This is a genomic window from Avibacterium gallinarum (assembly GCF_002921135.1).
GTDB lineage: Bacteria > Pseudomonadota > Gammaproteobacteria > Enterobacterales > Pasteurellaceae > Avibacterium > Avibacterium gallinarum.
In genome coordinates this window covers 1-57,671 of record NZ_PQVJ01000020.1, presented here as the reverse complement: position 1 = coordinate 57,671, position 57,671 = coordinate 1, and the positions used below count along the sequence as shown (strand labels likewise).

Here is a 57,671-nt window from a genome sequence, read left to right as displayed (position 1 = left end):
AGAATAAAGCCTTTCGGCAATAAATTATGGGTATTGCTGATCCAAACTGGCACGAGATCCACATTAGGATTGGCTTTGGCTAAATAATATAAACCACTTTTAAAGGGCTGAAGGGCAAGATCATCATTGGTTTTTCTTGTGCCTTCGGGGAAAATAATCAACGAATTTTCTTGCAGCGCTTGGCTAATTTGTTCTGTTACGGCTTTAGGCTCATTGCCGCCGCGCTCGATCAGCAGCATATTAAACACTTTTTCCGCAAGAAAACGGCGAATTTTGCCTTTCGTCCAATAATCCGCACCAGCCACAGGGCGGGTTTTCTTGCGCACCTCATAAGGCAAAGACACCCAGAATAAAATAAAATCTCCGTGGCTGTTGTGATTGGCGTAATAAAGCCTTGGCTTATCTGCCGAAAGCAGGGCGATATTTTTCGCCGGACGAACACCGGTAATAAAAGAGGTAAAATGACATAAAAGAAAATCAACCAGTTTAGCGAGCATTTTCATTCTCCTCTGATTTTTGTTGCGTAGCATTTTCTGCGGAAAATTGCACCGCACTTTCATTGTCTGTGTGGTTTTCTTCTTGGTTTTCGGCGTGATTTTCAACATTCTGATCTAAAGCCTTACCTTCCGCCAACCCTGATTTCACGCGTTTCACGCAAGTTAAAATTAACAACGCGACGACAAGCCAAGCGAGCGCATAAAACCAGGTTGGTAAAATCGGCATAAAGGTATAAATCAATCCTAATAAGCCAAATAAAAAGGCACGATCACTTTTTCCCAAAGGCCCGTCATAACGGCGTGTTTGCCCTTGCACTTGCCCTAACACACCACAAAATTCTGTTAAGGCGGCAAGCCAAATAATCAGCCCGATAACAAGGGGATCAAAAGGGGCGATAAAAGCAAAAGGCAGATACAACGCCGCATCAGAAACCACATCGGTAATTTCATTAAGATAACCGCCTAAACGCGATTTTTGCTGAAATTCTCGCGCTAACATTCCGTCAATGGCATTGAGTGCCATTCGCACAAAAAGCCAAATAGGAATTAAAATAAACAGCCAATGCACAGCAGAAAGTGCGGTCAAAAATACGCCTAAAATAACTGAAATCCCACAAGCGGCAAGTGTAACTTGGTTCGCCGTAACGCCTTTGCGTTCTAACTTCACCACCGTTGGACGCAGTAAATTTTGAAACTTCGGTTTTAAATCGTAAATGCTCATTATTTCTCCTTATTTAAACGGAAATAATACTGGAACAAGAAACACCGTTGCCAACATAACTAGCAAAGTAAAAGGTACACCAATTTTAACAAAATCACCAAATTTATAATTCCCTGCACCCAGCACCATTGTGTTTACGGGCGAAGAAATCGGGGTCATAAAGGCGGCAGAGGAAGCGATCGCCACCGTCATTGCGAAAGGCAAGGGGGAAAGCCCTAAATGCTGTGCCATTGTGATGGCTATGGGTGCCATTAAAATTGCGGTGGCGGTGTTAGAAATAAATAAGCCAATCACCGCAGTCAGGGTAAACAAGCTGATTAAAATCCAATGCTTACCCATTCCCCCTACGGTGTTAATCATAAATTCTACGATTACATTAATCCCGCCTGTTTTTTGTAGTGCGGTGGAAAATGGCATCATTCCCACAATTAAAATCAAGCTCGACCAGTGGATAGAGGCATAAGCACTTTTGGCATCTACACAGCGGAATTTGGCTAACATTAAACAGGCGATGAGTGCGGCAACCACATTCGACACAACGCCTGTTACCATTAATGCCACCATCGTAACAATAGATAAAATGGCATAAGGTGCTTGGCTTTGTGCGGGCGCGGCACGTTCAATTTCTGCTGGATAATCCAGCACAAAAAAGGCTTTGGTTTTATTACGCATTGCTTGGATCAATTTCCACGATCCGACCACTAAAAGTAAATCACCAATCTTTAATGGCTGTTCAATCAAACTGCCTGTCAAAATCTCATTATTACGTTTAATTCCCACCACATTTAAACCAAAACGTGAACGAAAGCCAATTTCTGCCACCGTCTTGCCTAGATAATCCCCTTCAGGAATTGGCGTGATTTCCACCATTCCCATAAACTTGGCTTGTTGTTCAAAGTGGTAAGGACGCAATTCCGTTGGCTCAAGCTGATGTTGTTGGCAAAATGCATTAATATCTAGCTCAGGATCAGCGCAATCAATCAGCAAAATATCTTTTTCACGAATTTCAATTTTGCCTAAAGACTCCGCCAAAAATCTTGGGCGAAAACGCTTCCAACGCTCAATTGCCAGCACGTTCAAAGCATAATTAGAACGCAGATGCAAGGCTTCTAGCGGTTGCCCGATAAAATCTGATCCTGCGCGCACCACAAAGCGTTTGGTGCGTGCTTGTAATTGATAATCTTCAATCAGATCTTGAATGGAATGACGATTCACGCCTTCGCTTTGTTCATTTTCCGCTTGCCCTAACCAACGGCGAGCCACCAGCATATACACAATACCCAGCAACAAAATCACTATGCCAATGGGCGTGAAGGAAAAGAAATCAAAACGCTGTTTAGTGAGATGGATTAATTCTGCGTTAATCACCAAATTTGGGGCGGTGGCGATTAAGGTCATCATACCGCTGATTAGCCCAGCCATACTCAATGGCATCATCAGGCGTTTTGGTGAAATATTCATCTGCCGACAAATCACCAACACTACAGGAATAAAAATCGCCACAATCCCTACGGAACTCATAAAAGATCCCAATCCCGTTACCGCTAACATCACTAAAACAAGTACGCGAGTTTCGCTATTTTTCGCGGCTTTCATCAGCCATTCACTCACTTGATAGGCTACGCCAGTGCGCACCAAGGCTTCCCCGACAATAAACAGCAAGGCAATCAAAATAATATTCGGATCACTGAATCCAGCAAAGACTTCCTGTACGCTCAAGATCCCACTCACACAAAAAGCAAGCATGACCAACAGGGCGATGACGTCCATTCGGATTTTGTTGTGGATAAACAAGAGTACAGCGATGGCAAGAAAAATCACAACGCTAACAAGGGGGATATTGGTGATTGGGGGCATTTGGGTCTCCGCGGTTTTTGGTAGTTTTGTTTATTATTTGGCTGATTGCGTTTTTCTTTGTTGTTATAACGGGTTTCGCCGTTGGCGACTTCCTTTCTTTTGCGTTCCCAAAAGGAACGTAAGCAAAGAAAACGCTCCCCTACTATCGCTAAATTTCTTTTACTTCCATACGGCGTTGTTTTGCCTTGCCGTACTTGCGTACTGTCTGCGGCAAAACGCCTTGTCTGGAAGTAAGAAATTTTGCGAGCATTGCTTTTCCTCATTACAATAAAATTTTCTTTACGAAAAATCAGCCTGATGTTCGCTTCGCTCTCGCTCGGCGTGATTTTTCTAAAAATTTTATTTCCATTCGGGCAATTTACAAGGGGGTTGTCCCGATATTTCACATTAATTTTAAATTTAAAGCGCGGTGCGATTTTTTTAAAAGATTTTGAAAATATGACCGTACTTTGTTATTACTTATTTTTACTTTTGGCTGATTATGTTTTTCTTTGTTGTTATAACGGATTTCGCTATTTGAGCGACTTATTTTCTTTTGCTTATCCAAAAGGAATGTAAGCAAAGAAAACGCTCCCCTACTATCGCTAAATTTTTTACTTCCATACGGCGTTGTTTTGCCATTGGGCTGATTGTGTTTTTCTTTGTTGTTATAACGGATTTCGCTATTTGAGTGACTTACTTTCTTTTGCTTATCCAAAAGGAAGTAAGCAAAGAAAACGTTCCCCTACTATCTCTAAATTTCTTTTACTTCCATACGGCGTTGTTTTGCCATTGGGCTAATTACGGTTTTCTTTGTTGATATAACGGGTTTCGCTCGTTGAGCGACTTCCTTTCTTTTGCGTTCCCAAAAGAAAGGAAGCAAAGAAAAGGGAACCCCTACTAAATTGCTTTTCCTCATTACAATAAAATTTTTTTGACGAAAAGTAAGCCCATACTCGCTTCGCTGCGTTCAGGCGTTACTTTTCTAAAAATTCTTTCTTCATTCGGGCAATTTGGACGGGAAAAACTTGTCTAGTTGCCCTTATAAATAGTTTAAAAAATAGAAGTGCGGTGGGATTTTAAAAACTTTTTGAAAAAGTACCGCACTTTATTCTGTAATCAGTTTTCTTACTGGGGCGAAACTTCGGCGGTGTTGGGGTAAGGGGCCGTGTTCTGCCAGTTTTTCTAAATGTAATTTTGTTGGGTAGCCTTTATGTTGGGCGAAGGCGTATTGGGGATAGCGTTTATCCAGTTCTTCCATTTCTAAGTCGCGGGCGACTTTGGCAAGAATGGAAGCGGAGCTGATTTCTGCCACTAGGCTGTCCCCTTTCACCACGGCTTGGGCGGGCATTGGCAATAGGGGAATGCGGTTGCCGTCCACTAGCACAAAGTGCGGTGTTATTTTAAGCTGATTGACTGCGCGTTGCATCGCTAACATTGTGGCGTGCAAAATATTGAGTTCGTCAATTTCTTCGGGTTCAGCTCGCCCTAGCGCCCAAGCTTTAGCCTTTTGTTTAATTTCTTCGGCTAAGGCTAGGCGTTTTTTGTGCGAGAGCTTTTTGCTGTCGGTTAAGCCTTCAATGGGATTGTTAGGGTCTAAAATCACTGCGGCAGTTACCACTGCACCCACTAAAGGCCCACGTCCTACCTCATCAACGCCTGCAATCAGTTCATAATCAGGATAGACAAATTCGCTCATTATTTTTCCCCTTGCAATAATTCAATCACCGCGTCGGCGGCTTGTTTATCCGCATCGCATTGGATCATTTTATGCAGATCAATAAAGTGTTGCTCCAAATTGTGGCGATTTTGCACCGCACTTTCTTCTGTGGAAAAATAAGGGGCGAGCTTTTCTACCAATTTTTCTGCGGTGCAATCTTGCTGGATCATTTCTGGCACAAGCATTTCATTCGCCAGTAAATTCGGTAATGAAATATAAGGGGTTTTCACCAAGCGTTTGGCTAGGAAATAAGTGAACGGCTTCATTTTGTAGCCCACGACCGTTGGCGATTTACATAGCATACATTCTAATGCTGCCGTGCCTGAAGCAAGCAAGGTGGCTTGGGCGGCGATCATCGCTTGGCGAGCCTGCCCATCAAGCAAGATCATTGGTAAATCAGGGGCAACTTTTGCTTTAATGCGTTCAAATTGTTGGCGACGTTTTTCATTCACTAAGGGAACGAGGAATTGCACGTCTGGATATTGTTCTTTCAGCAATAAGGCGGTTTGCAAGAAAGGTTCGGCAAGGAATTCCACTTCTGAGGCGCGACTACCAACAAGGATTGTAAGATAGCGTTGGTTTGGATCAATATTGAGCATTTGGCAAGCCGTAAGGCGATCAGGTTTTAACGGAATGGCGTCTGCCATTGTGTGGCCGATAAAACGGCAAGGTACGTTGAAACGATCGTAAAAGGCTTTTTCAAAAGGTAAAAACGCAAGAACAAGGTTGGTAGCCCGTGCAATTTTGTGAATGCGATTTTGTCGCCACGCCCACACCGAGGGGCTGACGTAATGAATGGTTTTGATGCCTTGTTCTTTGAGTTTAAGTTCAATATCAAGATTGAAATCAGGGGCATCTATGCCGATAAACACATCAGGTTTTTCTTGCAACATTTTGTCGATAACTTGGCGGCGAATTTTCAGCAAGCGTGGCAAATGTTTCACCACTTCTGCTAAACCCATTACGGCAATTTCTTCCATATCCACCAAGGTTTCACAACCTTCTGCCAACATTTGTTTTCCAGCAATGCCGATAAAACGAGCGTTAGGATAACGAATTTTCAGGCTGCGCATTAGTCCTGCGCCTAGAATATCGCCAGAAACTTCACCTGCGACAATACCGATGGTTGGAAATACTTTTGCTTGTTCCATGAATAAATTTCTCATAAAAAACAACCGCACTTTATATTGCGAGCGTTAAGCAATAAGCAAAGTGCGGTGAAAATTTTTAACTTTTTATACGCGGTTGTTCGTTGAATTAGCGAATAATGCCACGTTTTGAACGCTTGAAGAAATCAAGGAAAAAGCTAATTGCACTTTCCGTTTTCGCATAATGCTCAATTTCTGGCATCACTTCTTCCAAGGTTTTTCCGCTGCGATAAATTAATTTATACACGTTGCGAATAGCGTGCAATGTCGGTTTATCAAAACCGCGACGTTTTAAGCCTTCAATGTTTACGCCGAATGGTTGAGCGTGGTTGCCTTGCGCCATTACATAAGGAGGCACATCTTGGCTGACCATTGAACCACCGCCAAGCATAACGTGTGCGCCCACAATAACAAATTGGTGAATGGCTGACATTCCGCCCACAATCACGAAATCATCTAGCTCAACGTGTCCTGCCAGAGTTGCATTATTGGCAAGAATACAGCGATTTTTGATTTTACAATCGTGCGCAATATGGGCGTTGATCATAAATAAATTATCATCACCCACGCGCGTTACGCCACCACCTTGCACCGTGCCACGGTGAATCGTTACACTTTCACGAATACGGTTACGGTTGCCGATAATGGTTTTCGTTGGCTCATTTTGGTATTTCAGATCTTGGTTTTTCTCACCAATGCTGGCGAATTGGAAAATTTCATTGTCTTCGCCAATTTTGGTCACGCCATTAACCACGATATGCGAGTGCAACACGGTGCCTTTGCCAATTTCTACATCAGCACCAATAATACAAAACGGGCCAATCACCACGTTTTCGCCAATTTTTGCCCCTTCTTCTACAATGGCTGTAGGGTGAATTTTTGCACTTGAATGGATCATATTGACCTCTTGTTTTTGTAATGAATGTTTATCTGCGTGCGCACATTAATTTTGCTTCACAAGCCACTTCACCATTCACGGTGGCAATGCCTGTGAATGCGGTAATACCACGGCGCTCTTTGATGACTTCAACATAAAGCTCCATTTGATCCCCTGGTAATACTGGGCGTTTGAAACGTGCGTCATCAATTCCCGCAAAATAAAATAATTCGCCACCTTGTAATTCGTGAGTTTTAAACGCCAAAATCCCCATTGATTGGGCGAGTGCCTCTAAAATTAACACACCAGGTAAAATAGGTTCGCCTGGGAAATGCCCAGTGAAACAAGGCTCATTCACACTGATGTTTTTGATCGCTTTTAACCATTTCCCTTCTTCAAAATCAGTTACACGATCCACTAATAAAAAGGGATAGCGGTGCGGAAGTAAGGTCATAATTTCTTTTGCTTCAATGACTTTTGCGGTTTGTTCTGTTGTCACAATAGTACCTTTTTAATTTAAAAATAATAGAAAATAAAATTGCTGCAAATTATACGATATTTCGTCGTTTAATACAAAACGCACCACATAAAGTGGCGCGTTTGAGAAAGGAATTAAGCATTATTAAGCTTTTTTTCTACCGCTTTTAGACGCTTGTTCATTTTATCAATGTCTAAAGTCAGTGCGGCGGTCTTGCGCCATTCTTTATTTGGCTGCAATGGAATACCGGAAGAATACACGCCCGGTTCAGTGATTGGTCGCATTACCATTCCCATTCCCGTAACCGTAACTTTGTCGGCGATTTCCATATGGCCATTGATCACGCTTGCGCCACCAATTAAGCAATAACGCCCTACTTTCAGGCTACCTGCCATAATCACACCGCCAGCGACTGCTGTACCTGTACCGATATGCACGTTATGAGCAATTTGGCAAAGGTTGTCGATGATGACGTTATCTTCAATCACCGTTGCGTCTAACGCACCGCGGTCAATACAGGTGCAAGCCCCTATTTCAACGTGATTACCGATAATCACTGTGCCTGTTTGTGGGATCTTGATCCAACGCCCTTTATCATTGGCATACCCAAAACCATCGCTGCCGATCACAGCGCCAGATTGAATTAAGCAATGTTCGCCAATTTGCACTTGGTGATAAATGTTTACATTTGCCCAAAGCTGAGTATTGGCGCCAATTTTTGCGCCTTTACCGATAAAACAACCTGCGCCAATAATCACGTTATCGCCAAGTTCAACCTCATCTTCAATCACTGCATTTGCGCCAATAGACACATTTTCGCCTAATTTTGCAGTGGCAGAAATCACCGCACTTGGTGCAATGCCAGCTGCCGCTTTTGGCGTAGAATCCATATATTGTGCTAGCACGGCGTAAGCCACATAAGGATCTTTGACAATAAGCAAGTTGCTTTCAGGCGAACAAAATTCCACATCATTTTCGCTTACCACTAAAATCCCTGCTTGGGATTGGGCAAGTAAATCACGGAATTTAATGTTTGAAATAAAGGTGAGCTGGTTTGATTGTGCTTTGTCGAGGGGGGCGATACTATCAATAAGCACATTGGCGTTACCACGAATGGTAGCGCCAATTTGTTGTGCTAATTCTTTAAGAGAATAAGACTTGTGCATTATTTAGCCTGTGCTGGAGCTGGAATTGCTTTTAATACTTCTTCTGTAATGTTTTTACCATCAGCGGCATAAACTGCAACTTTCTCATCAAGCACTGCACTGTAATTCTTCGCTTTTGCCACTGTTGTAGTCGCAGTTTGAATGTCAGTTAATAATTTACGCTCAACTTCCATTTCTGCTTTTTGTGTTTCTTCGCGGAATTTAGCAATATTTTCTTGGTGTTCTTGCACTAATTTTTTAAATTCTTCATCACGTTTTTGCGCTAATTTTGCAATTTCATCTTGACGTTTTTTGATGTCAGCTTGACGTAACTTCGGTGCATCTTTATCTAATGCTTTCACTTTACCATCAATTTCTTTCTCAAATGCAGCTTTTTTATCTTGCAATGCTTTATCTGCTGCCTGTAATTTTTCAGATGGTGCTTTGAATTGATCATCTAATTTTTTAAATTCAACTTGACGCGCAGGGTGATGTGCAAATAAATAATCTACATTTACAAATGCAATATTATCTTCAGCCATTGCAACTGATGAACCTAATGCTAACGCTAAAGAAAGTGCGGTTAATTTTACAGCTTTTTTCATTTTTGAGTTTCCTTAAAATAAATCAATTTTTAAATTCAATACCAATGGAAGCAAACTCCCATTAGCTTTCCAAGCCTTCACTTAGACTAAGAAGAATGGAAGAAGTTCCAATTAGAATGTTCCACCGATACTAAATTGGAATTGTTCAATTTCATCGCCTTTATATTTTTTGATTGGTTTGGCATAAGAGAACACCAAAGGCCCAATCGGTGATTGCCATTGGAAAGCAACACCAGCTGATGAACGAACACGGCTCGGATCTCCGTAATCAGGTAAATTTGTGAAACGTGATTTTCCGTCTGTTTTCCATTTTGTATTCCATACGCTTGCCGCATCAACAAAAAGAGAAGTTCTTACGGAACGTTGATTTTTATCTGCCACAAATGGTGTTGGCACAATTAATTCAGCACTTGCGGTTACCATTGCATTACCACCAACAATATCGCCGTTTACCCCTTTCTTACAGTATTTATCTTCTGTGGTACAAGCTTTATCTTGGTAAATAGCTTGTGGCCCTACCGCACCATAAGCAAAGCCACGCAAACTTCCCATACCACCAGCACTATAAGTTTGATAGAACGGTAAACGCTTTCCACCAAAGCCATTTGCATAAGCCGCCGAAGCTCTTGCTGAAATAACCCAGCTATGATCGCGGTCTAACGGATAGAATCCTTGTACATCTGCTGACAGTTTGTAATATTTATTATCTGAACCCGGAATAGTCACTTTCCCACCAATTGAGGCTCTCATTCCTGAAGTTGGGAAATAACCGCGGTTAAGATTATTATAGTTCCAGCCCATAGAGAACTCAAAATCGTGGGATTTGAATGTCCAATCACTGACATTCATTGATTCACGATAGATATTACGGTTATATTCAGGGCGTACATCTTTTAATTTATTATATACATAGCCTAACCCAACATAGTATGAGTTATTCTCATTCACTGGGAAGCCGAGCGTTCCATTCACACCATAAGTCGTACGGCTGTAAGATGCGGAAGTGTCATTTTTCGAGTTATCGTATTTTTCAAAGAATACATTTCCACCAAGGCTCACACCGTCTTTTGTGAAGTAAGGTTCTGTGTAACCTAAATTAACACTGGTACTGTAATCATTACGCGAACCACCGAAACTGATTGACGATCCCATTCCTAAGAAGTTATCTTGCTTAATGCTTGCCTGATAACTTAAACCACTTTCTGTACCATAACCAATACCAAAGTTAATGCTACCCGTATTACGTTCTTTCACTTTATAGATAACATCAAGCTCATCATCAGTATTTGGCACATTTTCGGTGCGAGATTCTACGCTTTCAAAAAATCCTGTTCTTTCCAACCGCACTTTACCTAGCTCAACTAATTGAGAAGATAACCAAGTTCCTTCTTGCTGACGCATTTCTTGACGCAATGTGCTGTCTGCACTTACGTTATTGCCTTCAAAACGAATTTGGCGCACAGAATAACGGCGGCCTGCATCAACCACATAAGTTAAAGCAATCGTATGATTTTGATCATCAAACTCAGGACTAATATTCACTTGAGGATTGGCATAGCCTTGCTCACCTAAGGTTGTTTTAATTTCATTTTCTACAGCAACGACATCACTACGGCGGAAAGTGTCCCCCACACGAATTTGTTTTAATAATGCAGAAAGTTCATCGCCCATTCCTGCCACATTACCCACAATACGCGCACTTTTAACAGTATATTTTTCACCTTCATTGACATCAATAGAAACTTTTGCTTCAGTTTTTTCATCATTTAATTGCACATCTGTTTTGCTAATTTGCATTTTGGCATAGCCGTGATCAAGGTAAAATTCGCGCAATGTATCTAGATCTTTACCAAATTGTACGGAATCAAATTTATTACCAAAAAGTTTCCACCAAGCATCAGGTTGTAATTCCATTTGCTCTTGTAATTTACTTGAGCTAAAGGCATTGTTTCCTTCAAAGGTGATCCCTTTTAACAGTGCCACATCATTCTCTTTAATTTGAATTTTTACTTCCGCACGATTATTTGGCAATGGCGTAACAATCGTTTCTACTTTTGCGTTATAGCGACCAACACTGTGATAATGATCAAGTAAACTTTGACGGAAAGCCTCTAATTTATCAAAATTCAATACATCACCAACGGCAAAGCCATTAGAATCTAAATTATCTTTCAAGGCTTCATTTGGAATTGAACTATTACCGTCAAGAATCACATCGGCAATAATTGGGCGTTGTTGCACAGAAATAACTAGCGTGTTTCCTTCTCGGGCGGCTTTAACCCCTTCATAACCTTGTAAGAACAAGGTTCTTACAACATTGGCAATATCTTTATCTGTTGCTCGTTGCCCAACTCGAACGGGTAAATTCGCAAGAATTTTGCCTTCCGTGCCAGCTTGAACGCCATCGACACGAATATCTTGCACAACAAAAGGGGCAGCCATCACCGTGGTTGAACCCAATAATAAACTTGCGATTAAAAGTTTTTTCATTGTTACTTTTATCCTTGTAAAAGAAAGAGTTATAAACGTAAGAAATCGTTAAACAAAGCAAATGCTGTTAAAGCTAACAAGCATATTGCACCAATTTTATAGGCAATATTCTGCACTTGTTCTGAAAGCGGTTTTCCTTTTATAGCTTCTGCGGCTAGAAAAATCAAATGTCCACCATCTAAAACAGGCAATGGAAACAAATTCATTATCCCTAAATTCACACTAATTAACGCCATAAAACTTAAATAATACACAAAGCCAATTTCGGAAGATATTCCTGCACCTTTGGCAATAGAAATCGGTCCACTTAGATTATTTAAAGAAAGATCACCGGTAAATAATTTACCAATGACTTTTACCGTCAGTAGCATTAAATCTTTGGTTTTTTCTACGCCTTTTTGTAAAGCCTCAAAAACGCCATATTTTAATTCCGTGCGATATTTTTCATCAAGGGGCTGAACCGTTGGCGATACGCCAACAAACCACCTGCCTTTTTCATTTAACACTGGTGTTAAGGTTTTATATAAGGTTTCCCCTGCTCGCTCAATTCTCAATGTAAAAGGCTGCCCTTTTTGCACATCTTGAATAAAATCTTGCCAATTCATTGGCTCGCCAGTATTGGTATAAAATTTATCCCCCACTTGCAAGCCTGCTTTTTGTGCTGGGGAATCTTCCGCCACTTTAGACAAGGTCATTTCCACTTTAGTTCGCACTGGAATCATACCCAACGCGCCAAAAGCACTTTCTTTTTCAGGATCGAATCGCCAATTGGCTAAATCTAAAGTGCGTTGCTGTTTTACATCTGAACCAAAAGGCGAAAGGGTGATTTCTACATTGGGATTACCCATTTTGGTGGCAAGCACCATATTGATGGTTTCCCAATCTGGTGTCGCTGTGCCATCAATGGCGATAATTTGTGAATCAGGTTGAATTTGCGCTTGTGCCGCAATGGACGCTGGTCGAACCTCTGCGATCACAGGTTTTACGCTAGGAATCCCAATGGAATACACCAGCCAATAAGCCAATATGGCAAAAATAAAATTCGCCATCGGGCCTGCAGCAATCACAAAAGCACGTTGTGCCACGGATTTATTATTAAAGGCTTGAGATTTCAACGCTTCTGGTACGGCTTCGTTACGCTCATCAAGCATTTTCACATAGCCACCTAACGGAATCAGTGAGATAGAAAACTCAGTGCCTTTTTTATCAAAGAACGACCACAGCACTTTGCCGAAACCGATAGAAAAACGTTCAACTTTTACACCGCACTTTCTGGCAGCCCAAAAATGTCCGTATTCGTGTACAAAAACTAGTACACAAATGGCTATCAAAAATGAACCTAGCGACCACAAAAAGGACATATCTGTTTTTTCCTACAACACATAAAAATAGAAATACGCAAAGAATGGCACAGCGGCGGTAAGACTATCGATGCGATCTAAAATTCCACCGTGTCCAGGGATCAAATTACTGCTGTCTTTAATCCCACTTTCGCGCTTAAACATACTTTCCGTTAAATCGCCCAGTACAGAAATTGCCACTGTAGCAACAGATAAAGTGATAAAAGGCACGGTTGGTACATTGAATAAATCTTGTGGGGCGACTTGCATAAAAATCCCTGCTAGCACGCCAGCGGTAATCAGCCCACCGAATACACCTTGCCACGTTTTCCCTGGGGAAACTTTTGGCGCAAGTTTATGTTTTCCGAATTTGCGGCCAGCAAAATAAGCACCAGAATCTGCTGCCCATACCAAAATAAACACATAAAAGAGCAACATTAAGCCGTGATAAGGGTTGGCAACGTAACCATCTAAACGCAAGCGCAACACGGCTACAATAAAAGGCACAAGGGTTACAATAGCGAAAACGCCTTGCAAAATCACCGATTTTGCCCATAATTTGGCAGAATTTGGATAACTCACCACAAAGCCAAGCGCCACAATCCACCAAATCACTGCGCTTAATAAAATAGGCCCAGCATAATGTTCAAACACACGGCCCGCATTGAGATAATTGGCTTCGCTTAAAATCCACAAAAAAAGCACCGCACCTGCTAAGCCAGCCACTACAACACGCCAAAATTTATTTTTGACTTGGGCGAATTGTGTCCACTCCCAAATTCCTAAGGTCGCCACTGCACCTAAGGCTAAGGCAAAATAAAAAGGAGAAAATAAAAATAACGCTGCACAGACAATAGCAATTAAAATAATTGCGGAAATAACACGTTGTTTAAGCACAGTTTAGTCCTCTTGTTCTGCTCCACCAAAACGGCGATTTCGTTGTTGATAAGCTAAGATAGCTTGATTAAATTCTTGTTCGTTAAAATCTGGCCATAGCACATCAGAAAAATAAAATTCTGCATAGGCAATTTGCCACAGTAAAAAATTACTTACACGCTGTTCACCGCTGGTGCGAATTAATAAATCCACCATAGGCTGATCTTGGGTAACCAAATGTTGTTGAAAACGTTCAGCAGTAATCTCATCAAGCGTCAGCTGCTCGTTTTTCACCAAGTCGGCAAGCTGTTTGGTTGCCTGCACAATATCCCAATAACCGCCATAATTTGCTGCAATATTTAAAGTAAGTGCGGTGTTATTTTCGGTTAATTTTTCTGCTTTTTCGATTTTTTGCTGTAATTTTTCGCTAAAACGGGATTTATCCCCGATAATATTTAAGCGGATATTATTTTTATGCAATTTTTTCACTTCTAAATCCAGTGCTTGCATAAAAAGTGTCATTAATGCGCTCACTTCACTTTCTGGGCGCGTCCAATTTTCGCTACTAAACGCATAAAGGGTGAGAACATTGACACCAATTTTTCGCACATAGGAAACCGCTTGACGCACTGCCGCCACGCCATTTTTATGCCCGAAAATACGCATTTTTCCTTGCTGTTTTGCCCAACGCCCATTGCCGTCCATAATAATCGCAACGTGTTGGGGAATATTGTTTAAGTCAATCTCAGTCATTCATCAAGGATTTTCTAGTTACAAAATTAATGGCTGAATATATCATAATATGATATTACTTACTATGAAAACGCACAGAATTATGTATAAAAAATCAAGGCGAACTTTCGCCCGCCTTGATTTATTTGTAACGAAAACAAAATGTTATTTTGCTTGAATGATTTGCCACGCTAAGGAGCGTGCGTTTTTATCCACGTCTAACACATCATCAATAGATTGAATCTGTTGCGGACTGATTTTTTCTACCACTTGTGTATTCACTTTAGCAATATCGGTAAATTTAATTTGACGATTTAAAAAAGCTTCAACAGAAATTTCATTCGCCGCATTCATTGCTGTTGTGGCATATTGCCCTGCGGCAAAGGCATCAATGGCTAGTTTTAAACAAGGATAACGCTGATAATCTGGTGCTAAAAAAGTCAGCCCATTGAGCTGATAAAAATCTAATGGCGCAACACCGGCAAAGGTTCGTTGCGGATAAGCCATTGTTTCCGCAATTGGCGTGCGCATATCTGGATTGCCCATTTGCGCAATCACCGAGCCATCAATATAACGCACCATAGAATGAATGATCGATTGCGGATGAATGATCACTTCCATTTCATCTGCACTGGCATTGAATAACCAACGGGCTTCAATATATTCCAAGCCTTTATTCATCATTGTGGCGGAATCCACTGAGATTTTTTTGCCCATTGACCAATTGGGGTGAGCTACAGCCTGTTCTGGCGTGATCTGGTCAAATTCTGAAAGATCCGTATAACGGAAAGGCCCGCCCGATCCCGTGAGTACAATTTTGCTGATGCCTAATTCTTGCAACGGGCAAAAACCGATTTTTTCCTGCGCTTGCGGTGGTAACGATTGGAAAATCGCATTGTGTTCACTGTCCACAGGCAGTAACTGAGCGTGATTTTTCTTCACTTCGTCAATAAAAAGCTGCCCACAAGTCACCAAACTTTCTTTGTTGGCGAGCAAAACGCGTTTGCCTGCTTGCACCGCAGAAAGGGTGGGTAGCAAGCCTGCCGCGCCAACAATGGCAGCCATCACTTGATCCGCTTCAGGGTGAGCCGCCAGCTCGCAAATGGCTTTTTGTCCGCTTAATACTTGGGTTCTTAGACCAAGTGCGGTCAATTTTTCTTTTAAATTTTTCGCCGCACTTTCGTCATCTAAGGCAGCAAAAGTCGGCTGAAATTTAACGCATTGTTCCACCATTAATTGCACGTTACGTCCGCCCACTAAGGCAAACGCTTGATATTTGTCAGGGTTGTGTTCTATCACAGAAAGGGTGCTAGTGCCGATGGAGCCTGTCGAACCAAGAATGACGAGTTTTTGTTGTTTTTGCATAAATTTTTGACCGCACTTTAAAAGGGTTAAGGTTGCTAAAATTGTCGTGAATATACTCAAAAGCCAGTAATTCAGCAAGAAAAAATAGGGCGAACCCTTGGCTCGCCCTTTATTTCATTAGAATGATTAGAAATCTAATAATTCTTTCTCTTTATCCGCTAACACTTCGTCCACTTTTTTCACATAAAGATCGGTGATTTTTTGGATTTCGTCTTGTGCTTTGCGCTCTTCATCTTCGCTGATTTCTTTTTCTTTCAACAACGCTTTGATTTGATCGTTCGCATCACGGCGCACATTACGCACAGCCACTTTGCCTTGCTCGGCTTCCGCTTTTACGATTTTGATTAAATCACGGCGGCGTTCTTCCGTTAATGGTGGAAGTGGAACACGAATGGTTGTGCCAGCTGATGATGGGTTTAAACCTAAATCAGAGGTTAAAATGGCTTTTTCCACCGCACCGATTAAGCTGCGATCAAACACAGTTACCGCTAAGGTACGCGCATCTTCTGCCACTACGTTGGCTAATTGACGCAATGGGGTTAATGCGCCATAGTATTCCACTTGAATACCGTCCAGTAAGCTTGGCTGTGCACGCCCTGTTCTTACTTTGGCAATATGGTGTTTGAATGTCTCAAGGCTTTTTTCCATACGCAACTGCGCATCTTGTTTAATTTCGTTAATCACAAATATTCCTTTTTTAAAGTTTAATCAATTAGTTACAAATTAGCGTACCTTCACGCTCACCTAAAACGACTTTGCGTAATGCACCTGGTTTGCTCATATTGAACACACGAATTGGCATTCCGTGATCGCGTGCTAAAGTAAAGGCAGCTAAGTCCATTACTTGCAATTCTTTGTCAATCACCTCGGCATAAGTGAGTTTTTCATACAACACTGCATCTGGATTTTTAGCAGGATCGCAATCATACACGCCGTCCACTTTGGTGGCTTTAAGCACAACATCAGCTTCAATTTCAATCCCACGCAAGCACGCTGCAGAATCTGTGGTAAAGAATGGGCTACCTGTTCCCGCTGAAAAAATCACCACGCGCCCTTCACGCAACATTTTGATCGCTTCAGACCAGTTATAGGTATCGCAAATGCCGTTTAGCTGGAAGGCGGACATTAATTTTGCATTCACCTCTGCACGGTGTAAGGCATCACGCATTGCTAAGCCGTTCATTACGGTGGCAAGCATACCCATATGATCGCCCACCACGCGGTTCATTCCCGCTTTAGCCAGTTTTGCGCCACGGAATAAATTTCCGCCACCTAACACAACCCCGACTTCTACGCCCATTTCTAGTAATTCTTTAATTTCGAGCGCCATTCTGTCTAAAATTGAAGGATCAATTCCAAAACCTTCATCACCTTGTAAAGCTTCACCACTCAATTTGAGCAGGATTCTTTTATATACGGGTTTGCTCATTTTTTCCTCACAAAAGTTGGATACAAAATTCTGCATATTATAGAGCAACATCTTTGCAGTGAAAATAGCTCAAGGCAAAAATCGCATAGAACCAATGAAAAAAATTCAGTAAAATGAAGCGAACTAAAAAATAAGGAACAATGTTGTGGCAGAAAAGAACAAAAAAGGAACATTTCATCTTTCATCATTGCTAGTAAATGCGGTGTGTTTTGCGTTACTTTATATTATCAGCCTGTTGGCACTACAGGGTTCGGGCTATTTTGCGCAACCAAGTTGGCAGCAGATCAGCCTTTTTATGTCTTTCATTATTATTTTTTCTAGCTCGAAAAAACTCTTTTATTTCATTGCATTACCTATTTTATTTATCTATGCGTGCTATGCGCCCATTGGGGTAAATTTTGGCGCACCCTCTTATCAATATATTGCCTCTGTTTTCGCTACAGATTTACAAGAAGGCAAAGAATTTTTCGCTCAAATCCCCTTGCTTGATTATGGTTATCCCCTTGCGATTCTTGGCGGTGCGCTGCTTTATCGCTGGTTAAGCCAAAAATTCCACTTGGCTTTTTATAAAAATAAGGGGCTATTAGCGCTCATTTTTGTTAATGCGCTTTGGGGAAATATTCCCTTTCAACCGCTGCAAGAAAGCTATTTAGCAGGGGAAAAAGTGGTTGAAGAATTACGCTTACTCAACCGCTTTGATGTTCCAAGCGAATGGGGAGAAAGCCAACTGGATAGTCGTTCCCATTATGATGATTACATTTTAGTTATCGGTGAAAGTGCAAGAAAAGATTATCACCACGCTTACGGCTACCCTGTTGCCAACACGCCTTTTCTTTCCACTGCTAAAGGCACGTTAATTGATGGCCTAACCGCAGGCGGCACAAACACCATTGCCTCGCTTAAATTAATGTTCACCAAGCCTAACAAGCAAACTTGGGAAGGGAATTATCGCTTAAATTTCATTGACTTAATTAAATCCGCAGGAATCAAAACCTACTGGCTTTCCAATCAAGGTTACTTAGGGCAATACGACACGCCAATTTCTGCCATTGCCAATAAAAGCGATGAAAAAATCTTTTTACGCGCGGGCGATTCCATTAGTAATGATGTGAGCGATTTCAACTTATTAAACCGATTTGATCAACTCATTCAAACCCCAGCCACAGGCAAGCGTTTTATTGTGGTGCATTTATATGGCTCGCACCCGTTGGTTTGCGAACGCGTTACCGATTACAAGAAGATTTTCGATGAAAATCAAATTGCTAAAAAATATCAGGACGTGAATTGCTACATCAGTTCTATCAAAAAAACCGATGAAGTGTTGAGTAAAATTTATCAGGAGCTGGTCAAAAATCAGCAAAAAAATCACCGCACTTTTTCGATGATTTATTTTTCTGATCACGGCTTAGCTCATCAAATTAGCGATAACTATATCGCTATTCACAATAGCAGTGGCAAAAGTAAACGCCATTACGATATTCCGTTGTTTAAAATTTCCAGTGATGATCAGCAGCGTCACGAGAAAAAGGTGTTAAAATCAGGCTTGAACTTCACCGAAGGCTTGGCGAATTGGATTGGCATTCGTAACGCTAACATTGACCCAGATGCGGATCTTTTCGATGATACGCCACAGCCAGATTACGGTTTGAAAGAAAAAATTGAAAAAATCACCGCACCTGATGATCCAGCGGTGGTGATTCCAAATCATCACTCACTGATTTCTGTAACGAGTGATTAATAAATCGCATTCCCTGCGGCGAGACTTCTAGCACAGAAGAGGTTTCGCCCCAATCGCCCAATACAATTCGTTCAAAGTGCGGTGGGATTTTATGCAGATTTTGCCGATGCGTATGTCCGTGGATCAGCTGTGGCACGTTAAATTGTTGCATTGTTTGCAGCACGAAATCCGCATTCACGTCCATAATTTGATGGGATTTATGTTGCTTATCCTGTTTGCTTTTAGCACGAATTTTTTCAGCAATTTTTAACCGCACTTTTAAAGGCAAATGTAAAAAAAGCCATTGACGCCATTTTTGATGCACTTTTTTACGATAGCGTTGATAAGCCACATCATCAATGCAAAGGGTATCGCCGTGGCAAAGCAAGGTAGGCGTGCCGTATAAATCAATCACTTGATAAGTTGGCAGCAGCGTTAAACCGCAAGATTGGGCAAATTTTTTGCCGATAAGAAAATCACGATTGCCGTGCATAAAATAGCATTTCACGCCTTTTTCCGTTAAGTGGCGAATTTGCTGTTTCACCAAATCAATCAAAGGGGAATGCTCATCATCACCAATCCAAAAATCAAAAAGATCGCCTAAAATATACAAACTTTCCGCATCTTTGGCTTGATTTTGCATAAAATCCACAAAAAGTGCGGTTAAATCTGGGCGATTTTCGCTTAAATGTAAATCTGCAATAAAATAGGTCTTTGCCATTGTTGAATATCTTTAGGAAGAAGGAAATTGCTTGATAGCCTAGCATTTTTTTAGCGGATTGATACAAATATTTGCGGATTTTCGCTATACTTGTGCAAATTTTTTTCAGGGTATGTGTTTATGCTAAAACTTCTTCGCATTATTGTGGTTGTGCTGTGCTGTATTTTAATTTGTTTGCTCGGCACGATTTATTCTCTCATTCGTTTCAGAAATCCAAGTAACGTGGGCGATGTGGCGCGTTGGTTCGGGCGTTTGTATCCCCTTTTCGGTTTGCAAGTGGAACATCGTTTCCCTGCCAATGCGGAAAATATCGGGCCGTGCATTTACATTGGTAATCACCAAAATAACTACGATATGGTTACCATTTCTTATATGGTGATGCCGCGCACCGTGAGTGTCGGGAAAAAAAGCCTGATTTGGATCCCGTTCTTTGGCATTTTATACTGGGCATCGGGTAACATTTTTTTAGATCGTGATAACCGCTCTAAAGCACATAGCACAATGACTCAACTGGCTGAACGCATTAATCGTGATAAGCTTTCTATTTGGATGTTCCCTGAAGGCACGCGTAGCCGTGGGCGTGGTTTGCTGCCATTTAAAACTGGCGCGTTTCACGCTGCCATTGCCGCTGGTGTGCCGATTGTGCCTGTAGTTTGTTCCACCACGCAAAATAAAATCGATCTTAACCGTTGGGATAATGGCAAAGTGATCTGTGAAATGTTGCCGCCTGTGGATACTTCGGCTTACACCAAAGACAATGTGCGTGAATTGGCGAGCTATTGCCATTCTTTAATGCAACAACGAATCAACGAACTTGATGCGGAAATTGCCGCCAGCCAAGCTCAACAAGACACCACAAAATAAAATGAATCATTTTTCTCGCCGTCAATTTTTTAAAACTGCCCTCACTGCGGGGGCTTTTTCAGCCATTCCTGCGCCATTATGGGCGGCTGATCGCCAACCTTTGCGCGTTCCCCCACTTATGGAAACTCGCCGTGGCAAGCCTGTTTTTTTAGAAATGAACAGCGCGCAAACCCAATTAGAGCGGGGAAAAGCCAGCGAAGTGTGGGGATTTAATGGTAATTATTTAGGCCCAACATTAAAAATGCGCCAAGGGGATTTTGCCAAGCTGAACTATCGCAATAGCTTGTCGCAAATGGTGGCGCTGGCCATTCAAGGGCTGCAAGTGAGTGCTGAATCACTGGGTGGCGTATCTCACCCTTTCAAACAAGGGCAAGGCTGGTCGCCCATTTTGCCGATCACTCAGCCTGCTTGCACTTGCTGGTATTCCGCTTGCACCTTAGGGCATTCTGCTTATCAAACCTACCGCGGCTTGCTCGGGCTGTGCATTATTGAAGATAACGAAAGCCGTAAATCGAGCTTGCCACAAAAATATGGCGTAAACGATATTCCTTTGATTTTGCAAGATATGCAATTAAATGATGAAGGGGTGCAATTATTCCAACAAAATCGACCGCACTTTTTCGGCAATCGTTTATTTGTCAATGGGCAACAAGCGCCTTATTTAGAGGTGCCACGCGGCGTTGTGCGTTTACGTTTGCTGAACGCTTCCCTTTCGCGCCGTTATGAATTACGCTTTGATGACGAGCGCGATTTCCAACTCATCGCACTTGATCAAGGCTTTTTACCACAAGCGAAAACCACAAAGGCGCTTTTTCTTGCACCGAGCGAACGCGCTGAAATTCTTGTTAATCTCAATGAAGGCGAAAATGCCACCTTAATCGTGGGGAAAAAACGAAATTTCTTCAGTAAACTCACAGGCTTTTTCGCCAGCGATGAAGAGCTGCTCGACAACACAGTGCTTGAACTACGCCCGCAAGGCTTAAGCAGTGCCTTTGCGCAAAATAACACAATGCAGTTTAACACCGATGCACCGCAAGCGTTAAAGGCGGAAATTCGCCGTGAGCGTCAATTCCAACTAGATGCGAATAATGGAATGCTCAATCAACAACGTTTAGATCCTAGACGCATTGATGTAAATGCCGAACTAAACAGCACGGAACGCTGGACAATCACGAGCAACGAACCTGCAGGATTTAAAATTCAGGGGGCAAAATTTATCATTGAAAACATTAATGATAAGCCTGTGGCAGAAAGCGATCTTGCGTGGAAAGACAGCCTGTGGATTGAGGGCAAAGTGCAGATTTTAGTTCGCTTTCAACAGCCGTCTTCTAACGGCCACCCTTTCACCTTTGGTGCGGCAGATCTGATGGCAGCAGACAAAGGTTGCTTAGGCTTAATGGTGGTGCAATAAAGGAAATAACGCCAAGTTATGTGATATGCACCTTTAATCTAAAAGTGCGGTTGAATTTTTGTGAGTTTTTTTGTTAAATCAAACAAGATTTAGGAAGTTAAAATCAGTTAAGGTTTCGTTATGTGTCAGCTATTAGGAATGAATTGCAATACGCCCACCGATATTGTGTTCTCTTTTGAAGGATTTCGCCGCCGCGCGGGGCTTACCGATAGCCACTCTGACGGTTTCGGCATTGCCTTTTTTGAAGGCAAAGGCGTGCGTATTTTTCGAGATAACCAAGCCGGGCATAGTTCCCCCATTGCAGATTGTGTCAAACAATATCACATTAAATCTTTCAACGTGATTGCCCACATTCGCAAAGCCACACAAGGCGAGGTAACCATTGAAAACACCCACCCATTTATTCGTGAAATTTGGGGCGAAAACTGGGTATTTGCGCACAACGGCAATTTGACGAGTTTCCCTGATATGTCGGAAAGTTTCTGCCAGCCTATTGGCTCCACCGACTCAGAAGCCGCTTTTTGCTATATGGCTGAACAGTTAAAAAATCGCTTTCGTAAAAAGCCCACAGAAGAACAAATTTTCCAAGTTATTCAAGAAATTGCCAAAGAATTAACGCAAGGTGGCACGTTTAATTTTATTCTCTCAAACGGGGAATGGATGATCGCCCACTGCTCCACCAATTTGCATTACATCACGCGCAAAGCCCCTTTTGGTACAGCGCAACGCATTGATGATGACGGCGTGATTGACTTCCGCCAACATACCACCGAAAAAGATAAAGTAACCATTATTACCACCTTTCCACTCACTAAAGATGAAATCTGGACAAAAATGGAACACGGCGGTTTTGTATTTTTCAAAGATGGCGATAAAGTTTACGAAGTACTTGGCACGCCAAAAGAAACCATTGATGATGGCACATTAGGTAATGCGAAAGCCGCTTAATTATTCTCTCGTTGTAGCACTTTTATTGCCATTAAAAGTGCTTTTTATCCAATTATTAACAATCTTGCGCAGCCCTCACTCAGATCATTCAATAAAACGAAACATTTTCAATTTTTGATAACCCATTCTTAATAAAGAAAAAAGACTCAATTTTGTTGCTTGTCGAAGCCAAATATCGCGAAATCGAAAGTCTAAAAAAGCAATATGTTAAAAATAAGTAAACACTTCGCTATTTTCTAGTCAATTATTCCAACAAAAACCGATCATTCTCACAAATTCCATATTTTATCCTGTTTCGTATTCGCAAGCGCTATATCATCTGCGGCGGTGAGATTAGAGTATTCGCATACACTAATCCAAGTTTATATTACGGAGTTAAACAATGTTTAAAACAACAATAACAAACAAATTCGATTTACTTTGGACGTTAAATTTATTCGGCACAGCAGTGGGAGCTGGCGTGCTGTTTTTGCCCATAAATGCTGGAATGGGCGGATTTTGGCCGTTAATCGCCATTATGCTGTTGGTTGGGCCGATGACTTATTTCTCACACCGTGCGTTATCTCGCTTTGTACTGTCATCTTCCAAACCCGGCAGCGATATTACAGAAGTAGTGGAAGAACATTTTGGACAAGGCGCGGGGAAAATTATCACGCTGCTCTACTTCTTTGCGATTTTTCCTATTTTATTAATTTATGGCAATGGCATTACTAATACGGTGGAATCCTTTATTATCAACCAGTTAGGGCTAAGCGCACCAAACCGCATTTTGCTTTCTTTCATTTTGATTGCAAGCCTGATTTCGGTGATGCTGATGAGCGAAAAAATAATGCTCAAAATGACTGAGTTTTTGGTCTATCCCCTTGTTTTTATTTTATTTTCGCTTTCCATTTATTTAATTCCGCAATGGAATACGGCAATGCTTCACCAAATGCCTGACGCCACCAGTTTTATTAGCACGCTGTGGATCACCATTCCAGTGTTAGTATTTTCTTTTAATCATTCCCCTGCGATTTCTTGTTTTTCGCAATCGCAACAACGGGAATACAAATTGCCAGAGCTGACCGAATGCCACGCAAGCCAAGCATTGAAAAACACCTCAACCTTACTGCTATTTTTCGTGATGTTTTTCGTGTTTAGTTGTGTGCTAACCCTTACCCCAGAAGATTTAGTGCAAGCCAAAGCGCAAAATATCAGTATCCTTTCTTTTTTAGCCAATAAATTTGATAACCCTTATATTTCCTACTTTGGGCCTTTAGTAGCGTTTCTTGCTATTACCAGCTCTTTCTTTGGCCATTATTTAGGCGCACGAGAAGGCATTCAAGGGCTATATTTGAAATTTTCGGGCAAACAAGACATTACGAATCGAAAAAAATTGAATTTTTTCACCGCACTTTTCTTTTTATTGACCTTATGGGCGGTGGCAATTATCAATCCAAGCATTCTTGGTTTAATTGAATCCATTGGCGGGCCAATTATCGCCGCAATTCTGTTTTTAATGCCAATGTATGCCATTCGTAAAGTGCCTGCGATGGCGCGTTATCAAGGCTATGCTAGCAATGTTTTCGTTACCATAATGGGCTTAATTGCCATCTCTGCGGTAATCTATGGATTATTTTATTAATTCCGCTAGAATAGCCCCCTTTTTGTGAAATGAAACATTAGGCAACGCAAGGTAAAGAAATTATATGATTAGTGTTTTTGATATGTTTAAAATCGGCATTGGGCCTTCTAGCTCTCATACCGTTGGGCCAATGAAAGCGGGTAAGCAATTTGTTGATGATTTAGTGGCGAAAAATTTACTCGCCAAAGTAACCCAAGTTAAGGTTGATGTTTATGGTTCACTTTCAATGACAGGGCGTGGGCATAATACCGACATTGCCATTATTATGGGCTTAGCGGGCTATTTACCGCACGATGTGGATATTGATTTAATTCCTAAATTTATTTCTGATGTAAAAAGCACCGCACTTTTGCCATTAGCACAAGGGCAGCAAGTGGCGAAGTTTGATTATGAAAGTGATATGGTCTTTCATCAAACCTTTCTGCCTTTACACGAAAACGGAATGACGCTGTCCGCCTATGAAAATGACAACTTGCTTTATCAGCAAACCTATTATTCTATTGGCGGTGGATTTATTGTTGATGAAGCGCATTTTAATCAGCAGGAAGAATCCGACATCAACGTGCCTTTCCCTTATCAAAGTGCGGCGGATATTTTGCATCATTGCAAAGAAAACGGCTTAGCCTTATCGAGCGTGATGTTACAAAATGAAATTGCCTTGCACGGAAAAGAAGCCACGCAAACGCACCTAAAACGCATTTGGCAAACGATGAAAGAATGTATCGAACACGGCTTGGCTACCGAAGGTTTATTACCTGGTCCGCTTAAAGTAGTTCGCCGTGCGGCGACTTTACATCGTTTATTGCAAGCTAATAATGGGCTTTCCAACGATCCGATGAAAGTGATCGATTGGGTCAATATGTATGCGCTTGCGGTTAATGAAGAAAATGCCGCAGGCGGGCGTGTAGTTACCGCGCCAACCAACGGCGCTTGCGGTATTGTGCCTGCGGTGCTGTCTTATTATGAAAAATTCATTTCGCCAATTACCGATGAAATTGTGGAACGCTATTTGCTTGCTTGCGGAATGATCGGCTCACTTTACAAAATGAATGCGTCCATTTCAGGGGCAGAAGTAGGCTGTCAAGGCGAAGTGGGGGTTGCTTGCTCAATGGCAGCGGCTGGCTTAACAGAAATTTTGGGCGGTAGCCCCGAGCAAGTTTGTATGGCCGCTGAAATTGCGATGGAACATAATCTGGGGCTGACTTGCGATCCTGTGGGCGGCCAAGTACAAGTGCCTTGCATTGAACGCAACGCCATTGCTTCCGTCAAAGCCATTAACGCGAGCCGAATGGCATTGCAACGCACCTCTAACCCACGCGTGAGCTTGGATAAAGTGATCGAAACAATGTACGAAACTGGTAAAGATATGAATGCGAAGTACCGTGAAACCTCGCAAGGCGGTTTGGCAATCAAAGTGGTTTGCACTTAAATTTGTAGCGAAAAAATAAGGCGGTTTGTTCCGCCTTATTTTATTTTTATATTTCAATTATTTAAACTCAATTTCCACCGCACTTTCGCCTAGCATTTCCACTAGCGTATTAATCAATTCATCACTTGGGTTCACTGACCACTGCACGCCGAGTTTCACTAAAGCACGCCCTTGCGGGCTTTGATAATAAATATTAATGGGTAACGCACCGCCGCTATATGGGCTAAGAGTCTCTTTAAATTGCTTAATAAAATGTGGTGAAAGCTGTTCTTGTGTTAAGCAAATTGCCAGACTTTTGGCGTAGCGACTGCGTGCTTCGTCAAGAGTCATTAATTCTCGCACAGACATTTTTAAGCCTTGTGAAAAATCATCAAAACTCACTTGTCCTGAAGCAATTACAATGGTGTCTTTCTGCAATTTTTCACCAAAACGATCTAGGCTCTCACCGAATAACGTGAGATCTAAACGCCCCGAGCGGTCATCTAAGGTGGCAATGCCTAAGCGGTTGCCTTTTTTCGTGATCGCCACACGCGAACTCACCACTAAACCGCAAGTTGTGCTAATTTGTCCACGATAATTTGGCACAAGATCTTTTAGCCTTGTTGAGCTGTAATGGGCGATCTCTTTTAAATAAGGGCTAATCGGGTGGCTGCTTAAATAAAGCCCAAGGGTTTCCCGTTCGCCGTCTAAAATTTGTTTTTCGCTCCAACGTGGTGTTTTCGCATAAGCCTGCTCCACTTCTTCTGGCGTTTCAGTTAGCACGCCAAACATATCCCCCTGCCCGATGGCTTCATTTTTAGCATATTGATCGGAGGCTTTGAGCGCATCTTCTAAATTTTTTGCCAGCGCGGCACGGTGTGGACCTAATTTATCAAATGCACCTGACATTATCAGGCTTTCAAAAGTGCGGCGGTTAATTTTCTTTAAATCCACTCTGGCGCAAAGATCGAATAAATCTTTAAAAATGCCTCCTTGCTCACGCGCAGAAATCAAGGCTTCAATCGGGCCTTCCCCCACCCCTTTAATCGCCCCAATTCCATAAACGATCTCACCATTATCATTCACGCTGAAATGGTGTTTCCCTGTATTAATATCTGGTGGCGTAACCGTTAAGCCCATACGCAAACATTCATCGTATAGCCCAACGATTTTTTCTGTGTTATCCATTTCAGAAGTCATTACCGCTGCCATAAATTCCGCAGGATAATGGGCTTTGAGCCAAAGTGTTTGGTAAGAAACCAAGGCATAAGCGGCGGAGTGAGATTTATTAAAGCCGTAGCCTGCAAATTTTTCCACCAAATCGAAAATTTTCATTGCAAGGGTGCCATCAATGCCGTTTTTAATTGCCCCTTCTTCAAACACCGAGCGCTGTTTCGCCATTTCTTCTGGTTTCTTTTTCCCCATTGCACGGCGTAATAAATCCGCGCCGCCGAGCGTATAACCTGCTAGCACCTGAGCAATTTGCATTACTTGCTCTTGATACAAAATAATGCCGTAAGTTGGCTCTAAAATCGGTTTAAGCAAAATGTGCTGATATTCCGCATCAGGGTAGGAAATTTCTTCTTCACCGTGTTTACGGCGAATAAAGTTATCCACCATTCCCGATTGCAATGGCCCTGGGCGGAATAACGCCACCAACGCGATAATATCTTCAAAACAGTCTGGTTTTAGGCGTTTGATCAAATCTTTCATTCCGCGCGACTCTAGCTGGAACACCGCGGTTGTTTCGGCATTGAGTAACACTTGGAAAGATTGCGGATCATCAAGGGGTATGCGATTAATGTCCACTAACGGCTTGCCCTCTTTAGCAAGGCGCGTGTTAATCATATCCAATGCCCATTTGATGATGGTTAGGGTACGCAGCCCCAAGAAGTCAAACTTCACTAGCCCTGCATATTCCACATCATTTTTATCAAAATGAGTAACAGGGTGTTTGCCCTCACTATCACAATAGAGCGGTGAAAAATCTGTAATCAGCCCCGGGGAAATCACCACCCCCCCAGCGTGTTTCCCTGCGTTACGGGTTACCCCTTCGAGCTTGCGCGCCATATCAATTAAGGCTTTGACTTCTTCATCGCTTTCATAAATTTCAGGTAAGCGAGGTTCAGCTTCAAAGGCTTTGGCTAAGGTCATTCCCGGATCGGGTGGCACTAATTTGGAAATGCGATCCACGAAGCTATAAGGGTGTCCAAGCACACGCCCCACATCTCGGATTACCGCCTTAGCAGCCATCGTACCAAAGGTGATAATCTGCGACACCGCGCCACGTCCGTAAGTTTCCGCAACGTGTTCAATCACGCGATCTCGCCCGTCCATACAGAAATCCACGTCAAAATCGGGCATTGATACCCGTTCTGGATTTAAGAAACGCTCGAAAAGTAAATCAAATTCAAGGGGATCAAGATCGGTGATCTTCAACGCATAAGCCACCAACGATCCCGCCCCAGAACCACGCCCCGGGCCAACAGGAATATCATTATCTTTCGACCACTGGATAAACTCCATTACGATTAAGAAGTAACCAGGGAAACCCATTTGGTTAATCACATCTAGCTCAACTTGCAAGCGCTCATCATATTCCTTGCGTTTTTCCGCCCGCTCTTTTTCATCGGGGAATAAAAAGGCTAAGCGCTCTTCCAAGCCCTCACGGGATTTTTGCACCAAATAATCTTCTGTGCTGAGATCCCCGGTGGGAAATTTTGGTAAGAAATATTCGCCCAAACGAATTGTTACATTACAACGTTTGGCGATTTGTACGGTATTCGCCAGTGCGGTGGGAATATCGGCAAATAATTCGCACATTTCCTCTTCAGTACGGAAATATTGCTGATCGCTGTATAATTTTGGACGTTTTGGATCATCTAAAGTGTAGCTGTCGTGAATCGCAACGCGGATCTCGTGCGCCTCAAAATCTTCGGAAGACAAAAAGCACACATCATTGGTTGCCACAAGGGGAATATGATGTTTTTCTGCCAATTTTAGGGCGGCTTGAATATAGCGTTCTTCTTCAGGACGGCCTGTGCGGCAAAGGCTCAAATAAAAATGATCAGGAAAAAATTCTTGATAAAAACGCACCGCACTTTCGACATCCGCAGGATTATTTTTCAGTAATTTTTTCCCCACATCACCATTGCGCCCGCCAGAAAGAATAATCAAGCCTTCGCGGTGTTCCACCAGCCATTGCTGATCGATATAGGGTAAATCCGTGTAACCCCGTTCATACGCTTTGGATAATAATAGGGTGATGTTGTGATAGCCCGTGTTATTTTTCGCAAGCAAGGTGAGTTCAAAATGTTCATCACCGAGCAAATCGCTTTTCACCAGCACATCAGCCCCAACAATGGGCTTCACCCCTGAGCCAAGAGCTTCGCCATAAAATCGCACCAAACCGCAGAAATTGGTGAAATCCGTCAATGCCATTGCCACCATTTCGTTTTCCACGCAGGCTTTGACCAACGGTTTTACTTTCGCAATACCATTAATCATTGAAAAATCGCTATGCACACGCAAATGCACGAAACGCGGTTCTGACATAAAAAAATCCTTGTTATTTTGCTATTGATGAGATGAAAAAGGAAAATTAGCCTGCCATTTTAACGAGATTTTAGCGCGGATCAAATTTCTTTTTGCGGGTAATAAAAGTACGAAATTAGCCTATAAACTGGCAATATGGCTTGCGCAGGCATAAGCGGAACTCCACGCCCATTGGAAGTTATAACCACCAAGCCAGCCGGTTACATCTAGCACTTCACCAATAAAATACAGCCCTTTGACTTTATTACTTTCCATTGTTTTTGACGAAATTTCGTGCGTATCCACACCGCCCATTGTGACTTCTGCGGTTCGATAGCCCTCCGTGCCATTAGGGAAAATTTTCCAATGATGAATGAAATTTTCTAAATTTTCCAACCGCACTTTGCTTAAATTCGCCAAGGTTTCCGTTGGGATCATCTCACGTTCTTGCCAAAGCTCCACTAATTTCGTTGGCAGAACGCGTGATAATGCGGTTTTTAACTGCAATTTCGGCGAAGTTTGGCGTAATTCCTGCAAATAATCGCCAATGGATTGATTTGGTAATAAATCCACTTCCACCCATTCATTCGGTTGCCAATAATTAGAAATTTGTAAGATCGCTGGCCCAGAAATACCACGGTGGGTAAACAATAACTGATTGAAGAAAGACTGCCCATTTTCAGCGCTCACACGCACAGGCAAAGAAACGCCGGCAAGTGCGGTGTAAAATTGCTCTGTTTCTCGCCAACGGAATGGCACAAGGGACGCACGCGGTGGGATCACGCCCAAGCCAAACTGTTCAGCAATTTGATAGCCCAAAGGGGAAGCACCTAAAGCAGGCATTGAAAGCCCACCTGTTGCCACCACAAGCTGATGACAATGCCAAGTTTGTCCGTTCGCTTGCACGGCAAAACCACCGTTTTCCAAGGCGAAAACTTGTTCTATATGCTGGCGTAACTGAATATTAACCTGATATTTCGCACATTCCGCAAGCAATAAATCCACAATCTGTTGCGCGCTTTCATCACAAAACAACTGCCCGAGTTCTTTTTCGTGATAAGCAATGCCATATTCCGCCACTAAGGCGATAAAATCCCATTGGGTAAAACGCGCTAAGGCAGATTTCACAAAATGAGGATTGTGCGAAAGATAATGCTGTGGTGTAACCTCTAAATTAGTGAAATTACAAAAGCCACCGCCCGACATCAAAATCTTCCGTCCCACTTTTTTACCGCTATCTAAAACCGCAACCTGTTTGCCTTGCTTGCCAAGCTGACCAGCACAAAACAGCCCTGCTGCTCCTGCGCCAATAATCAGCGTATCAGAAAAATAAGGTGTCATTGCGCGGCTCCTTTTTTGGCGTTTTGTAACATTTCTGCCATTTGCATACTTTGAATAATAGTGCGCCGATCGATCCCCGATTTATCCGAATCTAGCACCTTTTGCCAAAGGGTAATGGCTTTGGGGTAATCCGTTTGTACAAAGGCTTCTCCAGCTAACAGCGATAAACTCGATGCTTCTTTCGGATCTTGCGAGAGCGCTTGTTCAAGCATTGCTTGCACCTGCGGGGTGATTTTTTGCCCTGCTTTTTGATACAACGCATTTGCCGCTAAGCCTAAAATTGCGGGTTTTCCGCCTGTTAAGCGATCGGCATAAGAATAAGCGACCAAGGCATTATCGAACTCATTATTTTGCATATAAGCCTGCCCTAACTCGATCCAAGCCTCACTGTTGTTGGGATTTTGGCGTAAACGTTGCTCAATTTTTTCCACATAAGTTTCATTTTTTTGCCCCGCACTTTGCTCATTAAATGATTCCGCAAAGGAATCTGTAGATTGCGTTGTAATCGCTTGTTTTGCTTGAAGTTGTTGCTGATGTTGCTGTTCAGCAGAAAAGCGATCAAGGGAAAAATAATATCCCATAGGCAACGCAATCAATAATAGGCTCAACGCCACAAAATAAGGACGGCTTTTCAATGTTGAAGCCATCACAAAGTGCGGTTGTTTTTCGAGCTGTTTTTCATCATCAAGCAAACGTTGGGCAAATTCTTGCGCTAATTCGGGATCAAGCTGACCTTTCATTTGCTGCTGATAAAGAGCGATATTTTGCTGTTGGCGATAATTTTTCTGCCAATTTATTCCGCGCCCTAAAGGCAACCAAAGCCCAAGGCTAATCAAGAGTAAAAGGACTACGCCGATGAAAAAAGTCATTCTGATTTATCCGTTTTGGCTAATAAATTATTTAATGCTTGTTGTTGCTCTGCACTGAGCGCTAAATTTTTTGGTTTTTGTTTCACACGCAACATTCGCCACATTGCCAGTGCGCCAAGCAATAGCAAGAAGAAAGGCAAGCCCCACAATAACAGGGTGGTGGATTTCACTGGCGGATTATAACGCACGAAATCACCGAAGCGGTTCGTCATCACGTCAATAATTTGCTCGTTGCTGCTGCCAGCTTCCACCATTTTATACACTTCAATACGCAGATCATAAGCAATGGGCGAATTGGATTCTACCAAGTTTTGATTTTGGCATTGTGGGCAACGCAGGGATTTCGCCAAGGCTACGGCTCGGGTGCGCTCGGCAGGGTTGCTAAATTCAAAGGTATCCACCATTTCTGCCTGAGCCAGTTGGCTGATTGCGAAAAATGTTATGACGACTAACCACCACTTTTTCATTCTTTTCCTTCCTGTTTAGCCGTTTCTTGCTTAGCTGTTTCTTGCAACGCTAAGTGCGGTGCATTTTTTGCCAATTTTTGCCATAAGGGCAGAAATTCTTGTTGCCAAATTTGCTGATCCAACGGGCCTGAATAGCGATAACGAATAATGCCATTGGCATCAACCAAATAGGTTTCTGGCGCGCCGTCCACGCCCAATTTCATTGCAAATAAGCCTTTGCTATCATCAATCACCTGATGAAAAGGATTACCCATTTCCTGCAACATTAGCCAGGCATTTTGCCGTTTATCCCGATAATTTAGCCCCACAATCGGCACGCCCTGTTGTTGCAAGCGCATCAAAAAGGCGTGTTCTTGCTTGCAATAGGCACACCAACTGCCCCATACATTAATGAGATAAGTTTCTTTCGGTAAAGATGCATTGCTCACATTGATTTCAGGCTCAAGCAGATCGCTTTGATAAAATTCAGGCACGGGCTTGCCAATTAACGCGGACGCTATTTTTTTCGGATCATTATGCAGCCCTAGCAGCAAAAGACCACAGACTGCAATGATCAAGAATAAGGGTAAAAATACAATGATTTTTCTATTCATCTTTCGCTCTCCTTGTGCGTAAGGCAAAGGCACTCAATAATGCACCAAACGCCATTAAAGTTGCGCCAATCCACAGCCAGCGCACAAAAGGCTTGTAATGCAGACGGAACGAAAATTCGCCCGCGCCAAGTTTATCACCCATTACAATATAAATATCGCCAAGCAAGTTCCAATATAGCCCCACTTCCGACATATTCATCGTGCGCACTTCGTAATAACGGCGTTCAGGATAAAGTGCGGTGATTTTTTCTCCGTTTTTTGTTATCTCAAATTGTGCCACTTCGCTGGTGTAATTCGGCCCGAGTTCATTACGAAAACCAAGGTAGTGAAACGCATAGCCGTTGAGCATTTGGCTTTGATTAGGCGATAAACGCACGCCAATTTCACTGGCAAAATAGCTCGACATTGTCGCACCAATTACCGTGAGTGCTAACCCACAATGGGCGATCACCATCGCCCAACGCTTTAAGGAAAGGGATTGCCACGCGCCCCAAAGGGTAACGCCAAGCAACCAAAACGCCAAGCTAATTAACGCAAAAGGCAAGGCCTGAAAATGTAAGGTTTCATCATTTTGAATGGTGAATGCGATCATTGCATAAGCAAGTCCACTGGCAGGAATTAGCAATAAGGCATTGCGGCGCAACAAAGTGCAGTAGATTTTTTTCCAAAATGCACTGACGACAAAAATCATCGCCAACAATGCCAGCACAATAAGAGGCAAGAAAATGGTGTTAAAGTAAGGCGCGCCTACGGAAATCGAACCCCAGCCCATTGTGCTAAATAGCATTGGATAAAATGTGCCTAAAAATACGCTTGCCGTGGCGACCGCCACCAAAATATTGGCAATGAGCATTAGGCTTTCTTTAGAAAAAAAGGAAAAATGCACCGCACTATTTTCACTTGGGCGCTCATTCACTTTCAACGCAAATAAGGTGAGCGAGCAAGTGGTGAGCAAGAAAAAGAGCATTAACAACGCCATTCCCCGCTCTCCGTCCATAGCAAAAGCGTGTACAGAAGTTAGCACGCCCGAACGCACAATAAACGTACCTAATAAACTGAACGCAAAGGCAAACAGAGAAAATAAAATCGTCCAATAATGGAAAACGCCACGTTGTTCGCTCACGGATAAACTATGCAGTAGCCCCAGCCCAAGTAACCACGGCATTAATGAGGCGTTTTCAACTGGGTCCCAGAACCACCAGCCGCCCCAACCAAGCTCGTAATATGCCCACCACGCGCCGAGCATTATGCCTAGGGTTAAAAAGAACCAAGAAACCAGCACCCAAGGACGTGTCCAGCGAGCCAGTGCGGCATCAAAATGTCCGCTTAACAAGGTGGCAAGGGTGAGAGCAAAATTCACCGCAAAGCCTACATAACCCAAATAAAGCAACGGTGGGTGAAAAATTAACCCTACATCTTGCAGCATCGGATTAAGATCACGCCCTTCCAAAGGGCTAGGAAATAAACGCTCAAAAGGATTGGAGAAAAATACGATAAACAGCGCAAAGCCAAAACACAGCAAGCCTAAAATAGACAGGGTTCGGCTGGCAATAATGGGGTCGATTTTACGGCTAAAAAAGGCAAATGCCATTGTCCATAATCCCAACGAAAATAGCCAAAACAGCATTGAGCCTTCGTGTCCGCCCCAAGTAGCGGCAATTTTGAAAAATCGTGGTAAGGCAGAATTGGAATGCGCTGCCACATATTGCACGGAAAAATCATCAATCGCAAAGCAATAAGCTAGCCCAAACAAAGAAAGAGTGGTAAAAATCCCAAACAGATAACTCAAATTCCACGCCGATGTAATCAGGCGCAGATTGCCTTGTTTAATCCCAATATGCGGCACAATCGCCAACAGCAATGCGGAAACAAGAGCAAAAAGTAAAGCAAGAAAAGCAAGTTCTGGGATCATTGTCATATTCGTTGGTTAATTTGTTATGTATTTTAGAGAAAATGCGTAGCAATGTCATTGTGTTATGCAGAAAAATCATCAATCTCATTCTCAATTCAAGCAGTGATAAAAATGCGTAAAAACGCACCGCACTTTATTTCTGCAAATGACTTTTCTTGTCAGTTTTCCCTTTGCCATTAGGGGATTTACAGCAAAAAACGCCATTAAAACAAAGGCGAACACCTTGGTTCGCCCTGATAATCATTGATTGTTTTGATTAGGCCAAAGTCATTTGCCCTGCGTATAAAATGAAGTAACGCAAGCAAAGTACCCCGATTAAACCCAATCCGGCCACAATCAGCATAAAGCCTTTTTGGTGTTTAAGCTTCTCACCTGCAACAGCGTTGAGTAAAAGGGGTAACACAATCCCAATGCCTACCACGCCGATCCAGAAGACATTCGCCCAGAAGCCACCCGAAAGTGCGGTGTGAAATGCCACGGTTTTTTGTCCGCCACCAAGGTATAAACCAAAGAAGAAAGCGAACAATAAGAAAGCTTCAATCAATACTACTGGCTGTTCAAATTTATGTAAGAACGCTAAGCCTTTGGAATGAGTGCTTTCTTTGGTGCATAAAATGGTGAAGAAAATCAATGCCGCAATGCCCGATGACGTACCTGATGCCAAGAATAACACTGGCAAGACAGGGTTATTTAGCATTGGATAGCTCACTAATGCTGAAAGTAAGAAACCCGTATATGCCCCTAATGCTACACTGAGCAATAAAGTAATGATCTCAATGGCATTAGTGAATTTAACAGCAATATCAATGATTTTCTCTGCAAAATTTGCAAGTTTCGGCACAAAACGCTTCACAAGGCTCAACACCAGTGATTTGAAGATAATCGCTAACCATAATACCAAGAACAGCATATACACTTGGAACAACATCACCCCTGCGGACATAATTGAGGTGTGGTGATAATTGAACATTAAGTACCAGAATGTCCAAGGTTTGGTTAAGTGGAAAATCAATAGCAATAAACCGATGGTAATGCTAATCGGTGCAAGCAAGGCATTAACCTTTAAGATATTGTTTTCTTCCGGGCGTTCTCCTGCTAATCCTGCACGTTTTAACAATACCGCAAGCATTGTTGCCCCTGCGGAAATCCCTAATAAAAAGAGATAAATCGCAATCGGCCCGTCCCATACTAAAGATGGGAAATGAAATGGACTGTTCATCGTCTGATCTCCCCTGCTCTAGCTGGAACGTGGTAAAGATTTGGATCTGTACCTAATTCAACTTTTGTACGATAGGTTTGTTTTTCTTTCAGTTTCAAAGAAATTTCACTTTGTGGATCGTTGGTATCACCAAAGGTTAGGGCTTTGGTTGGACAAGCTTCAACACAAGCTGGCTGTTTGCCTTTTGCCAAATTCGTATCGCGACAGAAGTTACATTTATCGGCGGATTTATACACAGGGTGAATAAAACGCACGCGATATGGGCATACGGCAATACAGTATTGACAGCCAACACAGAGATCTTTGTTGACATCAACAATACCAGTGGAAGCATCAATATATGAAGCCCCTGTTGGACACACAGCAACACAAGGTGCATTGGTACAATGCTGGCACGAATGACGGAAAAACTCATATTTCACGTCAGGAAATTCGCCATAAGGTTCGCTACGAATAATTTCTAAACGTGAAACGCCTTCTGGCACTTGGTTGGTTTCACGACACGCGTCCATACAAGCGGTACAACCAATACAAGCGGTTTCATCGTGCAACATTGCATAACGAATCGGCTTTTCTTCTGCCTTATCTTGTGCTACTGACTTAATTGTTGTTCCTGTCATTAGGATCAAAGCGCCCATTCCAGAAACAAAATTACGGCGTGAGCAAGTTGTCATTTGTTATCCTTTTGTTCGCTGGTCGGGTCAAGATCTTTTAAGGCTTTGCGTTTTTGTTGTTCTCCGTGACAATCCACGCAAAGTTTAACGCGTTGTTTTTTCTCAATGCCTTTCATTGCATCTTTTTCTGGGTGCAAAGTATGGCACGCAGCACAAGGCAATTTCATTGCGTGGACATCGTGCGCCCAAAGTTTCTCGCGCAATTTTTCAGGACGGTGGCAAGAGAAGCAAACTTGATTTTGCTCTTGCACAGAGAACATTGGTTTTTTGTCAGAGAAAATATCGCTTTCAAAACGCATTACATCTTTTGCACCACGGCGGTGATTTTCCGAAATATTACCGTGGCAGCTCACACAAGTAATTGGCTTGCCTGTGCTTGGATTTGTTTTGGATAAGTGCGTACCGTGGAATTTACCAAAATGTAAATCACCGCCAGATTGTTCATCAGTGGCTTCTAATTTGTGGCATTTCGCACAGTATTCATTGGGGTTACGCTGATTTTCTAACGTAGGTTGATAGCTTAATTCAGTGTTTTCTGTATTAGCTTGTGCAGGCAAAGCCAAGATCATCGCCCCTAATAAGGCGGTAAGCTTTACCATTTTCTTTAATACAACGTTCATTTCTTATTACCTCAAATTTTCGTTCAAAATAGACCGCACTTTAGTTTTCTTCCCACTTTAAGGTCTCTTCCTAAGTCGGCACTTAATAAAGTGCGGTTACTTTTTGGCTTATTTTGCTGGTGGAGCTTTCTCCATTAAGCCTTTTTCTAACGCTTCTTTATTCCATTGTGGAACAACTTCTTTGAGGAATTTCGCTTTCGCTGCACGTTCTTTTTCAATATCAATGCCCATTGCTTTCCACGCGTTTTCAGCTGTTGAAATATCTGGGTAATTGATTGGCTGTTTCACACCGTGTTTGGTGAGAATAATGGCTAATTTAGTACGCGCGTCAGCAATACGATCTAAGCCTGTTGCAATGGTTTTTAAGATAATATCTGGTGCGTGAATATGACCACCGTGGCCCGCAGCAGAATAATCCCAACGCCATTGTGCGTGACGGATAGCTTGCAATGCTGGTTTCATTTCTTCTTCTGTTGCACCTGCGTCCCAAGCCGCTTTCGCTTCAAAGTGCGCTTTCACGATTTGGTCTTCAAGTTTAATCATCACGTCTTTGATGTCTTTTTTATGACCTGCTACCACTTTGGTTAAAGTTTCTTTGCTTTGGTCGTGGCAGTTTGCACAGGTGTTTTCAAAAGAATCAAGCGGATTACCAATTTTGTGGTCTGTGTAAACTTTGCCATCAGCCCCTTGTACTTTTGGCATATGACAATCCACACAGGTTACGCCATTTTTACCGTGTGTGCCTTGTAACCAAGTTTCATAGTCTGGGTGCTGTGCTTTCAACATTGGTGTTTTAGAGATAGAGTGAATCCAATCGTAAAATTCGATATTGTCATAGTATTGTTCCATACTATCCACATCTACCCCTTTCATCCAAGGGAATACCACATTGTTTACCACTTTTTTATCAAAGTAATATTCAACGTGACAGTTAGCACAAATTGCGCCGCGTTTGTCTGTTTTGTCTAAATGTGCGAAGTCTTTTCCGATCGCATCTAAGGCGCGTAAAACATGCGGACGAGCAATGCGTAAAGCAGGTTTACCTTCTGCAAAATCTTTTGATGTGGTGTCGTGACAGTCAGCACAGCCGATAGAATTTACCACTTCAGCCCCACCTTTTGCCCATTTGCCGTTGAAGTATTCTTCTTCACCCCATTCAGCAATTAAACGTGGCACATCTGGGCCTTTACACGTCCAGCACGCCATTGGTTGTGGGCCGCTGTTAGCATCAAACGGCGCACCTGTACGCAAAATATTGCGCACGTCAGTTACAGTATAAAAGTGACCGCGCGGTTTGTTATATTCTTTTGAGAACGCATAACCGCCCCACATTACGATCATTCTAGGATCAACTTCAATTGCCGGAACAATTTCCGTAGATTCTGCGGTTGCAGCCCAACTGTTATATTGTTTTGGATATTTTTCAGCAAATTGTTCACTGATTGCTTGAATTTTCAAATCAGGATTTGGTTTTGCTAATTCCTCACGAGTTGGAGCTCGCTTTTCTGCTACACTATTATCTGCCGCCATCAAAGGTTGCGCAGACACTAAAGTCAATCCAGCAATTGCCAGAGAAGCTAAAGTTTTTCTGAAAATGTTCACGATAATTACTCCATACATTGATCAATGTTGTACAACAAATAAACTTAAGCAATAAATGATAATTTTTCTCATTAAAAACAATATGATAATGAATTAAGAGAAAGTTTTTCACGCTTAAAAATAACAAATTCATTCTCATTTTTCAGCGCTATTTTGCTATTTTTTGCGTTTGATCAATGTTTTTATTAGGAATAACCTTTTTGAGTTATTTTTGCCACATAAAAATAACCCTTAAGAGTTATTAAAATCCTAGATAATTTGCCTTTTCTAAGCATAACGGGGTAATTTATCCTTGCTACAAAACAAAATAAAAAGTAATAAAAAAACCAATAAATGCTACATTTTTAACCGCACTTTATTTATTCCCTTTTTTAGAGATAAAGAAGAGAGAAAAGAAGAATTTTTGGGGATTTCTGCCCTTCATGCTATGCTTAGCACAATTTTTTCTCATAAAATCGAAAATAGTCAGATAACTATGCAAAATGATCATTTAACTCAGCAACGTTTTGCTGATTTACCACTAAATCCAAGCGTATTACAGTGTTTAGAGAAAAACGGTTTTGAATACTGCACGCCAATCCAAGCCCTTTCTTTGCCAATCACCCTTGCAGGACGTGATGTAGCAGGGCAAGCGCAAACAGGTACAGGCAAAACAATGGCCTTTCTCACCGCCACCTTTCATCATTTATTAAGCGAAAATTCGCAGCATAATGCCAAGCAACCGCGTGCGTTAATTTTAGCGCCCACGCGCGAGCTTGCCGTGCAAATTAGCAATGATGGTACGGCACTCTCACAAGCCACTGGGCTAAAAATGGGGCTAGCTTATGGGGGCGATGGCTACGATAAACAGCTTAAAGTGATTGAGCAAGGCATTGATATTTTAATCGGCACAACAGGACGCGTGATTGATTATGTCAAACAAGGCATTATTCGCTTAACGGATATTGAAGTGGTGGTGCTAGATGAAGCAGATCGAATGTTCGATCTAGGCTTTATCAAAGATATTCGCTACTTACTGCGAAAATGTCCGCCCCCTGCTGAACGCTTAACAATGCTCTTTTCCGCGACTCTTTCTTATAAAGTGCGTGAGCTTGCCTTTGAAGATATGAATGATCCTGAGTATGTGGAAGTTGAGCCGCTGCAAAAAACAGGCCACCGCATTAAAGAAGAGCTGTTTTATCCGTCTAACCAAGACAAAATGGCGTTATTAATGACATTGTTGGAAGAAGAATGGCCTGAGCGTTGCATTATTTTCGCGAACACCAAACATCGCTGCGAAGAAATTTGGGGCTATTTAGCCGCTGATGGGCATCGTGTGGGGCTGCTCACAGGCGATGTGGCACAGAAAAAACGCCTTGCCTTATTGCAACAATTCACTGAAGGCAAATTAGATATTTTAGTGGCCACCGATGTTGCCGCGCGTGGCTTACATATTCCTGATGTTACGCACGTTTTCAACTATGATTTGCCTGATGATCGCGAGGATTATGTGCATCGCATTGGGCGCACAGGGCGCGCAGGCGAAAGTGGCGTTTCCATTAGTTTTGCTTGTGAAGAATATGCAATGAATTTACCTGCCATTGAAGAATATATTGGCCATTCCATTCCAGTGAGCCAATATGATCCGCAAGCGCTACTCAGTGATTTGCCAAAACCTTACCGCAAACGCACTGGGCAAAGCCATTATCAAAATAATAAACGCAATTTTAAAAAGCGTTATTAATCTCAAAAAATCGCAAAAATTCCACCGCACTTTTATAAACCACTTTTATAAACAAAACATAAACAAGAAAAGTGCGGTGATTTTTTCTATTATTTCTGTTTTATCTCGTGATAGAATTGACGGATTTTTAACACACAAATTTAATGAGCGATAATATTTCGTATGACAACATTAGTAGATTTTTTAATTAACAAATTAGACGATTTAAAAGCCGTTGATATTTTGCATTTAGATGTGCAAGGCAAATCAAGCGTAACGGACAATATGATTATTTGCACAGGCACATCAAGTCGCCATATTAGTTCTTTGGCGCAAAAACTGATTGATGAAAGCAAGCAAGCGGGTTTTGAATCCTTCGGTGAAGAGGGCAAAGCTACTGCCGATTGGGTGGTGGTCGATTTCGGGCAAGCGATGGTGCATATTATGCAAGCAGACAGCCGCGAAATGTATCAATTAGAGAAACTTTGGGGCTAAATGAAGATCCAATTAATTGCGGTAGGCACAAAAATGCCAGCTTGGGTAAGCACAGGCTTTGAAGAATATCAACGCCGTTTCCCAAAGGATATGCCCTTTGAACTAATCGAAATCCCTGCGGGCAAACGTGGCAAAAATGCAGACATTAAACGCATTTTGGAGCAAGAGGGCAAAGCAATGCTGGCGGCTTGTGGGCGCAATAAGATTGTTACCTTAGACATTCCCGGTAAACCTTGGACAACCGAACAACTGGCACAACAGCTAGAGGGGTGGAAAAATGATGGACGGGATTTATGTTTGCTCATCGGCGGGCCTGAAGGTTTATCGCCAGAATGTAAAGCTGCCGCCGAACAAAGCTGGTCGCTTTCCCCTTTAACCTTACCCCACCCTTTAGTGCGCGTGGTGGTGGCAGAGAGTTTGTATCGTGCTTGGTCGATTACTACCAATCACCCTTATCATCGAGAGTAATCAATGGATTTAAAGAAATTGCTTTCTCAGCCAACAATGGAACCGATCCGCGATAAAAAAGCGGAGCGCAATCTGTTTATTCGCCGCGCCTTGGTGTCTTTTTTAGGCGTGCTTGGGCTGTCTGCAATTTTGCTCACCAATTTATATCATCTGCAAATCGTCAATTATGACACTTATCAAACCCGTTCTAACGGTAACCGTATCAAATTATTGCCGTTGCCACCAACACGCGGTTTGATTTACGATCGCTATGGCAAATTGCTTGCCGAAAATCTCACCTTTTTTGGCTTATATATCGTGCCAGAAAAAGTGGAAAATTTAGACCGCACTTTTGAACAGCTCAAGCAAATGGTGGGCTTAAATGAAGACGATATTGCGAACTTTAAGAAAGAACGCCGCCGTTCTTCGCGCTATACGTCCATTTTACTCAAGCCTGATCTCACCGAAGAACAGATCGCACGTTTTGCGGTAAATCAGCATCAATTCCCGAGTTTATCCGTTAAACCTTATTTTAAACGTCATTATTTGTACGGCGAACCGCTCACCCATATTTTAGGTTATGTGGCAAAAATTAATGATAAAGATGTGGAACGCCTGAAAAAAGAAGACAAATACGCCAATTATGCTGGCTCGCACAATATCGGCAAGCTCGGTATCGAACGCTATTACGAAGAACAATTACACGGTGAAGTGGGCTTTGAAGAAGTAGAAATTAACAACCGTGGCAAGGTGATCCGTAAATTGCGCGAACAGCCTGCAGTAGCGGGTAAAAGCATTCATCTCACCATTGATTTAGAATTGCAACGTTATATCACCGATCTGTTAGCAGGTCATAAAGGCGCAGTGGTGGTGCTAGATCCAAAAGATAGCAGCATTTTAGCGATGGTTTCAACCCCAAGTTATGACAATAATCTTTTCGTTGATGGTATTTCAGGTAAAGATTACAAACGCCTGCTTGAAGATCCTGAGCGTCCACTTTATAGCCGCGTTACGCAAGGAGCTTATCCGCCCGCTTCTACGGTAAAACCGTTTATTGCGGTAGCTGGGTTGCAAGAAGCCTTGATCACGCCAAGCACAACGGTGTTTGATCCGGGCTATTGGATGTTGCCAAATAGCACCAAACGTTTCCGTGACTGGAAAAAATCAGGCCACGGCTATACGGATCTCAATAAAGCGATTACCGAATCTTCCGATACTTACTTTTATCAGCTCGCTTACAATATGGGGATTGATAAACTTTCTGGTTGGATGAAAGCCTTTGGTTTTGGTCTGCCAACAGGGTTGGATATTCGTGAAGAAACCTCGGCAATTATGCCTTCGCGCGAGTGGAAACAAAAACGGTATAAAAAACCTTGGCTACAGGGTGATACCATCTCCGTAGGCATTGGGCAAGGCTATTGGACAGCAACGCCATTGCAAGTGGCAAAAGCCTTAGCCATCTTGATTAATAATGGCAAGGTAAATACACCGCACTTAATGAAAGGGGTGGAAGGCTCTTTCTTTGAACCTTACCAAGATCCTTTTTTATATCCCGACATTAAAGCCAATGATAACTATTGGGCGCAAGCCAAACGTGGTATGTATAACGTGATTAATGCGAGCAATGGGACAGGGCGTAAAGCCTTTGCTGGCACGAACTATCACGTTGCTGGTAAATCAGGCACCGCACAGGTTTTCAGCTTAAAAGAAAACCAAACCTATAACGCTAAATCGCTGAGCAAAGAATTGCACGATCACGCGTGGTTTATCGGCTATGCCCCTTATGAAGACCCGAAAATTGTGGTTTCTATCATTTTAGAAAATGCAGGCGGTGGCGGTAGCAACGCCGGCCCTGTAGTAAGAAAAATTATGGATTATTATCTTAATCAGCGGCTTCCACAAGTAAACCAAATGGAAAATAAACAGAACGAAGCTCAACCCCAACAAGAGGAAACAGAATAATGAGTAAAAGGAAAATCTGGCTCGGCTTGTGGCAGCGTTTACACATTGATTTCTGGCTATTTCTTGGTCTTGTAATGATTTCCGCCTATGGATTATTCGTGCTATATAGCGCTTCTGGTGGCAATGAAGTGATGTTCCGCAACCGCATCATTCAAGTTACCCTAGGCTTTGTGGTGATGTTTGTTATGGCACAATTTTCTCCACGTTTTTATCAAGGTATTGCCCCTTATTTATTTGGTATTGGCATTATATTGCTGATTTTAGTGGATTTAGTGGGAACAACCAGTAAAGGCGCGCAGCGTTGGCTAGATCTCGGCTTATTCCGTTTTCAGCCTTCGGAGATCGTCAAACTTGCCGTGCCGTTAATGGTGGCGGTGTATTTAGGTAAACGTCCGCTTCCGCCAACCTTAAGACACACCTTTATTGCACTCTTTATTATTATTGTGCCTACCCTATTGGTTGCCATTCAGCCTGATTTAGGCACATCAATTCTGGTAAGTGCGTCTGGAATTTTCGTTGTTTTTCTAGCAGGAATGAGCTGGTGGCTGATTTTAATTGCAGTGATTGGACTGGCTGGTTTTATCCCTATAATGTGGTTTTACCTAATGCACGATTATCAACGCACAAGGGTGCTAACCTTGCTTGATCCAGAAAAAGATCCCCTTGGCGCGGGCTATCATATTTTGCAATCAAAAATTGCCATTGGTTCGGGTGGTATTTGGGGCAAAGGTTGGATGCAAGGCACACAATCTCAGCTAGAATTTTTGCCTGAACCCCATACCGATTTTATCTTTGCCGTATTAAGTGAAGAACACGGAATGGTTGGTTTCGCCGTTTTGATGTGCCTTTATTTATTTATTGTGGCAAGAGGTTTGGTGATTGGCGTGGAAGCACAAAATGCTTTCGGTCGTACCCTTGTTGGGGCATTAACGCTGATCTTTTTTGTTTATGTTTTTGTGAATATTGGCATGGTGAGTGGCATTTTACCCGTGGTGGGTGTGCCGCTCCCATTAATGAGCTATGGTGGGACGTCTTTTGTTACATTAATGGCAGGTTTTGGCTTGATTATGTCCATTCATAGCCATAAAGAACATTTCTTTAGGGGAACTAACTAAGAATTTATTGTTCTTAACCAGTATTCCAACAAAATTTTAACTAAAGTGAATAATCAAAATGAAATTAACACAAATAATTAAGCTGAGTTTGGCATTTCTACTCACACTAGCAAGTGTGAATAGCAATGCCGAAACGCAAAAATTATATGGGGTGAAAGGCCCTAAACTGGTACACCAAAAAATATCTGATAAGACTCACACCTATGTGGTCAATGGAGTCAGTTACACCACCAAACACCCGAGTACGGCTAAGCACTACGCCAAAACAGGGGGAGGAAGTTACTACCACCAAAAATTTTCAGGACGTAAAACCTCCAATGGTGAATATTATGATCCTAATCGCTATACAGCAGCACACAAAACGCTGCCATTAAATTCTTACGCCTTGGTCACCAATTTACACAACGGCAGAAAAGTGATCGTAAAAATTAACGATCGCGGCCCTTTCATAAAAGGAAGAATTATTGATCTTTCTCTTGTTGCCGCAAAAGAACTGGGGATTATTCATCGTGGTATCGGACAAGTTCGCGTTGAGGCGCTACACGTTAATCATAAAGGGAAAATTCTCGGTGCGGGAACGCACAGTCTTGCTAAAATGGTGAAAACACCAGAAGCCGTAAAACGTTTGGATCTATCCGCAAAACAAAGTGCGGTGCTTTCAGACACAGATTTTTCAGGTTATAAAGTAAAAATGCTAAACTTAACCTACAAACAAGCAATACAAATGGCGAAACAAGCCAAACGCTTAAAAGTCAAAACAAAAATTGACTCAAATAAAAAATCTCACAGTATTTCCTTTGGGCCATTTAAAACTAAACGTGAAGCACAACAATTTAAAGCCAAACTTCATAAATTAAATGGCACTAAGCCACTGATTATTTATAGCCACAAATAAATTTAACTCTATTTAGGACGTAAGGAACTATGTTTAAACATATGCTTAAAAAAACCAAATTTGCCCTTATCACTGCTACATTATGCGCAAGCCATTCTGTAATGGCAGAAGATATTCAATATGGCATTGCCGCACCACAACTTAATGCACAAACCTATATTTTAATGGATTACAATTCTGGTGCGGTGTTAGCAGCATTTAACCCTGATCAACGCCAATACCCTGCTTCGCTCACCAAAATGATGACAAGCTATGTGGTGGGCGATGCGTTAAAACAAGGCAAAATCCACGATTCGGATATGGTTACCATTGGTAATAGCGCTTGGGGTAAAAATTTCCCGGGTTCATCAAAAATGTTCCTAAATTTAAACCAGCAGGTTTCCGTTGCCGATCTTAATCGCGGGATCATCGTGGTATCGGGCAATGATGCTTGCGTGGCAATGGCGGAACACGTTTCAGGCTCAACACAAAATTTCATCAATGCAATGAATAAATATGTGGAGCAGTTTGGTCTGAAAAACACCCATTTCACCACCGTACACGGCTTAGATGACGAAAATCAATATTCTTCCGCCCGTGATATGGCATTAATTGGCGCACATATCATTCGTGATTTACCTGAAGAATACAAAATCTATGCAGAAAAAGAATTCACTTTCAACAAAATTCGCCAACCAAATCGCAATGGCTTGTTGTGGGATAAAACCCTTAAAGTCGATGGTATGAAAACAGGCCATACAGACAAAGCCGGCTACAACCTTGTGGCTTCCGCATTGGGCAACGGCAATATGCGTTTAATTTCAGTGGTGATGGGCGTGCCAACTTACAAAGGCCGTGAAATTGAAAGCAAGAAATTATTGCAATGGGGATTTGCTAACTTTGAAACCTTCAAAGCCTTAGAAGCCAACAAAACCGTTTCTGAACAAAGCGTTTATTATGGCGATAACAGCAAAGTGCAACTTGGCGTATTGCAAGATCAATTTATCACCTTGCCAAAAGGTCGCCAAGCAGAAGTGAAAGCCCGTTATGATTTAGACAAAAAATACCTTGAAGCGCCACTGGCGAAAGGCCAAGTGGTGGGCAAAATCACCTATCAGCTTGATGGTAAAGACATTGCTAAAGTAGATTTACAAGTAATGAACAATGTTGAAGAAGGCGGTTTCTTCGGCAAAATCTGGGATTGGTTAGTGCTAACTGTAAAAAGTTTATTCAGCTAAACTTGAAATTGGCAAAATCTTCCCAATCTAAAGCTCAAATGGCCGCACTAAACAAAGTGCGGTCTAAATTTTTAACAAATTTGAGGACAAAAAAATGGCAGAACAAGAAAAAGTCGTAAAACTTGAAGATATTCCACAAAAGCAACTTAAAGATCTTCTTGAATTCCCTTGTGATTTCACCTTCAAAGTGGTGGGCGCAAACCGCCCAGATTTAGCTGATGATGTGATCGCTGTGGTACAAAAATATGCCAAGGGCGATTATAATCCGCGTGAAAATGTGAGCGGAAAAGGCACATACAAATCCATTTCTGTGGATATTGTGGCTGAAAATATTGAGCAAGTGGAAACCCTTTATAGCGAACTTGCCAAAATTGACGGCGTAAGAATGGTGCTTTAATCTGCATAAACAATAAGGTAAAGGCGATGACCCAATCCATTATTATCCGCCAACTTGGCGTGCAAGATTATCAAGAAATTTGGCATAAAATGCAGCAATTTACTGATAATCGTGATGAAAATACCCAAGATGAAATCTGGCTCGTTCAGCACCCTGCGGTGTTCACCCAAGGCTCTGCGGGCAAGCCTGAACATTTATTGCAACAAAGCGCGATCCCTGTGGTGCAATCGGATCGTGGCGGACAAATCACCTATCACGGATTGGGTCAGCAAGTTATGTATGTGTTGATCGACATTAAACGCCTAAAAGCGCAAGGCAAAGATCTCAATGTACGCCAACTGGTTACCGCTCTTGAACAATCGGTGGTGCAAACGCTGGCAGATTACGGCATTGAAGGCTATCCCAAAGCCGATGCACCAGGGGTGTATGTGGACGGCAAAAAAATCTGCTCGCTCGGTTTACGCATTCGCAAAGGCTGTTCTTTCCACGGTTTAGCGCTAAATATCAATATGGATCTTACGCCTTTCTTATACATTAACCCCTGTGGTTATGCTGGGCTTGAAATGTGTCAAATGGCAGATTTTATCCCGCAAGAAGAAGCACAGCCAGACAAGGTTTCGCCCAAATTAGTTACACACTTCACCCAATTATTGGGGTATAATTCCGTAACAAATTCTTAACAAAAATAGGAGCGTTAATGGCAACGCCTTTTAAAATGGAACGTGGCGTAAAATATCGTGATGCCGCAAAAACTTCCATTATCCCAGTAAAAAATATTGATCCCAACCAGCCTTTATTGAAAAAGCCTGAGTGGATGAAAATCAAACTGCCAGCCAATTCAGCAAAAATTGATAGCATCAAAAATGGTATGCGCCGCCACGGCTTGCATTCAGTGTGCGAAGAAGCATCTTGCCCTAACTTGCACGAATGTTTTAACCACGGCACGGCAACCTTTATGATCTTAGGCGCAATTTGTACGCGCCGCTGCCCATTCTGTGATGTGGCACACGGCAAGCCTTTACCGCCTGATCCTGACGAGCCACGCAAATTAGCCGAAACTATTCAGGATATGAAATTACGTTATGTGGTGATCACTTCGGTGGATCGCGATGATCTACCTGACCGTGGTGCAGGCCACTTCGCTGAATGTGTGAAAGAAATCCGCGCGCTTAATCCAGGGATCAAAATTGAAATCCTTGTGCCTGATTTCCGTGGACGTATCGAACAAGCACTAGAAAAATTAAAAGATAATCCACCAGATGTGTTCAACCACAATTTGGAAAATGTGCCACGCTTGTATCGTGATATTCGCCCAGGGGCAGATTATGAATGGTCGCTCAAATTATTGCGTGAGTTCAAAGCAATGTTCCCTGATATTCCAACCAAATCAGGCTTAATGGTGGGCTTAGGCGAAACCAACGAAGAAATCTTGCAAGTGATGCAAGATTTACGCGCCAACGGCGTAACAATGCTCACACTCGGGCAATATTTGCAACCAAGCCGCCATCACTTACCTGTGGCGCGCTATGTTCCGCCTGAAGAATTTGATGAATTCCGTGATAAAGCCAACGAAATGGGCTTTGAACACGCCGCCTGCGGACCTTTCGTGCGTTCTTCTTACCACGCCGATCTCCAAGCCAGCGGCGGATTGGTGAAATAATCTCGCTATTAAGTAAATCACTCTTACATTAAGAGCGGTGAAAAATTTCAAGATTTTTCACCGCTCTTTTTCTACATAATAAAAACCCCGCAAAATAAAGTGCGGGGCTTTTTTGCGATTTTTTTCAATTAGCCCTGTTCGATATGACCTTGATCTAAATGTACCACATCAACTTGATTATTCGGTGCAACTTGGAAGGCTTGACCAAAACCTTTAACGAATAACCCTTGTTGTGGGATCAAATGAAATAGCGAGAAATCTTGGAATTGAACCAATTCTTGCATCACCTTGCCGTGGCGATTTTGCAATAATTCTGTGCCAATTTGCCATTGTTCAGAATCCCTCGCCACTTCCACAACTTGCGCATCAGCAGTTAAGCGATGACGAGCAAAAATCTGACGGCTGTCGCTTTCATCTTCAATGAGCATAATGGAAACCTTGCCATTATTTTTTAGATTTCGCGCGTGCTTGGCAATGGTGGAAATAAAAATGTAGTAGCCTTGCTCCCCTTCGGCAAAAGGGGCATAGCTCACATTGGGAATGCCATTTTCATCAACCGTGGCTAACAGCAAGGTTTTGCATTGCTGTTTTAAGGCCTGAATTTCTGGCGTAAGGCGTTGATTTAAACGTTGTTGGCGATCTAGCATAAATTATCCTTATTTTTTAACTGGTTAAATTTTGAAACTTGTTCGGGAATGAGCTGGCGTTGCTCGTCACGTCCAAGATAAATTTTAAATAGCACCTCATCTTCATCAGTAATGAATGCGATGGCATAACTTTCTTTACCGCGGAACGGTTTGCTCAACAAAACAATGTGCTTCACTTTGTCTAACTGCAAATGTCCGTGTAAAGCAATGCCGGCTTCCCTTTTCATATTGAGATTGAAATAGCCGTAACCAAATTGTCCTTGGGGAAACACGCCGCTTATCTCAAAAATCGATCCCGCTTTTTCCACAATGGTAACCACGTTGCCCCAAGTGTGAATTTCTGCCAACAATTCCACCGCACTTCCGTTATAAAGATGAATAAAGTGCGGGGGTAAATTTTGGATTATTTTTCCTTCTTTTACTTTGAGTTGTGCAGCAAGATCAAGGGTGTGCAAATCAGGATTATCTGCCAATGCCTGCGCAATTTGTTGTTGTATCATTGTTTATCCCCCAAATTAGAATTGATAAGCTAACGATACTTTGACATTGCGCCCTGCTTCAGGGGTTAAGCTGAAAGCTGGGGTGTAGGCCTTATCGAAAATATTTTCCACCGCAAAATCAATGCGTAAATTTGACCATTCGCCTTTTTGTGGCGCATAGCTAGCGGTAATATCCGTTAAGGTATAAGACGGATAATGCCCATTATGTGATGTAGGTACACGTTTTTGTGCAAAATAGTGACGCACTTTTGCCCCAACGTAAAGGTTTCTGGCACAAGCGCATAAGATGCCGCAAGAACAATTTTATCCGCATTGATATTTTCTAAGGCTTCGCCCGTTTGGCGATCCTTACCACGCAATACGCCATACTGAAGATCCGTTGACCAACGTGGCGTTTCGTAATGAGCGGCAAGTTCCGCCCCTCTTAAACGCGCGTTTTGTACGTTACGATATTGGAATAATAATGTGTGTCTTTGCATTCCAATTTGCTGTAATTCAATAAAATCTTTTACATCATTTTGGAAAACCGTTGCGGTGAAGCTGAGCTTATCTTGCGCTGCCCACAAATCTTGCCAGTGGAATTTGGCGCTCAATTCTTTATTTTTCGCTACTTCGGCTTTGAGATCGGTATTTTCTACAAATATCGCTTCTGCCATTCCTTTAAAACCGAAATGATGACCTGAAATATAACGTTCTTGCAGGCTTGGTGCGCGGAAAGCTTCTGCATATTTTGCGCTTAAATTCAGCCAAGGGGTGGCACGATAATCCAAGGTAACGGAAGGGGATAAGTGGTTTTTGCGATAACTTTGGCTTTGTTTTTCTGAACTCTGGTAGCTATCAAAACGTAGCGCTGGCGAAAGCACTAAATTCTCAGTGAGATTAATATGACTGAGTAAATAAGCGCCCCACACATTGGCTTTTGCATCATAAGGATTTGGGCGATAATTGGCAGTAGAATAATCACGACAACGAGGCGAGGTCGCGTTGCTGCAAGTACCGTCTTGCGCTTTTTTCTCGCGTTTTGTTTTTACTCTGTCTTGATAAAAATCTACCCCATAAATCAAGGCAACACGCTCAAACTCGGAGGCATTACGCAAGTTAAACCCCGTGGTTTTATAATGAGTTTCATCATTGGTGCCTGTGCGAAGATTGGTTTCGGTTTCTTTGGTATCATTGATATACAGCGTTAATTCACCATTCACCAAGCGGGAATCTGGATTGAAAAGATAACGCAATGACGCAGAACGATCTTTTACTTTTTGTGCAGAAAGATCAGCGATACCGCCAGCTTTGCCATAATCAGGCTTGCCACCGCTTGCATAAATTTGCCCTACTTCTGCAACAAAATCATTCGGCGTATAAGGATCGTACATCTCATTATTAGCTGGCGCAGTTTGTTTACTTTGCGTGCCGCGCAGGTTTAATTCTAAACGATGATGATCATTTATTTGCCAACCTGCTTTAACTAAGCCACCTTGCTGAGTAAGTTCGCTATGCGGCAATTTGCCTAAATCCTTACCTAAACGTAAGTCTTTATTTTTATTGTAAAATCCTTGAATTAACCAATCAAACTGACCATTTGCACCATAAACTGCCAATTCACTTTGTGAACCTGAATCTGCCGAATGATAGCCTTGCTTGATCAATGCCCCCCAAGTTTCGTTGGGTCTGAGCAAGTCAAAGGCGTTCAAAGTTCGCATTGCCACCACACCGCCTAATGCGCCACTGCCCCATAAGGTACTTGCAGGCCCTTTCACCACTTCGACTTCGCTTAACATACTGGTTGGTAAGAAATAAGATCCACGATGCTCTAAATTAAAATTTTGCCGCACGCCATCTACCACCTGAACCACTCTTGTTCCACTTAAACCACGAATAGCTGGCTTTTTTGCCAGTGTTCGCGAACCGCCTGCAATCTCCACATTCGCTTGTGTCGATAAGGCTTCCACCACGCTAGCAGGCTGTAAAGTATCTAATTGAGATCGATTTAAAATGGCGATATTTGCTTGATCTTTGGTGTATTGCGTGGGATCGCGCAACGCTTGAACGTTAATTTGTTCTAACTGCTCTGCCGCATAAGCCGTGCTACAAATAGTCGTACAAATCGTTGATGCTAGTGCGAGATACAGCGGTGAAAACTTCATTTTCATAAGTGTTTTTTATCCTTTTTGTTGTTGATAAGTTGTCATTTCCAAAAAAATTTCGCTTATCTTAAAAGGCAAAAAAGGATTTCCAATGCTACTGATAATAATTTTCATTTTTATATAATTCCAATCCTACCTAAAACACAGTATGCGCCACAAACAAGGAATTTTATGCGTAAAATCAATTGCTTAATTTATGGACTGGGATTTCTACCTGCTATTTCACTTGCTCAAAGTACAGATTTTCAACAGCAGTTACAACAATCCGCCGTGCTTTCCAAAGAACTCAACCAAAATACACCGCACTTGGCTAAACCTGCTGGGGAAATGTTTAATAGCAATCTATCCAACGCGCCGCAACAAGCAGGTGATCTGCATTTTGAATTAAAAGAAATTGAGGTAAAAATCCTCTCAGAACAAGGCTTAGACACGCCAGTTAATGAAGATCTTTCTACACTCATTTCGCCTTATTTAAATCGCCCAATTACGTTGGCTGATCTGAATGAACTAACGCGCCAGATTACCCTTTATTATCGTCAGCATAATTATCTTGTTGCGCGTGCTTATTTACCCCAACAAACCATTGAAAATCAACGTGTTATTATTGGTTTAATGCTAGGTAATGTTGGTGAAGTTCGTATTGACAATCAAAGTCGTTTTAAGACTAATTTTGCTCAAAGAATGGTAAATACCAGCGTGAATTCACAGCCCTACTTAGCACAAAGTGAAGTTGAAAAATTATCGTTATTACTCAATGAAGTACCTGGTATCAACGCACAGTTAGGGATTCAAGCAGGACAAAATAGAGGTAGTGCAGATGTTAATATTCAGCTAAAAGACAGCAAACTATGGCAAGGTTATTTTTTCACTGACAACCAAGGCACGTCTGAAACTGGCAAATATCGTCTAAGTGCGGGAATAAAAATGTTGAATTTAGCAGGAATGGGTGATCAGTTTAATCTTGATTTACTCAGTTCACAAAATGCTCGGTTAAAAAATATTCGTGCTGAATATTCGTGGATCATTGATGGCTACGGCACAAGATTTGGGGTATTTGGTTCTTATCTACACTATAAATTAGGCAAAAATTTCACCGCACTTGATGCAAAAGGGAATAACCAAACCCTAGGCGCTTACATTTTACACCCGACTATTCGCCAGCCTAATTTTCATTTGAATACTAAATTAACCTTTAGTCATAGCCGTATCCGCGATGCGCAAGGCATTCCACAACCTATTGAAAATATTGCAAAAATTAATCTTATCAATCTTTCATTCAACGGGGTATGGAATAGTTTTGCGCGTGGCACCACCTATTTCAATCTTGGGGCAGCTGTTGGACGAGAAAATAACCATAGCACCGAGGCTTGGCAAAATCGCCCGATAGATTGGCAAGCAATAAATTTACCTTGGTCAATGCTGAAATTGCGCACGAACAAATGCTACCAAAAGACTTTGCCATTGAAGCGAGCATTAAAGGGCAAATGGCAGATAGAAATATTTCTAGCAATCAAAAAATGTTACTTGGCGGCACTAATGGGGTGAGAGGTTATCGAACTGGTGTTGCGTCAATCAGCGATGGCATTCTTTCGCAAATTAATCTGAAGCATTATCAACCGCTGTTGCAAGATTCTTTGCTTGTCAGCTCGCTGTTTTACGATTTTAGCGCAGGTAAAAAATACCACAAAATTCAAGCATACGAGCAACGCCCAGAACAACATAATCACATTAAATTGCAATCTGTTGGTGCTGGCTTACAACTCTTTTCGCCAAACAATTACAGCCTTTCTTTTTACTATGCAAAACCGATTGGCGCACGTCTTGAAAAAGAGAAAGAACACCAAATTGGCTTGTCATTGCTAAAATTATTCTAATCAGATAAGGAGAAAAAATGAAATCCGCACAACAACTTAGTCTTATTTCTCTTGCGATTCTTTCCTCAACAAGTCTTGCTGCACAACTTGATCCGAATGCCTTACCTAAAGGGCATCAAATTGTACAGGGTGAAGCTCAAATTAATACACAAAATAATGCGATGACAATTAAACAAAATTCTGATCGCGTTTCGATTAATTGGGAAAGTTTTGATATTGGCCGCCAAGCTAGCGTTGAATTTCAGCAGCCTAGTTCAAGTAGTATTGCTTATAACCGCGTTACTGGGGCGGATGTTTCTACCATTCAGGGCAAGCTCAGTGCCAATGGGCGTGTTTTTCTTGCCAACCCAAATGGCATTATTTTTACCAAAGATGCGCAAGTCAATGTAGGCGCGATTCTAGCCACCACAAAAGATGTAGAGAAAATCAGTGAAAAATCACGATATGGTCGCGATACTGTTACTTTTACAAGAAAAAAACAGCAAGAAGGTGAAATCATCAACCAAGGCACAATTAATGCACAAGACGCCATTATTTTGCTGGGCGATAAGGTGAAAAATCACGGAACGCTGAATCTCACAGGCAAAGCATCAGAAAAGGCGCAAGCCAATTACTGGGGGGAATTAGAGCGCATTCAAATACAAAATAAAACAGTGCTTTTGGCAACTGGCGAAAATTTCACTCTTGATTTAGATAATTTTAACGTTGTGCTTACTGGCAATGAAATGGCTAGCTTAATTGAAAATGATGGCGTTATTTTGTCCAATGATCGCATTGAACTTACCGCAAAAGGCAAAGAAATGGCAAAAGATATTGCTATTAATAATAACGGTATTTTGGAAGCTAACAGCATTGCAATTGAAGGTGGAAAAATTCTTTTAGGCAATAACTCTGATATTCGTTATGGGAAAAATCATACTAGTGGCGCAGAATTAACCATTACGCAAGTAGGCAAAGCGGAAGGCAATGGGGTAAAAATTAGCGGAAAAATCACCGCACTTACGAATGTTAAAAAAGCCAATGCGCAAAATAACCAATACAATAATCGCTTTAAAAAGAATGAATTAGCTTTAGATGAAAAAGGTGATGTGTATTATACCGATAGTGATTACACGTTAAAAACAGCGAAAAAAGTGGATCAGGGGCTGCAAAGTGCGGATGGAAATCTCTATATTTATCAGAAAAATGGCGTGTTTGAAATTTTAGCAAAAGGCGCTTATCAAGATTATCAAGCAAGCGCTGGCGGTGCAGAATTAGCTTCAAATCTAAGAAAGCCGGCCCTACAAATGGCATACCAAAAACCGATTTTAACCATTAATTACTTAGAGAAAGAAAATAATGTGAGTAATGTGGAAACGCGTCTTGGTACTCAACTTGATCCTGTTAATGCAAAAATTGCGGAACAAATTAAAGCACAGATTGATGCTGGCAATTTGGTTTTCTTAAAACCTGATGAAATCAGCAAGATCGCAAGCCAAGTCATCGAAGAACAAAAAAATGCCTTGCTAGCCAAAACCAAGCTTTCTGAAAATGAATTAAAAACCCAATTAAATGGCAATCTTTCAAGCATTACTGTTGGTAACGAAACCCATAAACGAGAAGGGTTAATTTTCACTGAAAAATTACAACAGTTTGCCCAAGAGTTAGATCAGAAAAATCAAGTGGATACCAGTCATAGTACCACTTTTGACGATCTAAAATTATTAGCCAGTTTGTTAGATCGAACCACCAGTTTTGGCGAAAATCGCGAGGCCACTCAAACTGCGTATGTGAGTGCTGATAAAAAAACGCTTAAGGTAGTTCGTGTTGATGAAAAACTTGCGGACAAATTACAGCGTAAACTCGCCTTGCCACTCACCACGATCCAAGCTGATAGCGCAATCAATATTGAAAATGCGACCTTTACGCACAGCCCCGAAAGTCAGCATAATCTGTTGTTGCTCACTGCGCATAAAAACACGGATTCCAACACATTCACCCTCAATAATGTAACTTTTAACTTGGGCAAAGGTTCTGTTGGAATAGGTAATGCGCAAACGCCACAGCCATTACAAGAAGAAACCCTGTTATTAAAAGAGGTGAATGGGAAAACTCAGCCGCTTTATACGTTATCAGGAAAAGCATTAGAACCCCAAACCGCACAGGAGCTACTCCAATCCATTCAACTTACAGACTCTGCGGACTATATCTCTTTTACCAATAAGGAAGGTGAAAAAATCAAGTTTACTGATTTATGGCAATCATTTCTCAACCATATTGGTACACAGGAAATTGGTGATCTAAATAATCAAGGCATTTATTCTTTTGCCTTAGACCAGTTTTACCAATTTGCAACTGAAAAAGCGAATTCAGTAGATAAACGTCAAATTGAAATTATTTTACAACGTTCCAATCTAGACAATGGATCGTTTTACAATAAATATACAAAAAAAGAACCGCTCTTTGAAACAGCAAAAAGCGTCCAAACTATCGCTGGATTAAGTACAAAACAGCCTAGCTTTAATGTAGCATTAAATGATGTGAATTTTACCAGTGGCAAAGATTTTGTTATCGCAGATGGATTTAAAGACGTAAGTCTAAATCGTGTGAAAACCAATGGTGAAATCGGTATTTTCATTAATTCAGGAAATATGCGAACTTATACCGCTCAATCTTCAAACCTTGCTTCCCCAGAAACGAAACAGGGCTATGAATATGTTATTGCCGATTTAAAAGAACGCGTACTGAGAGGGGGCTTCCCTTTGCCTGATAAACGCTATAATCTTCTCGATGAGCAAGGCACAAAACGAAGTAAACGAGAATTTGCTACGGCATTTGTTGATTGGGTAACAAGCGAGGCAACCGCCCGTTCTTATATAAAAGATACCCATATTCAAATTAATGATAGCCAGCTAAATAGCCAAGAAGGGTTTATTCATCTTTTTGCTGAAAATATTGACCTTGATAACAGCACGTTATCTGTCAATTACAGTAAACCGCTTTATGAATCCTTTATGCAAAATGCAAATAAACTGGCGTTAAATGGACAAAATATCGGTCTAAAACACAGCAAACTCACCGTAAAAGGAGCGGATACTTACGGCTCTTCTGCCCTTGCGCCTGCTGCGGGGATTTTCCTTGTGGGCGATATTTTAGGGGAATCTAGCGAAATTTATGCCAAAACATTCCAAGGTTATTCAATTAGAACCTATGGCAATACGATCTTGCGCGGTAAAAATAATCCGACTGATTTAACCATCACCGCGATCAATACCGGCCACTATGCAGAACCAGATGTAGGCTTAGGTACATTCAGTAATGATAATTTTCTTGATGCTGTTGCTTTTCATCCTGGTGATGCTTCCAGAACTAGCACCATATTAGACAATATTACGCTCAATGCCCTTGCCCCAAATGGCGCACGAGCTTTTGAAAGTATGGACACAACCAATCACCCAAATGCGGTCAGCATTAAAGTGAAAGAAAATGCGATAATGAACTATTATGAGCAACCTCGAATTTTTTCATTTGAATCAAATGTTATTGCGGGAAAAGCTCGCTCACGCCACGAGAACATTTACAACTCCTTGATAGAATTGAGAATAATCCAATCACTCAATTAGGCGCACAAATAGATTCCGCTCAAAGTGTTCATTATAATATTCCTACGGAATTTGAAGAGGATATAACGATAAAAGAAGAACCATTAATTGATCTTTGTGAAACAGATGAAACAGGCAAATCACAATGCCATCAATATTCTCCTTCACAAAATTCTAAAGTCAGCATTGGGGAAATCTCGGAGTTATAACAAAACAAAAAAATTGGCTAGCATTAATATTACTAGCCAATTT

At 42.0% G+C, this 57,671-nt stretch carries 51 protein-coding genes and 1 pseudogene (1 of these 52 running past the window's edge); 19 read left to right on the top strand and 33 right to left on the bottom strand.

The features are described 5' to 3' along the window. From C3007_RS08270 to pyrH, 18 genes and pseudogenes are all read right to left on the bottom strand, one after another. Window positions 1-497, bottom strand: the 5' portion of a protein-coding gene (locus C3007_RS08270; protein ID WP_103854005.1) for a lysophospholipid acyltransferase family protein. The gene continues 133 nt to the left of window position 1, outside the view; only the first 497 of its 630 coding nucleotides appear in the window; the start codon lies at window positions 495-497; the stop codon falls past the left edge of the window. A 115-nt stretch (window positions 498-612) separates the two neighbouring features. Continuing rightward, window positions 613-1,218: pseudogene (locus tag C3007_RS08265) on the bottom strand (CDP-alcohol phosphatidyltransferase family protein); the annotation flags it as partial. A gap of 9 nt (window positions 1,219-1,227) precedes the next feature. After that, window positions 1,228-3,075 carry an SLC13 family permease gene (locus tag C3007_RS08260; RefSeq protein ID WP_103854003.1) on the bottom strand — a complete coding sequence of 616 codons (1,848 nt, stop codon included), beginning with the start codon at window positions 3,073-3,075 and terminating at the stop codon, window positions 1,228-1,230. Next, window positions 3,036-3,461, bottom strand: a complete 426-nt coding sequence (locus C3007_RS11565) for a hypothetical protein (protein ID WP_165779969.1) — start codon at window positions 3,459-3,461, stop codon at window positions 3,036-3,038. Before C3007_RS11565 ends, C3007_RS08260 begins: the two co-directional genes overlap by 40 nt. Next, on the bottom strand, window positions 3,458-3,772 hold the full coding sequence (locus C3007_RS11465; protein ID WP_123772538.1) for a hypothetical protein: 315 nt from the start codon (window positions 3,770-3,772) through the stop codon (window positions 3,458-3,460). The genes C3007_RS11565 and C3007_RS11465 overlap by 4 nt, the downstream gene beginning before the upstream one ends. 390 nt (window positions 3,773-4,162) lie before the next feature. Then, on the bottom strand, window positions 4,163-4,753 hold the full coding sequence (rnhB, locus tag C3007_RS08250; RefSeq protein ID WP_103854001.1) for a ribonuclease HII: 591 nt from the start codon (window positions 4,751-4,753) through the stop codon (window positions 4,163-4,165). Next, on the bottom strand, window positions 4,753-5,940 hold the full coding sequence (lpxB, locus tag C3007_RS08245; protein ID WP_243397677.1) for a lipid-A-disaccharide synthase: 1,188 nt from the start codon (window positions 5,938-5,940) through the stop codon (window positions 4,753-4,755). Before lpxB ends, rnhB begins: the two co-directional genes overlap by 1 nt. Before the next feature lie 91 nt (window positions 5,941-6,031). Continuing rightward, entirely contained in the window at window positions 6,032-6,820 is a 789-nt protein-coding gene (gene lpxA / locus C3007_RS08240) for an acyl-ACP--UDP-N-acetylglucosamine O-acyltransferase (protein WP_103853999.1), read from the bottom strand. 28 nt (window positions 6,821-6,848) lie between these two features. Further along, entirely contained in the window at window positions 6,849-7,301 is a 453-nt protein-coding gene (gene fabZ / locus C3007_RS08235) for a 3-hydroxyacyl-ACP dehydratase FabZ (RefSeq protein ID WP_035660215.1), read from the bottom strand. A gap of 110 nt (window positions 7,302-7,411) precedes the next feature. Beyond that, window positions 7,412-8,443, bottom strand: a complete 1,032-nt coding sequence (lpxD, locus tag C3007_RS08230; protein WP_103853998.1) for a UDP-3-O-(3-hydroxymyristoyl)glucosamine N-acyltransferase — start codon at window positions 8,441-8,443, stop codon at window positions 7,412-7,414. Next, window positions 8,443-9,027, bottom strand: coding sequence for an OmpH/Skp family outer membrane protein (locus C3007_RS08225; RefSeq protein WP_103853997.1), 585 nt, complete (start codon window positions 9,025-9,027; stop codon window positions 8,443-8,445). Before C3007_RS08225 ends, lpxD begins: the two co-directional genes overlap by 1 nt. Before the next feature lie 111 nt (window positions 9,028-9,138). Then, complete coding sequence (bamA, locus tag C3007_RS08220) at window positions 9,139-11,517, bottom strand: outer membrane protein assembly factor BamA (protein WP_103853996.1); 2,379 nt, start codon at window positions 11,515-11,517, stop codon at window positions 9,139-9,141. 29 nt (window positions 11,518-11,546) lie between these two features. Then, the gene (rseP, locus tag C3007_RS08215; protein WP_103853995.1) at window positions 11,547-12,878 is read right to left on the bottom strand and encodes a sigma E protease regulator RseP; all 1,332 of its coding nucleotides are present in this window, start codon (window positions 12,876-12,878) and stop codon (window positions 11,547-11,549) included. Window positions 12,879-12,890: 12 nt separating this feature from the next. Continuing rightward, the gene (locus tag C3007_RS08210) at window positions 12,891-13,754 is read right to left on the bottom strand and encodes a phosphatidate cytidylyltransferase (protein WP_103853994.1); all 864 of its coding nucleotides are present in this window, start codon (window positions 13,752-13,754) and stop codon (window positions 12,891-12,893) included. Between the two features lie 3 nt (window positions 13,755-13,757). After that, window positions 13,758-14,486, bottom strand: a complete 729-nt coding sequence (gene uppS, locus C3007_RS08205) for a polyprenyl diphosphate synthase (protein ID WP_103853993.1) — start codon at window positions 14,484-14,486, stop codon at window positions 13,758-13,760. A gap of 144 nt (window positions 14,487-14,630) precedes the next feature. Then, window positions 14,631-15,830, bottom strand: a complete 1,200-nt coding sequence (gene ispC / locus C3007_RS08200) for a 1-deoxy-D-xylulose-5-phosphate reductoisomerase (RefSeq protein ID WP_103853992.1) — start codon at window positions 15,828-15,830, stop codon at window positions 14,631-14,633. A gap of 126 nt (window positions 15,831-15,956) precedes the next feature. Beyond that, on the bottom strand, window positions 15,957-16,514 hold the full coding sequence (gene frr, locus C3007_RS08195; protein WP_103853991.1) for a ribosome recycling factor: 558 nt from the start codon (window positions 16,512-16,514) through the stop codon (window positions 15,957-15,959). Window positions 16,515-16,542: 28 nt separating this feature from the next. Beyond that, window positions 16,543-17,259: a UMP kinase gene (pyrH, locus tag C3007_RS08190; protein ID WP_103853990.1), complete on the bottom strand. Its 717-nt coding sequence runs from the start codon at window positions 17,257-17,259 to the stop codon at window positions 16,543-16,545. Window positions 17,260-17,404: 145 nt separating this feature from the next. Here pyrH and C3007_RS08185 point away from each other — a divergent pair, with 145 nt between their 5' ends. Next, window positions 17,405-18,997 carry a phosphoethanolamine transferase gene (locus C3007_RS08185; protein WP_243397676.1) on the top strand — a complete coding sequence of 531 codons (1,593 nt, stop codon included), beginning with the start codon at window positions 17,405-17,407 and terminating at the stop codon, window positions 18,995-18,997. On the opposite strand, the gene lpxH is transcribed toward C3007_RS08185, so the two are convergent. After that, window positions 18,927-19,697, bottom strand: coding sequence for a UDP-2,3-diacylglucosamine diphosphatase (gene lpxH, locus C3007_RS08180; protein WP_103853989.1), 771 nt, complete (start codon window positions 19,695-19,697; stop codon window positions 18,927-18,929). The genes C3007_RS08185 and lpxH overlap by 71 nt on opposite strands. 120 nt (window positions 19,698-19,817) lie before the next feature. Here lpxH and C3007_RS08175 point away from each other — a divergent pair, with 120 nt between their 5' ends. The 5 genes from C3007_RS08175 (at window position 19,818) to C3007_RS08155 (ending at window position 25,973) form a co-directional block, all read left to right on the top strand. After that, complete coding sequence (locus tag C3007_RS08175; RefSeq protein WP_103853988.1) at window positions 19,818-20,561, top strand: 1-acylglycerol-3-phosphate O-acyltransferase; 744 nt, start codon at window positions 19,818-19,820, stop codon at window positions 20,559-20,561. 1 nt (window position 20,562) lies between these two features. Next, on the top strand, window positions 20,563-21,972 hold the full coding sequence (locus tag C3007_RS08170; protein ID WP_103854011.1) for a multicopper oxidase domain-containing protein: 1,410 nt from the start codon (window positions 20,563-20,565) through the stop codon (window positions 21,970-21,972). Window positions 21,973-22,092: 120 nt separating this feature from the next. Continuing rightward, window positions 22,093-22,920 carry a class II glutamine amidotransferase gene (locus C3007_RS08165; protein WP_103853987.1) on the top strand — a complete coding sequence of 276 codons (828 nt, stop codon included), beginning with the start codon at window positions 22,093-22,095 and terminating at the stop codon, window positions 22,918-22,920. A 382-nt stretch (window positions 22,921-23,302) separates the two neighbouring features. Next, window positions 23,303-24,544, top strand: coding sequence for a serine/threonine transporter (locus C3007_RS08160; protein ID WP_103853986.1), 1,242 nt, complete (start codon window positions 23,303-23,305; stop codon window positions 24,542-24,544). A gap of 64 nt (window positions 24,545-24,608) precedes the next feature. Further along, window positions 24,609-25,973, top strand: coding sequence for an L-serine ammonia-lyase (locus C3007_RS08155; protein ID WP_103853985.1), 1,365 nt, complete (start codon window positions 24,609-24,611; stop codon window positions 25,971-25,973). A 57-nt stretch (window positions 25,974-26,030) separates the two neighbouring features. Here C3007_RS08155 and dnaE read toward each other — a convergent pair whose 3' ends face one another. The 10 genes from dnaE to nrfA form a co-directional block, all read right to left on the bottom strand. Then, window positions 26,031-29,507 carry a DNA polymerase III subunit alpha gene (gene dnaE / locus C3007_RS08150; protein WP_103853984.1) on the bottom strand — a complete coding sequence of 1,159 codons (3,477 nt, stop codon included), beginning with the start codon at window positions 29,505-29,507 and terminating at the stop codon, window positions 26,031-26,033. 120 nt (window positions 29,508-29,627) lie between these two features. Further along, the gene (locus tag C3007_RS08145; protein WP_103853983.1) at window positions 29,628-30,827 is read right to left on the bottom strand and encodes a BaiN/RdsA family NAD(P)/FAD-dependent oxidoreductase; all 1,200 of its coding nucleotides are present in this window, start codon (window positions 30,825-30,827) and stop codon (window positions 29,628-29,630) included. Then, window positions 30,824-31,696, bottom strand: a complete 873-nt coding sequence (locus tag C3007_RS08140) for a tetratricopeptide repeat protein (protein WP_103853982.1) — start codon at window positions 31,694-31,696, stop codon at window positions 30,824-30,826. The genes C3007_RS08145 and C3007_RS08140 overlap by 4 nt, the downstream gene beginning before the upstream one ends. Beyond that, complete coding sequence (nrfF, locus tag C3007_RS08135) at window positions 31,693-32,163, bottom strand: heme lyase NrfEFG subunit NrfF (RefSeq protein WP_103853981.1); 471 nt, start codon at window positions 32,161-32,163, stop codon at window positions 31,693-31,695. The genes C3007_RS08140 and nrfF overlap by 4 nt, the downstream gene beginning before the upstream one ends. Beyond that, a complete protein-coding gene (locus C3007_RS08130) occupies window positions 32,160-32,756 on the bottom strand; it encodes a DsbE family thiol:disulfide interchange protein (protein WP_103853980.1) in 597 nt (198 codons plus the stop codon). The genes nrfF and C3007_RS08130 overlap by 4 nt, the downstream gene beginning before the upstream one ends. Beyond that, complete coding sequence (nrfE, locus tag C3007_RS08125; protein ID WP_103853979.1) at window positions 32,749-34,668, bottom strand: heme lyase NrfEFG subunit NrfE; 1,920 nt, start codon at window positions 34,666-34,668, stop codon at window positions 32,749-32,751. The genes C3007_RS08130 and nrfE overlap by 8 nt, the downstream gene beginning before the upstream one ends. A gap of 256 nt (window positions 34,669-34,924) precedes the next feature. Continuing rightward, window positions 34,925-35,887, bottom strand: a complete 963-nt coding sequence (gene nrfD, locus C3007_RS08120) for a cytochrome c nitrite reductase subunit NrfD (protein ID WP_103853978.1) — start codon at window positions 35,885-35,887, stop codon at window positions 34,925-34,927. Further along, window positions 35,884-36,561, bottom strand: coding sequence for a cytochrome c nitrite reductase Fe-S protein (gene nrfC, locus C3007_RS08115; RefSeq protein WP_103853977.1), 678 nt, complete (start codon window positions 36,559-36,561; stop codon window positions 35,884-35,886). Before nrfC ends, nrfD begins: the two co-directional genes overlap by 4 nt. Then, complete coding sequence (gene nrfB / locus C3007_RS08110) at window positions 36,558-37,181, bottom strand: cytochrome c nitrite reductase pentaheme subunit (protein WP_103853976.1); 624 nt, start codon at window positions 37,179-37,181, stop codon at window positions 36,558-36,560. The genes nrfC and nrfB overlap by 4 nt, the downstream gene beginning before the upstream one ends. A gap of 108 nt (window positions 37,182-37,289) precedes the next feature. Next, the gene (nrfA, locus tag C3007_RS08105; RefSeq protein WP_103853975.1) at window positions 37,290-38,801 is read right to left on the bottom strand and encodes an ammonia-forming nitrite reductase cytochrome c552 subunit; all 1,512 of its coding nucleotides are present in this window, start codon (window positions 38,799-38,801) and stop codon (window positions 37,290-37,292) included. Between the two features lie 457 nt (window positions 38,802-39,258). Between nrfA and rhlB the strand changes: the two genes are divergently transcribed. The 10 genes from rhlB (at window position 39,259) to lipA (ending at window position 48,673) form a co-directional block, all read left to right on the top strand. Then, window positions 39,259-40,506 carry an ATP-dependent RNA helicase RhlB gene (gene rhlB / locus C3007_RS08100; RefSeq protein ID WP_103854010.1) on the top strand — a complete coding sequence of 416 codons (1,248 nt, stop codon included), beginning with the start codon at window positions 39,259-39,261 and terminating at the stop codon, window positions 40,504-40,506. A 162-nt stretch (window positions 40,507-40,668) separates the two neighbouring features. Then, window positions 40,669-40,980 (top strand): ribosome silencing factor, encoded by a 312-nt coding sequence (gene rsfS, locus C3007_RS08095; RefSeq protein ID WP_103853974.1) that lies wholly within the window; start codon window positions 40,669-40,671, stop codon window positions 40,978-40,980. Then, the gene (gene rlmH / locus C3007_RS08090) at window positions 40,981-41,448 is read left to right on the top strand and encodes a 23S rRNA (pseudouridine(1915)-N(3))-methyltransferase RlmH (RefSeq protein ID WP_103853973.1); all 468 of its coding nucleotides are present in this window, start codon (window positions 40,981-40,983) and stop codon (window positions 41,446-41,448) included. It begins immediately after the preceding gene. A 3-nt stretch (window positions 41,449-41,451) separates the two neighbouring features. Further along, window positions 41,452-43,389 (top strand): penicillin-binding protein 2, encoded by a 1,938-nt coding sequence (gene mrdA / locus C3007_RS08085; RefSeq protein ID WP_103853972.1) that lies wholly within the window; start codon window positions 41,452-41,454, stop codon window positions 43,387-43,389. Next, a complete protein-coding gene (gene rodA / locus C3007_RS08080; protein WP_103853971.1) occupies window positions 43,389-44,504 on the top strand; it encodes a rod shape-determining protein RodA in 1,116 nt (371 codons plus the stop codon). The genes mrdA and rodA overlap by 1 nt, the downstream gene beginning before the upstream one ends. A gap of 58 nt (window positions 44,505-44,562) precedes the next feature. Next, window positions 44,563-45,399 (top strand): septal ring lytic transglycosylase RlpA family protein, encoded by an 837-nt coding sequence (locus tag C3007_RS08075; RefSeq protein WP_103853970.1) that lies wholly within the window; start codon window positions 44,563-44,565, stop codon window positions 45,397-45,399. Between the two features lie 29 nt (window positions 45,400-45,428). Further along, window positions 45,429-46,616 (top strand): serine hydrolase, encoded by a 1,188-nt coding sequence (locus C3007_RS08070; RefSeq protein WP_103853969.1) that lies wholly within the window; start codon window positions 45,429-45,431, stop codon window positions 46,614-46,616. Window positions 46,617-46,710: 94 nt separating this feature from the next. Beyond that, window positions 46,711-47,013 carry a DUF493 family protein YbeD gene (gene ybeD / locus C3007_RS08065; RefSeq protein WP_103853968.1) on the top strand — a complete coding sequence of 101 codons (303 nt, stop codon included), beginning with the start codon at window positions 46,711-46,713 and terminating at the stop codon, window positions 47,011-47,013. A 26-nt stretch (window positions 47,014-47,039) separates the two neighbouring features. After that, complete coding sequence (gene lipB / locus C3007_RS08060; RefSeq protein WP_103853967.1) at window positions 47,040-47,693, top strand: lipoyl(octanoyl) transferase LipB; 654 nt, start codon at window positions 47,040-47,042, stop codon at window positions 47,691-47,693. Window positions 47,694-47,710: 17 nt separating this feature from the next. Further along, window positions 47,711-48,673, top strand: coding sequence for a lipoyl synthase (gene lipA / locus C3007_RS08055; protein WP_103853966.1), 963 nt, complete (start codon window positions 47,711-47,713; stop codon window positions 48,671-48,673). Between the two features lie 128 nt (window positions 48,674-48,801). Here the strand turns inward: lipA and hutZ are convergent, their stop codons facing one another. The 4 genes from hutZ to C3007_RS08040 are packed head-to-tail and all read right to left on the bottom strand — an operon-like array spanning window position 48,802 to window position 51,970. Then, window positions 48,802-49,320, bottom strand: coding sequence for a heme utilization protein HutZ (gene hutZ / locus C3007_RS08050; protein ID WP_103853965.1), 519 nt, complete (start codon window positions 49,318-49,320; stop codon window positions 48,802-48,804). Beyond that, window positions 49,314-49,820 carry a heme utilization cystosolic carrier protein HutX gene (hutX, locus tag C3007_RS08045; RefSeq protein WP_103853964.1) on the bottom strand — a complete coding sequence of 169 codons (507 nt, stop codon included), beginning with the start codon at window positions 49,818-49,820 and terminating at the stop codon, window positions 49,314-49,316. Before hutX ends, hutZ begins: the two co-directional genes overlap by 7 nt. A 15-nt stretch (window positions 49,821-49,835) precedes the next feature. Continuing rightward, a complete protein-coding gene (locus C3007_RS11800; protein ID WP_256594083.1) occupies window positions 49,836-50,066 on the bottom strand; it encodes a TonB-dependent receptor in 231 nt (76 codons plus the stop codon). Next, entirely contained in the window at window positions 49,997-51,970 is a 1,974-nt protein-coding gene (locus C3007_RS08040) for a TonB-dependent hemoglobin/transferrin/lactoferrin family receptor (RefSeq protein WP_256594082.1), read from the bottom strand. The genes C3007_RS11800 and C3007_RS08040 overlap by 70 nt, the downstream gene beginning before the upstream one ends. 165 nt (window positions 51,971-52,135) lie before the next feature. Between C3007_RS08040 and C3007_RS08035 the strand changes: the two genes are divergently transcribed. Genes C3007_RS08035 through C3007_RS08030 form a run of 3 tightly spaced genes read left to right on the top strand, consistent with a single transcriptional unit; the run spans window position 52,136 to window position 57,440 of the window. Further along, window positions 52,136-53,509 (top strand): ShlB/FhaC/HecB family hemolysin secretion/activation protein, encoded by a 1,374-nt coding sequence (locus C3007_RS08035; protein ID WP_243397675.1) that lies wholly within the window; start codon window positions 52,136-52,138, stop codon window positions 53,507-53,509. Further along, window positions 53,404-53,838, top strand: a complete 435-nt coding sequence (locus tag C3007_RS11725) for a BamA/TamA family outer membrane protein (RefSeq protein WP_243397674.1) — start codon at window positions 53,404-53,406, stop codon at window positions 53,836-53,838. The genes C3007_RS08035 and C3007_RS11725 overlap by 106 nt, the downstream gene beginning before the upstream one ends. A 17-nt stretch (window positions 53,839-53,855) precedes the next feature. Continuing rightward, the gene (locus C3007_RS08030) at window positions 53,856-57,440 is read left to right on the top strand and encodes a two-partner secretion domain-containing protein (RefSeq protein ID WP_103853963.1); all 3,585 of its coding nucleotides are present in this window, start codon (window positions 53,856-53,858) and stop codon (window positions 57,438-57,440) included. The last annotated feature ends 231 nt before the right edge of the window (window positions 57,441-57,671 follow it).

Coding starts and splice junctions, on each gene's coding strand:
- C3007_RS08260 (WP_103854003.1), bottom strand. CDS start 3,075: ATGCCCCCAATCACCAATATCCCCCTTGTTAGCGTTGTGATTTTTCTT.
- rnhB (WP_103854001.1), bottom strand. CDS start 4,753: ATGAGCGAATTTGTCTATCCTGATTATGAACTGATTGCAGGCGTTGAT.
- lpxB (WP_243397677.1), bottom strand. CDS start 5,940: ATGAGAAATTTATTCATGGAACAAGCAAAAGTATTTCCAACCATCGGT.
- lpxA (WP_103853999.1), bottom strand. CDS start 6,820: ATGATCCATTCAAGTGCAAAAATTCACCCTACAGCCATTGTAGAAGAA.
- lpxD (WP_103853998.1), bottom strand. CDS start 8,443: ATGCACAAGTCTTATTCTCTTAAAGAATTAGCACAACAAATTGGCGCT.
- C3007_RS08225 (WP_103853997.1), bottom strand. CDS start 9,027: ATGAAAAAAGCTGTAAAATTAACCGCACTTTCTTTAGCGTTAGCATTA.
- bamA (WP_103853996.1), bottom strand. CDS start 11,517: ATGAAAAAACTTTTAATCGCAAGTTTATTATTGGGTTCAACCACGGTG.
- rseP (WP_103853995.1), bottom strand. CDS start 12,878: ATGTCCTTTTTGTGGTCGCTAGGTTCATTTTTGATAGCCATTTGTGTA.
- uppS (WP_103853993.1), bottom strand. CDS start 14,486: ATGACTGAGATTGACTTAAACAATATTCCCCAACACGTTGCGATTATT.
- ispC (WP_103853992.1), bottom strand. CDS start 15,830: ATGCAAAAACAACAAAAACTCGTCATTCTTGGTTCGACAGGCTCCATC.
- pyrH (WP_103853990.1), bottom strand. CDS start 17,259: ATGAGCAAACCCGTATATAAAAGAATCCTGCTCAAATTGAGTGGTGAA.
- lpxH (WP_103853989.1), bottom strand. CDS start 19,697: ATGGCAAAGACCTATTTTATTGCAGATTTACATTTAAGCGAAAATCGC.
- C3007_RS08175 (WP_103853988.1), top strand. CDS start 19,818: ATGCTAAAACTTCTTCGCATTATTGTGGTTGTGCTGTGCTGTATTTTA.
- C3007_RS08170 (WP_103854011.1), top strand. CDS start 20,563: ATGAATCATTTTTCTCGCCGTCAATTTTTTAAAACTGCCCTCACTGCG.
- C3007_RS08165 (WP_103853987.1), top strand. CDS start 22,093: ATGTGTCAGCTATTAGGAATGAATTGCAATACGCCCACCGATATTGTG.
- C3007_RS08160 (WP_103853986.1), top strand. CDS start 23,303: ATGTTTAAAACAACAATAACAAACAAATTCGATTTACTTTGGACGTTA.
- C3007_RS08155 (WP_103853985.1), top strand. CDS start 24,609: ATGATTAGTGTTTTTGATATGTTTAAAATCGGCATTGGGCCTTCTAGC.
- dnaE (WP_103853984.1), bottom strand. CDS start 29,507: ATGTCAGAACCGCGTTTCGTGCATTTGCGTGTGCATAGCGATTTTTCA.
- C3007_RS08145 (WP_103853983.1), bottom strand. CDS start 30,827: ATGACACCTTATTTTTCTGATACGCTGATTATTGGCGCAGGAGCAGCA.
- C3007_RS08140 (WP_103853982.1), bottom strand. CDS start 31,696: ATGACTTTTTTCATCGGCGTAGTCCTTTTACTCTTGATTAGCCTTGGG.
- nrfF (WP_103853981.1), bottom strand. CDS start 32,163: ATGAAAAAGTGGTGGTTAGTCGTCATAACATTTTTCGCAATCAGCCAA.
- C3007_RS08130 (WP_103853980.1), bottom strand. CDS start 32,756: ATGAATAGAAAAATCATTGTATTTTTACCCTTATTCTTGATCATTGCA.
- nrfE (WP_103853979.1), bottom strand. CDS start 34,668: ATGATCCCAGAACTTGCTTTTCTTGCTTTACTTTTTGCTCTTGTTTCC.
- nrfD (WP_103853978.1), bottom strand. CDS start 35,887: ATGAACAGTCCATTTCATTTCCCATCTTTAGTATGGGACGGGCCGATT.
- nrfC (WP_103853977.1), bottom strand. CDS start 36,561: ATGACAACTTGCTCACGCCGTAATTTTGTTTCTGGAATGGGCGCTTTG.
- nrfB (WP_103853976.1), bottom strand. CDS start 37,181: ATGAACGTTGTATTAAAGAAAATGGTAAAGCTTACCGCCTTATTAGGG.
- nrfA (WP_103853975.1), bottom strand. CDS start 38,801: ATGTATGGAGTAATTATCGTGAACATTTTCAGAAAAACTTTAGCTTCT.
- rhlB (WP_103854010.1), top strand. CDS start 39,259: ATGCAAAATGATCATTTAACTCAGCAACGTTTTGCTGATTTACCACTA.
- rsfS (WP_103853974.1), top strand. CDS start 40,669: ATGACAACATTAGTAGATTTTTTAATTAACAAATTAGACGATTTAAAA.
- rlmH (WP_103853973.1), top strand. CDS start 40,981: ATGAAGATCCAATTAATTGCGGTAGGCACAAAAATGCCAGCTTGGGTA.
- mrdA (WP_103853972.1), top strand. CDS start 41,452: ATGGATTTAAAGAAATTGCTTTCTCAGCCAACAATGGAACCGATCCGC.
- rodA (WP_103853971.1), top strand. CDS start 43,389: ATGAGTAAAAGGAAAATCTGGCTCGGCTTGTGGCAGCGTTTACACATT.
- C3007_RS08075 (WP_103853970.1), top strand. CDS start 44,563: ATGAAATTAACACAAATAATTAAGCTGAGTTTGGCATTTCTACTCACA.
- C3007_RS08070 (WP_103853969.1), top strand. CDS start 45,429: ATGTTTAAACATATGCTTAAAAAAACCAAATTTGCCCTTATCACTGCT.
- ybeD (WP_103853968.1), top strand. CDS start 46,711: ATGGCAGAACAAGAAAAAGTCGTAAAACTTGAAGATATTCCACAAAAG.
- lipB (WP_103853967.1), top strand. CDS start 47,040: ATGACCCAATCCATTATTATCCGCCAACTTGGCGTGCAAGATTATCAA.
- lipA (WP_103853966.1), top strand. CDS start 47,711: ATGGCAACGCCTTTTAAAATGGAACGTGGCGTAAAATATCGTGATGCC.
- hutZ (WP_103853965.1), bottom strand. CDS start 49,320: ATGCTAGATCGCCAACAACGTTTAAATCAACGCCTTACGCCAGAAATT.
- hutX (WP_103853964.1), bottom strand. CDS start 49,820: ATGATACAACAACAAATTGCGCAGGCATTGGCAGATAATCCTGATTTG.
- C3007_RS08040 (WP_256594082.1), bottom strand. CDS start 51,970: ATGAAAATGAAGTTTTCACCGCTGTATCTCGCACTAGCATCAACGATT.
- C3007_RS08035 (WP_243397675.1), top strand. CDS start 52,136: ATGCGTAAAATCAATTGCTTAATTTATGGACTGGGATTTCTACCTGCT.
- C3007_RS11725 (WP_243397674.1), top strand. CDS start 53,404: ATGCTACCAAAAGACTTTGCCATTGAAGCGAGCATTAAAGGGCAAATG.
- C3007_RS08030 (WP_103853963.1), top strand. CDS start 53,856: ATGAAATCCGCACAACAACTTAGTCTTATTTCTCTTGCGATTCTTTCC.